General features: G+C 50.6%; 29 protein-coding genes and 6 pseudogenes. 16 read left to right on the top strand and 19 right to left on the bottom strand.

Translation table 11 applies throughout. The features are described from left to right. On the bottom strand, nt 1-517 hold a 517-nt coding region (locus O71_RS25525), incomplete at its 3' end, for a CinA family protein (RefSeq protein WP_237717788.1). Continuing rightward, entirely contained in the window at nt 502-1,176 is a 675-nt protein-coding gene (locus O71_RS25520) for a molybdopterin-binding protein (RefSeq protein ID WP_237717787.1), read from the bottom strand. The genes O71_RS25525 and O71_RS25520, both read right to left, overlap by 16 nt. A 146-nt stretch (nt 1,177-1,322) precedes the next feature. Here O71_RS25520 and O71_RS09380 point away from each other — a divergent pair, with 146 nt between their 5' ends. Together O71_RS09380 and O71_RS09375 are read left to right on the top strand one after the other, a co-directional pair. Beyond that, entirely contained in the window at nt 1,323-2,051 is a 729-nt protein-coding gene (locus tag O71_RS09380) for a DUF4197 domain-containing protein (RefSeq protein WP_007655901.1), read from the top strand. A 150-nt stretch (nt 2,052-2,201) separates the two neighbouring features. Further along, nucleotides 2,202-3,482, top strand: a complete 1,281-nt coding sequence (locus O71_RS09375) for an erythromycin esterase family protein (protein WP_007655900.1) — start codon at nt 2,202-2,204, stop codon at nt 3,480-3,482. Nucleotides 3,483-3,532: 50 nt separating this feature from the next. Here the strand turns inward: O71_RS09375 and O71_RS09370 are convergent, their stop codons facing one another. From O71_RS09370 to O71_RS09340, 7 genes and pseudogenes are all read right to left on the bottom strand, one after another. Beyond that, nucleotides 3,533-4,495, bottom strand: coding sequence for a calcium/sodium antiporter (locus O71_RS09370; protein ID WP_040574074.1), 963 nt, complete (start codon nt 4,493-4,495; stop codon nt 3,533-3,535). 84 nt (nt 4,496-4,579) lie between these two features. Further along, on the bottom strand, nt 4,580-5,287 hold the full coding sequence (locus O71_RS09365) for a YebC/PmpR family DNA-binding transcriptional regulator (RefSeq protein ID WP_007655898.1): 708 nt from the start codon (nt 5,285-5,287) through the stop codon (nt 4,580-4,582). A 118-nt stretch (nt 5,288-5,405) separates the two neighbouring features. Further along, a complete protein-coding gene (locus tag O71_RS09360) occupies nt 5,406-6,056 on the bottom strand; it encodes an ATP-binding cassette domain-containing protein (RefSeq protein ID WP_007655897.1) in 651 nt (216 codons plus the stop codon). Next, nucleotides 6,046-6,836: pseudogene (lpxA, locus tag O71_RS09355) on the bottom strand (acyl-ACP--UDP-N-acetylglucosamine O-acyltransferase). Before lpxA ends, O71_RS09360 begins: the two are co-directional and overlap by 11 nt. Beyond that, nucleotides 6,833-8,226: pseudogene (locus O71_RS09350) on the bottom strand (bifunctional UDP-3-O-[3-hydroxymyristoyl] N-acetylglucosamine deacetylase/3-hydroxyacyl-ACP dehydratase). Before O71_RS09350 ends, lpxA begins: the two co-directional pseudogenes overlap by 4 nt. Before the next feature lie 160 nt (nt 8,227-8,386). Beyond that, nucleotides 8,387-9,408: pseudogene (gene lpxD, locus O71_RS09345) on the bottom strand (UDP-3-O-(3-hydroxymyristoyl)glucosamine N-acyltransferase). A gap of 139 nt (nt 9,409-9,547) precedes the next feature. Next, nucleotides 9,548-10,779: pseudogene (locus O71_RS09340) on the bottom strand (HD domain-containing protein). Nucleotides 10,780-10,947: 168 nt separating this feature from the next. Here O71_RS09340 and O71_RS09335 point away from each other — a divergent pair. Genes O71_RS09335 through O71_RS09325 form a run of 3 tightly spaced genes read left to right on the top strand, consistent with a single transcriptional unit; the run spans nt 10,948 to nt 14,178 of the window. Beyond that, entirely contained in the window at nt 10,948-12,510 is a 1,563-nt protein-coding gene (locus tag O71_RS09335; RefSeq protein ID WP_007655889.1) for a PglZ domain-containing protein, read from the top strand. After that, nucleotides 12,503-12,949, top strand: a complete 447-nt coding sequence (gene tsaE / locus O71_RS09330) for a tRNA (adenosine(37)-N6)-threonylcarbamoyltransferase complex ATPase subunit type 1 TsaE (RefSeq protein ID WP_237717786.1) — start codon at nt 12,503-12,505, stop codon at nt 12,947-12,949. Before O71_RS09335 ends, tsaE begins: the two co-directional genes overlap by 8 nt. 2 nt (nt 12,950-12,951) lie before the next feature. Further along, nucleotides 12,952-14,178, top strand: coding sequence for an alanine dehydrogenase (locus O71_RS09325; protein WP_040574078.1), 1,227 nt, complete (start codon nt 12,952-12,954; stop codon nt 14,176-14,178). Between the two features lie 87 nt (nt 14,179-14,265). On the opposite strand, the gene O71_RS09320 is transcribed toward O71_RS09325, so the two are convergent. Then, a complete protein-coding gene (locus tag O71_RS09320; RefSeq protein ID WP_007655882.1) occupies nt 14,266-15,582 on the bottom strand; it encodes a M20/M25/M40 family metallo-hydrolase in 1,317 nt (438 codons plus the stop codon). A gap of 111 nt (nt 15,583-15,693) precedes the next feature. On the opposite strand from O71_RS09320, the gene O71_RS23825 reads away from it, so the two are divergent. Together O71_RS23825 and O71_RS09315 are read left to right on the top strand one after the other, a co-directional pair. Continuing rightward, the gene (locus O71_RS23825; RefSeq protein WP_155800745.1) at nt 15,694-15,834 is read left to right on the top strand and encodes a hypothetical protein; all 141 of its coding nucleotides are present in this window, start codon (nt 15,694-15,696) and stop codon (nt 15,832-15,834) included. 5 nt (nt 15,835-15,839) lie between these two features. Beyond that, nucleotides 15,840-16,796: an AI-2E family transporter gene (locus O71_RS09315; RefSeq protein ID WP_155800743.1), complete on the top strand. Its 957-nt coding sequence runs from the start codon at nt 15,840-15,842 to the stop codon at nt 16,794-16,796. Here O71_RS09315 and O71_RS09310 read toward each other — a convergent pair. Next, a complete protein-coding gene (locus O71_RS09310) occupies nt 16,762-17,358 on the bottom strand; it encodes a GNAT family N-acetyltransferase (protein ID WP_007655878.1) in 597 nt (198 codons plus the stop codon). The two genes, O71_RS09315 and O71_RS09310, sit on opposite strands and share 35 nt — an antisense overlap. A gap of 134 nt (nt 17,359-17,492) precedes the next feature. Here O71_RS09310 and O71_RS09305 point away from each other — a divergent pair, with 134 nt between their 5' ends. After that, on the top strand, nt 17,493-18,092 hold the full coding sequence (locus tag O71_RS09305) for a porin family protein (protein ID WP_159439830.1): 600 nt from the start codon (nt 17,493-17,495) through the stop codon (nt 18,090-18,092). Nucleotides 18,093-18,172: 80 nt separating this feature from the next. Here the strand turns inward: O71_RS09305 and O71_RS09300 are convergent, their stop codons facing one another. Continuing rightward, nucleotides 18,173-19,003, bottom strand: coding sequence for an NYN domain-containing protein (locus O71_RS09300; protein WP_007655875.1), 831 nt, complete (start codon nt 19,001-19,003; stop codon nt 18,173-18,175). Between the two features lie 272 nt (nt 19,004-19,275). On the opposite strand from O71_RS09300, the gene O71_RS09295 reads away from it, so the two are divergent. The 3 genes and pseudogenes from O71_RS09295 (at nt 19,276) to O71_RS09285 (ending at nt 22,610) form a co-directional block, all read left to right on the top strand. Beyond that, a complete protein-coding gene (locus tag O71_RS09295; RefSeq protein WP_007655871.1) occupies nt 19,276-20,010 on the top strand; it encodes a hypothetical protein in 735 nt (244 codons plus the stop codon). An 82-nt stretch (nt 20,011-20,092) separates the two neighbouring features. After that, nucleotides 20,093-21,088 carry a DUF1028 domain-containing protein gene (locus O71_RS09290; RefSeq protein ID WP_007655868.1) on the top strand — a complete coding sequence of 332 codons (996 nt, stop codon included), beginning with the start codon at nt 20,093-20,095 and terminating at the stop codon, nt 21,086-21,088. A 140-nt stretch (nt 21,089-21,228) separates the two neighbouring features. Then, a pseudogene (locus O71_RS09285) lies at nt 21,229-22,610 on the top strand (M20/M25/M40 family metallo-hydrolase). A 130-nt stretch (nt 22,611-22,740) separates the two neighbouring features. On the opposite strand, the gene O71_RS09280 reads toward O71_RS09285, so the two are convergent. From O71_RS09280 to O71_RS09270, 3 genes are all read right to left on the bottom strand, one after another. Beyond that, on the bottom strand, nt 22,741-23,955 hold the full coding sequence (locus O71_RS09280) for an S-adenosylmethionine:tRNA ribosyltransferase-isomerase (protein ID WP_007655863.1): 1,215 nt from the start codon (nt 23,953-23,955) through the stop codon (nt 22,741-22,743). Nucleotides 23,956-24,172: 217 nt separating this feature from the next. Further along, nucleotides 24,173-24,574 (bottom strand): DUF2721 domain-containing protein, encoded by a 402-nt coding sequence (locus O71_RS09275; RefSeq protein WP_007655861.1) that lies wholly within the window; start codon nt 24,572-24,574, stop codon nt 24,173-24,175. Nucleotides 24,575-24,595: 21 nt separating this feature from the next. After that, nucleotides 24,596-25,135 (bottom strand): hypothetical protein, encoded by a 540-nt coding sequence (locus O71_RS09270; RefSeq protein ID WP_007655859.1) that lies wholly within the window; start codon nt 25,133-25,135, stop codon nt 24,596-24,598. 567 nt (nt 25,136-25,702) lie between these two features. Between O71_RS09270 and O71_RS09265 the strand changes: the two genes are divergently transcribed. Both O71_RS09265 and O71_RS09260 read left to right on the top strand, forming a co-directional pair. Next, complete coding sequence (locus O71_RS09265) at nt 25,703-32,062, top strand: SBBP repeat-containing protein (protein ID WP_192811663.1); 6,360 nt, start codon at nt 25,703-25,705, stop codon at nt 32,060-32,062. Then, a complete protein-coding gene (locus O71_RS09260; protein ID WP_007655854.1) occupies nt 32,059-32,349 on the top strand; it encodes a hypothetical protein in 291 nt (96 codons plus the stop codon). Before O71_RS09265 ends, O71_RS09260 begins: the two co-directional genes overlap by 4 nt. Here the strand turns inward: O71_RS09260 and O71_RS26460 are convergent. After that, nucleotides 32,339-32,467 carry a hypothetical protein gene (locus O71_RS26460; protein ID WP_255345374.1) on the bottom strand — a complete coding sequence of 43 codons (129 nt, stop codon included), beginning with the start codon at nt 32,465-32,467 and terminating at the stop codon, nt 32,339-32,341. The two genes, O71_RS09260 and O71_RS26460, sit on opposite strands and share 11 nt — an antisense overlap. A 4-nt stretch (nt 32,468-32,471) precedes the next feature. Between O71_RS26460 and O71_RS09255 the strand changes: the two genes are divergently transcribed. The 3 genes and pseudogenes from O71_RS09255 (at nt 32,472) to O71_RS09245 (ending at nt 38,784) form a co-directional block, all read left to right on the top strand. Next, complete coding sequence (locus O71_RS09255) at nt 32,472-35,084, top strand: SprB repeat-containing protein (protein ID WP_007655852.1); 2,613 nt, start codon at nt 32,472-32,474, stop codon at nt 35,082-35,084. Then, nucleotides 34,979-37,804, top strand: a complete 2,826-nt coding sequence (locus O71_RS09250; RefSeq protein ID WP_369750902.1) for a gliding motility-associated C-terminal domain-containing protein — start codon at nt 34,979-34,981, stop codon at nt 37,802-37,804. Before O71_RS09255 ends, O71_RS09250 begins: the two co-directional genes overlap by 106 nt. Before the next feature lie 27 nt (nt 37,805-37,831). After that, nucleotides 37,832-38,784 (top strand): annotated as a pseudogene (locus O71_RS09245) (type IX secretion system membrane protein PorP/SprF). A gap of 84 nt (nt 38,785-38,868) precedes the next feature. Here the strand turns inward: O71_RS09245 and O71_RS27210 are convergent. From O71_RS27210 to O71_RS09235, 3 genes are all read right to left on the bottom strand, one after another. Beyond that, the gene (locus tag O71_RS27210; protein WP_007655848.1) at nt 38,869-38,991 is read right to left on the bottom strand and encodes a hypothetical protein; all 123 of its coding nucleotides are present in this window, start codon (nt 38,989-38,991) and stop codon (nt 38,869-38,871) included. A gap of 89 nt (nt 38,992-39,080) precedes the next feature. Further along, complete coding sequence (locus O71_RS09240) at nt 39,081-41,453, bottom strand: M14 metallopeptidase family protein (protein WP_007655846.1); 2,373 nt, start codon at nt 41,451-41,453, stop codon at nt 39,081-39,083. 137 nt (nt 41,454-41,590) lie between these two features. Further along, on the bottom strand, nt 41,591-42,397 hold the full coding sequence (locus O71_RS09235; protein ID WP_040574075.1) for a PepSY domain-containing protein: 807 nt from the start codon (nt 42,395-42,397) through the stop codon (nt 41,591-41,593). Nucleotides 42,398-42,708: the final 311 nt, after the last annotated feature.

The following is a 42,708-nucleotide window of genomic DNA, read 5'->3' as shown; positions in this document are numbered from 1 at the left end:
TTTTGTTGTATTGCAAAAGTTTTGCTTTGGCGCCGTGCTGGTCAGCGTATGCAATCCAGATCGTGCCGACGGGCTTTTCGGCTGTGCCGCCGTCGGGCCCGGCTATACCACTGGTGGCTACTCCAATGTCGGTATTGAGCTTCTGGCGCACGTTTTGGGCCATCTCCAGTACAGTGGCTTCGCTCACAGCACCATGCTGTTGCAGGGTTTCGGACTTCACACCGAGCAGCTGCATTTTCACGCTGTTGTCGTAAGCCACCACACCGCCCATAAAATAAGCAGAACTGCCAGGCACACTCGTGATGCGGTGCGCCAGATAACCGCCGGTGCAGCTTTCGGCGGCTGCGATAGTCAGACCCCGTTCTTTCAGCAAAGAGCCTAAAGCTTCTTCAAGAGGCACTTCACCATAGGCAAAAATGTGTTTGGGTACAAGAGCCGATAGTTTGCTTACTTCCGTTTCCAGCTCAGTTTCCAGTAGTTCAGCATTGTCGCCAGTGCCAGTCAGGCGCAGACGCACGCCGCCGAGGTGTGGCAGATAGCCAGCCGGATATGCGGGGGTAAGCTTGTTTCCCAGTCTTCCAACTTCTCAGCCAGCATCGACTCCGGTATACCTACCGTCTGGATGACCTTATGGATAATGTGTGGGGTTTTGAAATAAGCCTTGAGTTGTGGCAGCACCGTGTCCTCCATCATGCGCTTCATCTCAAACGGCACCCCAGGCATCGACACAAACACTTTGCCTTCGTCCTCGAACCACATACCTGGTGCGGTGCCCAGCACATTACGCACCGGAGTGCATGAAGCCGGCAAAAAAGCCTGCTGCCTGTTCAGCTCTGTGAGAGCATAACCCCGGCTTTTGAACAGCTCTGTCACATCAGCCAGCGATTGCTCGTCGAGTTTGAGTTCGGTGTGGAAGTAGTCGGCCAGCACGTTTTTGGTGAGGTCGTCCTTGGTGGGACCGAGGCCACCGGTGATCAGAATGATGTCGGCGCGGCTGCGGGCATCGTCCAGTGCCTGCACGATGTGGCTTGCTTCGTCTGAAACAGAGGTAATCTGCTTCACCCGTATCCCTATTTTGGTGAGCTCCGTTCCCATCCAAGCAGAGTTGGTGTCCACTATCTGCCCGTACAGGATCTCGTCACCTACCGTAATAATTTCTGCATATACCGCTTTCATAAAATTAATTTTGGTCTGATTTGTGCGTTGCCAAGTAAAACTCATTCAAGTTAAAGATGTTCGGGCGATTTGGCGCAGGACAAGCATTATTTTCCGTAATTTTAGCCAATGCGCAGGTATAGCCTGACAAACAAAAAGCACAATCCATGAAAAAATTACTCTACACCTCACTCGTAGCCCTCACCCTGGGTGCCTCAGCCTGTACAGTGGCCGACATTCAACGAACCGTAGATGGCGTAATGGCCGGAACCGGTGGTGCCGTTACCCGCGAAGAAGTGGCTTCCGGCTTGAAGCAGGCGCTGGAAGTAGGCATTACCAAAGGCTCGAACCAAGCCTCACAAATAGACGGTTATTACAAGAACTCCCTGATTCGTATACCTTTTCCACCGGATGTGCAAAAGGTTGAGAACACGCTTCGTCAGGTGGGACTGGGCAAAGAGGTGGATCGCTTCGTGATGACCCTGAACCGGGGAGCTGAAGACGCGGCAAAGAGTGCTGTGCCGATCTTCGTGAACGCCATCAAACAGATGTCCATTGCCGATGCATGGGGCATCCTGAAAGGCGACAAAGACGCAGCCACACAGTATCTCAAGCGCACGACTTCTAGCCAGTTGCAGGCTGCCTTCATGCCTGTGATTCAGCAATCACTGGAAAAGACCAATGCTACCCGCTACTATACCGACCTTGTTACCCAGTATAACCAGATTCCATTGGTGCAGAAGGTAAACCCGAACCTGGACGAGTACGCCACACAGAAAGCTATGGACGGACTGTTCCTGCTGATTGCACAGGAAGAAGCGAACATACGCGAGAACCCGATCGCCCGCACGACTGAGTTGCTGCGCAGGGTGTTTGCCAAAGAAAATCAGTCCTAAGCTATACCTGTTATACCGCTTCAGAAAGCCCGCTGTATCGTTTGGTACGGCGGGCTTTCTTTTTTGCAAAACATTAAAACCAGATTGAAAGTACAATACACAAAATTTTAAGTATGAGTTAGCTACGCTTATAATAGCCCCCTGATACCTATGGAAAACAAACGCTTCAAATACAGCCCTATCACCAAAGAGAAGGACCTTGACGAGCTTATAGAAGAAATTGGTGACGCCAGGGTAGTGATGCTGGGAGAGGCATCGCACGGTACTTCTGAATACTATACCTGGCGTACGGCTATTTCAAAGCGGCTTATCGAAGACAAGGGCTTTACTTTCATAGCCGTGGAGGGTGATTGGCCGGAGTGCTATACCGTGAACCGCTTTGTGAAGGGCTACCAGAACTCGGGCCGCAAGATAGCGGATGTGCTGGGCGTATACCGACGCTGGCCTACCTGGATGTGGGCGAACTGGGAAGTGGCCGCATTGGTCGAGTGGATCCGGGACTTCAACCACATCCGCAATGCACAGCATAAAATAGGGTTCTATGGGCTGGATGTGTACAGTTTATGGGAATCTCTGGATCAGGTGCTTAAATATATGGAGCAACATGATGGCAAAGCCGCAGAGGCTGCGCGAGTCGCCGTACAATGCTTCGAACCCTTTCACCGCGATCCGCAGATCTATGCACAGGCAACAGCCTTTGTGCCGACCGACTGTGAAAATGAAGTGATTCAGATGTTGGAGCAAGTAGCAAAGCGCGTCGTATACCCGGACGATTCGGAACACGAGTTCAATACTACTCAAAATGCGTTGGTGGCGGTGAATGCCGAAAAATATTACCGAGCGATGATCCGGGGAGGAGTTGGCTCCTGGAACGTGCGCGACTCACACATGATGGAGACGCTGGACCGTTTGCTGGAATTTCACGGGCCAAATGCCAAAGCCATCGTTTGGGAGCATAACACGCACATCGGCGATGCCCAATACACCGATATGGCGGATGACGGCATGTTTAACATCGGGCAGCTGGCCCGCGAAAGGTATGGCCGTGATCGGGTGAAACTAGTAGGCTTCGGAACATACCAGGGTAACGTGATTGCCAGCCGATCCTGGGGAGCGCCGATGCAAAAAATGGACGTGCCGCCTGCGAAAGAGGGAAGCTGGGAACACATGCTGCACGAAATGAGCACCGATGATAAAATCATTCTTTCGAAGGATCTAAAAGAAGTGCCGGAGCTGCAGCGCCGCATCCCGCACCGTGCCATCGGCGTGGTCTATGACCCTAAAGTGGAACACCTCGGCAACTATGTGCCTACTCTTATACCTGATCGCTACGATGCTTTCCTTTACTTCGATGAGACGGAAGGTGTGCACCCGCTCCATATGAAAACCCGTGGCGCCAAGGAACCGGAACTATACCCTTGGAACTACTAGGAGTTTGAGAAGTAAGAGTTGGATAGTTTGGAAGTTACTCTTTAACTCCCTTACCCCCTCTGTATCAGAAACACAATGTAGGCAACGTAGATAGCTAAAAAGAAAATACCGTTCCACCGGTCGATCGTGTTCTTTTTGCCAATAGGTATAACCACCACCAGCAGCGTACTAGCAAAGATCATCACCATGATATCGGAGTTACTTACTACATTGAAAGGAAGCGGGTTGATAACGGCGCTTATACCTAGGATCCAGAGTAGGTTGAAGATGTTGGAGCCAATCACGTTACCGATCGCGATGTCGATGTTTCTGCGGAAGGCGGCCATGGCGGAAGTAACGAGCTCAGGAAGGGACGTGCCTATCGCTACGATAGTCAAGCCAATAAAGGATTCGCTCAGGCCAAATGACTGTGCAATGGAAACGGCACCGTCCACTACCCACTTCCCTCCTAAGAATAAACCCACGCCACCAAGCACCATGTACAGCACCGACTTCGGTATACTCATCATCGGCTCATCGTCTTCCTCAATCACTTCATCCTTGTTGGTTTTGGCAATGTTGTAGATATAAGCCATAAAGAGCACAAAGAAGAAGAGCAGGATGCCGCCATCGACTCTGCTTATGAAGAGGGAGGTTTTGTCTCCAAACAGCACCGCATTGGCCAGAAAACCTACCAGTAAAGTGGCAATGAGGGAAAAAGGAATTTCAGTGAGGATGGTATTGCGCTGAATGGGCAGTGGGCAAATGATGGCCGTGACCCCGATGATCAACAGCAGATTAGCCACATTACTACCAAACACATTGCCTATCGCCAGCTCTGACTGCCCCTGCATACTAGACATGATGTTAATGATCAGTTCCGGGAGAGAGGTGCCAAACGAAACAATCGTCAAGCCGACAACCATGTCCGAAATATTAAAGCGCTTGGCTACAGACGAGGCACCTGACACCAGCATGTCAGCCCCTTTAATCAAAAACACGAAACCAAGTGCGAATAGTATGTATAATAGCATAGGCAGGTAGCAGTATCACAAAAAGAAAGGCTGTCTATACAACGACAGACAGCCTTCCACTATACTTTAAAGCGCAGCGAGGGGTTATGCCATGTTGTGGTAAACCGCCTGCACGTCGTCATCCTCTTCAATCTTCTCCACCAGGTTTTCAATCTCCTCGGCTTGCTCGTCGGTCAGTTCCATGCGGGTATTCGGTACGCGTTGCAGTTCAGCACTGATCACATTCAAGCCTTTCTCTTCCAATGCTTTCTGCATGGCGCCAAAATCCGTGAAGGCTGTCTCCACAATGATCTCGCCTTCGTGCTCGTAAATATCTTCTGCACCGGCGTCGATCAGTTCCAGCTCCAGTTCCTCGATATCAAGGCCCTCAGCGGCAATCTTAAAAATACCTTTGCGGGTGAAGATAAAGTCCAGGGAACCCGTTTTGCCCACAGCACCACCTGCACGTGAGAAGTATACACGCATGTTGGCAATGGTACGATTGAGGTTATCAGTTGCCGTTTCTACCAGAATGGCGATACCGTGCGGACCGTAGCCCTCGTATACTACTTCTTCGTAATCTTTTTCTTCTTTGGATGAGGCACGCTTAATGGCCGCTTCTACACGGTCTTTCGGCATGTTCACACCTTTGGCGTTATTGATGGCCGTGCGCAGGCGGGAGTTGGTTTCCGGGTTAGGACCAGCTTCCTTCACTGCCATTACGATCTCTTTGCCGAGGCGTGTAAAGGCCTTCGACATCTTGTCCCAACGCTTGAACTTACGGGCTTTTCTAAATTCAAATGCTCTTCCCATGGTATCTGGCTAAGTATTATGTCTTACAAATTTAGGGAGCTTAACTGTAAATTGGTAGAGCTACCTGAAAAACCTTGCACTATTTACCAGCTTGGCTATACCTATACCTTCAGCGGTGCTACTGCCTCGCTGGTTTCGGCTGCCTGGCTGGAGCATGATAGTCTGTTATATAAAGGTGCTGGTCGCAGAAACTGTACTCGTGCACAATGTTGGAGCCCACGATGATCAGCCTTCCTTCCTTGTTCGCTGCCACGTGCTCCTGGTACCAGCTCACGCCTTCCTGATCAAGATTGGTGGTAGGCTCGTCGAGTACTAAAAGCTTGGTGTCAGAGTAAATGGCCAGTCCCAGTTTCAGGCGCTGCTTCATACCTGATGAGAAGTCCTTCACATACTTGTTGCGTGATTTCTGCAGACCCATACGCTCTACCAGTTCTTCGTGCGAAAGGTTGTTGCGCAGCGGCTTAAAGCGGGTATGGAAGGCAATCATTTCAAGAAGCGTCAACTCTTCTACCAACTCCAGGTAAGGAGCTGTAAGTGAGAGCTCACGATAAGCTTTGTCCGGGGCTACCGCCTTCCCATCCAGCAGGTAGGTGATCTCGCCTTCGGAGTGCAGGTTGTGACCGGCTATAACAGTAAGAAGAGTGGATTTACCGGACCCGTTATGCCCTAGTATGGCATAAGAGGTGCCTGACTCCAGGGTATAGGTCAGGTTCCGGAAAATCCACTCGTAATTGTAGCGTTTACCTAAGTTGCTTAGGTTAATTTGCATCTTTAGAGAAATAACTCTTAATAATACCGCGACCGGAGTTACGAACAAAATTGATGATTTCGTCGCGTTCACGGCTAGGGGCCATCTCCAGTTCAATCTTGTCCAGTGCCTCTGTGGTATTGTTGCCGCTCATGAACAGGATGCGGTAGATTTGCTGCACCTCGTTAATCTGTTCGCTGTTAAAGCCTCTGCGACGCAGGCCGATAGAGTTGATACCGGCATAGGTTAGCGGCTCACGTGCTGCCTTTACAAAAGGAGGCACGTCTTTGCGAACCAGTGAACCGCCCGAAACCATGGCATGCGCTCCGATCTTTACGAACTGGTGCACAGCGCTCGAGCCACCGATGATAGCGTAATCGCCATCTCCACGTGACCAGCCATCTGCACGGCGTTCACCACAATGCAATTGTTGCCCACGATGCAGTCGTGTGCAATATGCGCGTAGGACATGATCAGGCAGTTGCTGCCAATCACGGTCTTCATCTTATCGATGGTGCCACGGCTCACCGTCACGCACTCTCTGATAACCGTGTTGTCACCGATGATGGCAATGGTATCTTCGCCGGCGAACTTCAGGTCCTGGGGCACCGAAGAAATAACGGCACCAGGGTATATTTTGCAATTCTTGCCAATGCGGGCGCCTTCCATGATGGTCACATTGGGACCAATCCAGGTGCCTTCTCCGATCTCTACGTTTTTGTAAATAGTGGAAAAAGGCTCTACGACCACATTCTGGGCAATTTTAGCCTCTGGGTGGATGTATGCTAACGGCTGATTCATGCGTCTTTCTTTACTATACTTGCCGACATCTCTGCCTCCATTACCAGTTGGCCGCCCACGAAGGCCTGACCAGACATCTTGGCAATACCCCGCTTTACAGGGGCAAGCAATTCACATTTAAATATTATGGTATCGCCCGGAATCACCTTGCGCTTAAAGCGGCAACGGTCTATACCCAGGAAATAAGTCCAGTAGTCTTCCGGATTCTCCACGGTGTTCAGCACCAGGATGCCGCCTGTCTGAGCCATTGCCTCTATCTGGATTACACCTGGCAGCACGGGTTGCCGGGGAAGTGGCCCTGGAAGAATGGCTCGTTCATGGTCACGTTCTTAACGCCCGTTACCGTAGTTTCGTCTAGGTGGATGATCTTATCGATAAGCAGGAAGGGGTAACGGTGCGGCAAGGTGGCCGAGATCTGGTTGATATCCATTACCGGTGGCTTCTTCGGGTCGTAGGTTGGTACGGTTTTGATAGAAGCTTCCTGTATCAGTTTCTTTACACGGCGTGCAAAAGCAATGTTGGCGGCGTGTCCCGGTCTTGCGGCCAGGATCTGTCCCTTTATTGGACGACCGATCAGGGCAAGGTCACCCATCAGGTCCAACAGCTTGTGGCGGGCCATCTCGTTCTTGAAGCGGAGTTCTGTGTTGTTCAGAATGCCCTCCTCTTCCACGGTTACTTTTTTCTTGCCCAGCAAGTCTGCCAGGTAGGACAGCTCACCGTCTTCTACCACGCGATCCACGATCACAATGGCATTATCCAGGTCGCCGCCTTTGATCAGGTTTTGCTTGTAAAGCGCCTCCAGTTCGTGCAGGAAACAGAAGGTGCGGCAAGGCGCAATCTCTTCTTCAAATTGGCTCATGTCCGTAATAGAGGCGTGCTGGCTGCCCAGTACAGGCGAATTATAGTCCACCATTACGGTCAGGCGGTAATCGTCAAGCGGCAGGGCGGCGATCTCTACACCACGGCTGTCGTCTTTGTAGCTTACCCCTTCAGTTATTTCGAAGTAGTTGCGCAGGGCATTCTGCTCCTGAACACCCACTGAAAGAAGCGCCTTTACGAATTCAATGGAAGAGCCGTCCATGATCGGAGGTTCCGGGCCATCAAGTTCTATCAGCACATTGTCAATCTGCAGGCCTACCAGCGCTGCCAGCGTATGCTCCACTGTGTTCACACGAGCGCCATTTTGCTCGATGGTAGTGCCACGTGAAAGGTCCACCACATTGTCCACGTCTACGTTCACAGTCGGCTGACCTTCGAGGTCAATGCGCTGAAACTTGTAGCCATGGTTTGCAGGGGCGGGCTTAAAGGTCATATTCGATACAACGCCCGTATGCAATCCAATGCCCGATACAGTTACCGGAGCCTTGATAGTGTGCTGTTTATAATTCATTTAATGTTTCGTTGTTAACTTATTGCGATACTTTCGCTGCTGTAGCGCACAGAGTATGAGCGGGCTTACAGCGGAGGGAGCATTGCGACTGCAAACTTAAGATTTTATATACTGCCTGCCAATTTTAATTGATAGCACAGGGCAGGAGAGGTCTAAAATCTTAATTCTTCTCTTTCAGGTCGTCTAAAACGCGCTGCAACTCCGGCAGTTTGCGGAAAACGGTAATGGCCTTAAGGTTTTGCTTGTAGTCGAAGGCAGGGGAGCCCTGGATGATGGTGCCTGACTCTTTTACGGACTTGGATACGCCTGACTGCGCACCGATCGTGGTTTTGTCGGCGATGCTGATATGCCCTACGATGCCCACCTGTCCGGCAATCACACAGTTGTTGCCGACTTTGGTGGAGCCTGATATGCCCGTCTGTGAGGCAATAACAGTATGTTGCCCGATCTCCACATTATGGGCCACCTGCACGAGGTTGTCGATCTTGGTGCCCTTACGGATGATGGTAGAGCCCATCGTGGCGCAATCTATGGTCGTGTTGGCTCCGATGTTCACGTCATCTTCCAACACCACATTGCCAATTTGAGGCACATTTTTGTAAGTGCCGTCAGGCTGAGGTGCAAAACCGAAGCCGTCGCTACCCAGCACCACGCCGGCATGCAGCGTGCAATTGGCACCCACTACTGTGTTGGCGTATAGTTTAACGCCAGCAAAAATGGTGGTGTTGTCACCGATCGTCACATTATCGCCGATGTATACCTGCGGGTAGATACGCACATTCTGGCCGATTTTGCAGTTGTTGCCGATATAAGAGAAGGCACCGCGGTAGTGGCCTTCGCCTATTTCGCTGCCAGCGCCGATGAAGCAGGGCTCTTCCACGCCTACCTTTGAGGCAAGCACTGCCTGATGGTAATAAGCCAGGAGGGTAGAAAAACTGGAGTAAGGATCGGCTACGCGAATAAGAGAGGCGGAAACGGTTTTTTCAGCTCCAACTTGTCCGAAACGATCACCGCACTTGCTCCGGTTGTATAAAGAAATGGTTCATATTTAAGATTAGACAAAAAAGCGAGAGCTCCGGTCTGGGCTTCTTCGATTTTGGCTAAAGTGCTGACCTTTACTGTACTGTCTCCTTCAACTTCTCCCTTCAAAAGGTCCGCAATCTGTTGAATAGTGAATTCCATCTTGTAAAATTAGAGCAAAAAATAAAATGTGCTACCCATTGGGGGGGCAAACTTAATAAAAACTTTACGCTGCACCGCCACATTCTGCAGCAGATTATGGACAGGTCAAGCAAATCCCGTGCAAATCCTATAGCCGGTTTTATAAGGTTGCGACTTCCTTCGGGTAGCAGACGAAGTATTTCTCTACCTTATTGCTCAGTGCCTGTATGTTGGGCAGGTCCGAAGCATTAGCCACGTTCACCACATAGCCAGTTTTGGTGAGCACGTCTATTGACTGCCCCTCGGCCATGTAAGCACTGTTGCTGATGCGGCCCGAGATCATGAGATATTTTACCTCGTCAGGATGCACCTGGAAGCGTTCCTGCACCAGTTCGCTTATACCCAGCATCATCTCTTCGTCTATCGGTTTGCTTGAGATGTATACCTTAAACAGCTTGCGGTTAAGGATGCTTTTGGAAAGATAGGAGATAACAGGGTCAGGGTGCATTGCCCATTCTTTAATGCCGCTCCATACGTCATGGTCGTCCAGCGAAACAAAGCGCTCTAAAATAGAATTATCTCTCTGGAAGTCCTCCATGGTGAGGTTGGAGGAAAGGAAGAACTTGAGGCAAGGGCTGGCCGGTACGTCTATACCCTGCTGAATCAGCTCGCGGGCACGCTGAACGGTACGCAACACCATGTGCTCGGCGCTGATCACAGTTTTGTGCAGGTATACCTGCCAGTACATCAGGCGGCGGCTCACCAGAAAGTTCTCGATGCTGTAAATCGCCTTTTCCTCCACTACCAATTTGTCGTTGGCCACGTCTAACATCTTAATCAGACGGTCGGCACCGATCTTTCCCTCGTATACACCAGTATAGAAACTGTCGCGGTTGAGGTAGTCGAGGCGGTCTACGTCCAGCTGGCTTGACACCAGTTGTGAAAAAAGCGACGCTCGTAGGTATCAGTGAAGATTTGGATGGCGAGGCTCAATCTGCCTCCGAACTCTTCGTTGAGCAAGTGCATGATGTGCAACGAGAGGTGCTCGTGGTGCACTTCCTGGAAAATGGCCGTTTCCAGCGCGTGTGAGAAAGGTCCATGACCGACATCGTGCAGGAGAATGGCAATGAGGGAAGCCTCAAACTCAGCATCCGAGATCTCGTTATTCTTACCTCGCAGCGTGTTCAGGGCCAGGTTCATGAGGTGCATGGCTCCCAAAGCGTGGTGAAAGCGGGTATGCAGGGCACCCGGGTATACCATCTCGGTCAGTCCCAATTGCTTGATCCGGCGCAGTCGCTGAAAGTAAGGATGGTCGATGATATCGAACAGCAACTCAGACGGCACCGTGATAAAACCGTATACAGGGTCGTTTAATATTTTTTTCTTATTCACAAAAACCGAGGTTTTTAATTGTTAAATTGCTAATCGTTAATCATTTGCTCTGCAAGGAAGCAAATTAGCCCGCAGAGGTAACCGCAATCTGCAAGCCAATGTTTGCGTTGAGGTATAGTAATTGATTAACAATGAAGCCATTTAGAACAGCGCGCAACAAATAAAACTATGCAAAGATATACGATTTTATGGGCCGATGACGAAATCGACCTGCTCAAGCCACACATTCTTTTCCTCGAAGAGAGAGGCTACGACATTACCCCGGTAAACAGTGGGGCCGACGCCATTGAGAAGGTGCAGGAACAGGCATTTGATGTCGTGTTCCTCGATGAGAACATGCCCGGCATCAGCGGATTGGAGGCTCTGAACGAGATCAAAACCATCCGTCCGGCCATGCCTGTCATCATGATCACCAAGAGTGAAGAGGAGCACATCATGGAGGAGGCTATCGGTTCCAAGATATCCGATTACCTGATCAAGCCGCTAAACCCAAGCCAGATACTGCTTTCTGTGAAAAAGACACTGGAGAACAAGCGACTGGTATCAGAAAAAACCAACATGAGCTACCAGCGCGACTTCCGCCAGCTGGGTATGGCCTTTGGAGAACGCCTGAGCCCGGGAGAGTGGGCTGATATCTATAAGAAGCTTGTTTATTGGGAGCTCGAAATTGACGAAACGGAGAACAAGAGTATGGCTGACGTGATCAACATGCAGAAAGACGAGGCTAACTCCAATTTCGCCAAGTTCATCATGGACAACTACGAAGACTGGATCAACAAGGAGTCGGATGATGCACCGCTGATGTCGCACCAACTTTTCAGGGAGCGGGTAATTCCGATGATGAAGGAGTCTGACAAGCCCGTGTACTTTGTGCTGATCGACAACCTGCGCTACGACCAGTGGAAGGTGCTTGAGCCGCTTATTTCTGAATACTTCACAGTAGATACAGAGGAGATGTTCTATTCCATCCTGCCTACTACCACTGCCTATGCCCGTAATGCGATCTTCTCAGGTATGATGCCAACCGAGATTATCAAAAAATATCCGAATTTGTGGGTAAGCGATGACGAAGAAGAAGGCAAAAACCTGCACGAGCAGGACTTTCTGGAAATTCAGCTGCAGCAAAACCGTATTACGGATAAGCACAGCTATCATAAGATCACCAACCCGGCTGCCGGCAAAGACCTGAACGGTAAGTTCAACAACCTCGACAACAACAAGCTTAACGTGATCGTGTACAACTTCGTGGATATGCTCTCGCATGCCCGCACGGACAGCAACATGGTACGCGAACTGGCTCCGGACGAGTCGGCTTACCGCTCCATTACGCGTTCGTGGTTTATCCACTCGCCACTGTTTGAGATGCTGAAGCTGATCGCCGACCGCAAAGCCCGCCTGATCATCACAACCGACCACGGCACGATCCGGGTGAAGCGCCCGTTCAAGATCATCGGCGACCGCCAGACGAACACCAACCTCAGGTATAAGCACGGTAAGAACCTCGGTTACACTGACAAAGATGTATTCACGGTGCGCAAGCCCGAGCGATTTTTCTTGCCAAAGGCCAACGTTTCCACTACGTTTGTATTCGCGATCGAAGACTACTTCTTCGCATACCCAAACAACTATAACTACTACGTGAACTACTACAAAGACACCTTCCAGCACGGAGGGGTGTCGCTGGAGGAGTGCATTATACCGTTTGTGACACTGACGCCTAAGAATGTATAACACAGGAGTTGAGAAGAGAAGCTTGAAGATGTCGTCGTTGGCTGACCTGCCGGCGGCGGCTTCTGTGCTTTTGGAGGAGGCCCGTGAGGAGCCTATTATCTTGTTTGAAGGCCCGATGGGGGCCGGAAAGACAACGCTTATAAAGGAGCTCTGCCACCAAATGGGGGTGAAGGAGAATGTCAGCAGCCCTACTTTTGCCCTCGTAAATGAGTATGAAGCGGCCGACGGGAACCTAATTTATCATTTTGACTTTTATAGGATTAATGAGGAGCGTGAGGCGCTCGGCATTGGAGCACTGGAGTATTTCGACTCCGGCCGTACCTGCCTGATCGAGTGGCCGTCCATGATCCCGAACCTGTTGCCGGAGCATTACCTGTTGGTAAAGCTGCAGCCCGCCGCTGAAGGCGAGGAGCGCACCATGACTATAAACCGTGTATGAGCATGACGGAGAGATTCGCCGTTGAATTAGGAAAGCTGGCGGCCAGTCAGGCCCTTTACCCAAAGGAGTCCATGCTGGCTGTGGAGGAGCGTTACAAAAGCCTGTTTATCGGGCTTCCTAAAGAGTCATCGTTTCAGGAAAACCGCATTGGCCTCACCCCGGATGCCGTGAAGCAACTCACCGATCAAGGCCATGAAATATGGGTCGAGACCGGAGCTGGCGGCCCGTCCAAGTATTCTGATAACGACTACTCTGAGGCAGGAGCCCGTATTGTATACTCTACCAAAGAGGTATACGAAGCGGGGATCATCCTTAAAATCGCACCACCCACCTATGACGAAATTGAGTATCTGCGCCCCGGCCAGACGCTGATCTCCGCTCTGCACTTTGGCAACCTGACTTCCGACTACGTCAATGCCCTTCAGCGCAAAAAAATCAACGCTATTTCCTTCGAGCTGATTCGCGACAAGTCGGAGTCCAAGCCAGTAGTGCGTGCCATGAGCGAGATTGCCGGCAGTTCCGTAATGCTGATCGCGGCGGAGTACCTGAGCAGCAGCAACGATGGCAAAGGCGTCATATTAGGAGGTATAACTGGAGTAGCACCATCTAAAGTAGTGATCATGGGAGCTGGTACTGTGGCAGAGTTTGCAGCCCGTGCCGCCTTAGGGCTTGGGGCTGAGGTGAAGGTATTCGATAACCACATATACAAACTGCGTCGCCTGAAGCATAACATCGGGCAACAGATTTTTACTTCTACGCTGGACAAAACCATTCTGTACAACGAGCTCAAAAATGCCGATGTCGTGATTGGTGCTTTAGTGGCTGAGGAAGGGCGCATGGCCTGCATGGTAGAGGAGGGCGTTGTCGGGCAGATGAATCCTGGCTCCATTATCATCGACGTGTGCATCGACCAGGGAGGTTGTTTTGAAACATCAGAACTCACTTCGCACAGTCGTCCGATCTACCGCAAATACGACATCATCCATTACTGTGTGCCAAACATCGCCTCACGTGTACCCCGCACGGCTTCTACGGCGCTCAGCAATATCTTTACACCCATCTTCACTGAGATCTCCAAGTTCGGAGGCATCAATGAGGTGCTGTTTATGAACGAGCACTACCGCAGCGGCGTGTACATCTACAAAGGCAGCCTGACGAATTCGCAGATAGCGAAGAAGTTCGGGATGCGGTATAAAGAGTTGGGGCTGATGATTGCAGTGAGGAATTAAGAAATGTAGCTTAATAAGGTATAAAGCAAAGGCCCGCTAAATTTAAGCGGGGCCTTTGCTTTATCTGCGTTTTAAGGACTGACTTGTTTACCTCACCAACGCTTTATCAACCCGCATTGGGGTGTCCTCACCCGTTACAACCCCCTGCGCGGCAAGTGCAATCGCTCGGATCATGCTGGTAAAGTGTGGCATGTCGAGTAGCTCAAACTCGTCTTTCACGGTGTGGTAGGTCTTATCCTGATCGATTTGCACTGACGAAATGGTATGTGCCGGTACACCCAGACGGGCCAGCGTAGCATTATCAGAGCGGTAAAAGAGGTTTTGCTCCGGGTATGGGTCGGGGTGGATGCTGTAGGTGGTGCCCTCGAGGCGCTTCTGCATCATTTTGCCCAGATCAGACTTCTCGTAACCAGTGAGGTAGGCGCTGTTCGGGCCGAACTTAGAGGGCTTGCCCACCATCTCGATGTTGAACATGGCCACGATCTGGTCGGGGTTAAGTTGCTCGGAGAAGTAGCGGGAGCCGTGGCCGCCAATCTCTTCGGCTGTGAAAGCAGCGAAGATCAGGGTGCGCTCCGGTTGAGGCTGCTCCTTGTAGTAGCGGGCCAGCATCATCATGGCGGTAGTGCCGGAGGCATCGTCGTCGGCGCCATTGGCGATGCTGTCGCCGTCAATGGTTTTATGGAAGCCAATGTGGTCGTAGTGGCCGGAGAATACCACAAACTCGTTTTTGCGCTTGCCCTCGATCATGCCAACTACATTGGAGAGCGACAACTTTTCAACCTGATTGGTGAACTTCACTTCATACTTCTTTGGCGCAGCCTGTTCGGTGAGCACGTATACCTTGCTTGGACCGGTGCCTACCTCTTTCTTTACGCCGCCTCTTGAGAAATAGCCTCTGTAAGAGTTGAAGGCTTCGGCATGGTTTGGATGAATCAGCACGATCGCGTCCTGTTCAAGCGAGTTGGCTTTCATAAAGGCATTCCGAAAGTTCTCGCCTTCAGGTATAGTGATAATATTGATCTTGTTTTTGTGTTTCCACTCAAGTTTCTCCTGTGCTGTGTTGACGAACAGGTGCTCAGGAGCTATTTTCTTTTTGCCCAGCGTTACCTCCGTTTGGCTGGGAGTGAGACGGTGCACATAGAAGGTCTGTCGGTAAGAAGGAGCCTGGCTCGAGCTGTTGCCGTTGAGTGGCACAAGGCCTGCAGCATGAAATTCTGCTTCAATAAAGTCAGCGGCTTTCTCTATACCTGCCGAGAAGGCGGCGCGTCCCTGCATGTCGTCGTGGCTCAGCGTCTGCAGGAGGCGGGTGGCTTCCTGCTGGTTGATCACTGAAAGGTCCTGTGCTGAGAGCGAAGCGCCGAAAAGGAGAGAAAAGGCAGTAGCAAATAGCTTATGGCGTGTCATAGGTATAGCGGTGTATACGATTAGGAAATTGATGTAATATTTGGGAATATTGTTGAGGTAATTGCTGCCCTGAAGTGCATCAGCACGAACGGCAACCCAATATAGTGAAATATGGAAAAGAGCTCCAAAGTTAACTGGTTAAAGTTACTGCAATACATCTTGCTGGTGGCGGCTTTGCTATACTTTGGGCGTACGCTTTTCATTCCGCTCAGCTTCTCGCTTCTGATCAGTTTTGTGCTATACCTGTGGTAAAGTGGATGGAAGATCGGGATTGGAGCCGCTGGAGTGCCATTTTACTTTGCCTCTTAATACTTGTTCTGCTGGTAGGGGCGCTGAGCTGGCTGCTGGTACGGCAAATGATCAGTTTTGGGCAGGAATGGCCCGTGCTGCAGGAAAAGCTGCTGCAGGTATGGTACCAGTTCGGGCTATACCTGGAGCAGCAGTTTGGCGTGAACGATGTGCAACGCAGCAGTTGGATGGAAGGGCTTGTAAAGGACGCTGCCTCCACTGTGCTGAACGTGGTGCAAGGCGTGCTATATGCCTCGGTAACGACGGTGGTACTCGTTCTGTTGATTCCCCTTTATGCTGCCCTTATTCTTTACAACCGGGAGCAACTGGCGGCAGCGCTTTTCTCCATGTTCCCGAAAGCGGAGCATAACAAGATCCGCAGCATTTTGCACGAAACCATTACGACCTACTACAACTTCATCAAGGGAATGATCATCGTGTATGCGGTAGTGGGCTTGCTCAACAGTGTCGGGCTTTTGCTACTAGGTATACCGCATGCTATTTTCTTTGGCATTGTGGCCTCTATTCTCACATTTATACCTTATGTAGGCATCACGATTGGGGCGATTTTGCCGATGGCCGTGGCCTGGATCACTTACGACTCTGTGTGGTACCCTGTCGGAGTGATCATTGTATTTTCGGTGGTGCAGTATATGGAGGCCAACCTGATCTTCCCACTGGCCGTGAGCTTCCGTTTGCAAGTTAATATGCTCTTTACACTGCTGGCCATTGTGGCGGGAGGCATACTTTGGGGAGCATCCGGCATGATACTGTTCGTGCCTTTTGTGGCTATTCTGAAACTGATCGCCGATAAGCACGAAGAGCTGCGGCCTGTATCGCTCCTGCTGGGTACAGGTATGGCGTCAACTAAGTCTACACCTAAGCCTGGCTTCAGGATCGGTCGCTTCCGCCGGAAGCAAAGCTAACAGGGTTCTCCTGCCATTCCCGCTTCAGTAAACTGTATACCTCCAGGTCGATAAACCGGCCGCGTAGCCACTCCCCGTCACGCTCTATACCTTCCAGCTTAAAGCCTAGCTTTTGCGGAATGCGACTACTCTTACTGTTACCTACGCCCACTTTTATCTGGATGCGGTTCATGCGCATCTGCTCAAAGGCGTTTGCAACCAAAGCAGCGCAGCTACGGATCATGATGCCTTTGCCCTGGAATTCCTCTCCCAGCCAATAGCCGATCTCCAGCTTGCTGTTTACCCTGTCAATGGCTTTGTAACCAATAATACCCGCTTCTTTTTCCTGAAACCGGATCGTGTATACCTGCTCCTGCAGATTGCCAGGCGCCGTGACAGTTTGCAGGAACAACCTTGTGTCGCTTGCAGAGAAGCTGCTGTCTATAAAAGGGAGCCACTCACGCAGATATAGCCGACCATGGTCTATTAGCTGATAGAGGGCTGGAGCGTCATTCACCTGAGCTTCATGCAGGTTAATGTCAGGCGTTACGATCAGGGGTTGTAATGTTGATACAGATCTCATTGAATTGGGTTGGGAGACGTTAATGCGGAGTCCTAAAAAGCTGCATACTAAACATACGGGTCAAAAACACAGTTAAATAGATAAGAGTATGGTAATGTTACTCTAGTATGAACGCATATATTGTACACAAGACTATGAAAATTAAACTACTACTCCTGATTTTTTTAAGCGCTGTTTTTACAGCCACTGCACAAGACTCTAATATTGATCTTGGTGCCAGGTTCGGTTTCAATGTGTCCAACATCAGCAGTGATCCTACTTTAGTAGAAGAGTCGGCCGGGGTGGGAACTGAGTTCGGTGCCTTTGCCCGTATCGGTAACCGCTTTTATGTACAGCCTGGGGTTGATTTTGTGAATAACAAAGTGACCATACAGCGCACCGTACAGCCACGGTCCGGTGAGCGTGATGAAGTGCGCTTCCGCTACTTCCGGGCACCGGTGCTGCTGGGCTTTGAAAGTTCCTATGTCAAACGCAGAGGCGGCTCCATCCCTTTTCGGATCATGGCAGGCCCTTCCTTTGCCTACAACATCGGCGTAAGCGACAACAACCTGGACGTGCGCCGTCGTAATGTGCGTAATGCCCAGTTTGCGCTGCACGGCGGTGTGGGAATCAAACTGCTCCGCTTTGTAGAACTGGACCTCATGTATAACCACGGACTAACCAGCGTGTTTAATGACAATAGCGCAGACGGTAAGTTCAGGAATTTTTCGTTGACAGTGGGCTTTAGTATATAAGGTATGGACCTGCACAAAAAAGTACAGCCTTCTACTGCACGTGCAGTAGAAGGCTGTACTTTTTTGTGTCCTGAAGGTGTTTAGTTGCTGCTCTGTTCTTCTTTGGCAGCAGGTCTTGATGCTTTCTCTTTTTCTTTCGCAGGTTTGCGCCGTTTCGGGCTGCTACGACGCTTCACGTATACCGCGGAAGAGCCCTTGTCGTCTTCTTTGCGAATGGTGAACAGGTCTTTGTGCGCCTTGATCAGCTGAATCAATTGGCCGTATCCAAAAGTTCGCGGGTCAAAAGCAGGGTCGAGCAGACGCAGGCTTGTACCGATGGCTCCAAGGTGTGCCCAACCATCTTCGCCTACCGCCATTTCAAAGGCTTCTTTCAGCATAGGTACCGGGTTAGGCCGCGGATTGTCTTTGCCATTTGGTGTGGTTCTGTCAGCCTCGGCTATTTGCTTCTCGTCAATGTCGTCGGTCAGGTTTTCGGTATAAATGAAGATGTTACAGGCATTTACAAAAGGCTTGGGCGTTTTGCGTTGCCCGATGCCCATCACAAAAATGCCTGCCTCCCGGATGCGGGTCGCCAGTCGGGTATAGTCGCTGTCCGACGACACAATGCAGAAGCCATCCACCAGGTGGCTGTGCAGAAGGTCCATCGCGTCGATAATCATGGCGCTATCGGTAGCGTTTTTGCCCACGGTATAGCGAAACTGCTGGATGGGTTGTATGGCGTGGTTGTTCAAGCACTCTTTCCAGCCGTTCATCTGTGGCGTGGTCCAGTCGCCGTAAATGCGACGGATAGTGGTTTGCCCGTATTTGCCAGCTTCGGCCAGTATTTTGACGATAAGGGTTGGTTGCGCATTGTCGCCATCTATCAGCATGGCCATGCGCTGTTGTTTTTTCTCGTTGAAGGGTTTGCTCATAAAAGGATTTGCGCCGGGTTTTGTTGCCCTTAAACGCTGAATTTGTTCTGTTATACTTCTGAAATGAAGATGGGTTGTTAGAAGGTAGGAATTCCCTATATAAGAGGAGATTGAGTATATTGTGATGTAATTTAAGGATTTTAAATTCAAAAGGATAGTGGAAGGGCAATTACTATGGGTTTCATGTCTTTAATAAGAAAAACGCTATCCGAATATGCATTTTTCACAACAATGGTTTAAATCGTTTCCTGTAAGCTATATGCTATTAATCGATGTCAAATAAATTTGAATTGGAGAAAAGTGTAACTGATGCTTTTCTAAGAAGTAAGGGGGTAACACGATATAAGCTGATCAGACCTGAGAGCGACCCTCCAGATATTATTGTTCAAATTGGTGATAAGTTAATTGGTATAGAAGTAACACTAATTCATAATAGTCAGTCACAAATTAGATTAGAAAACAGCTACATTAAAGTCTTCTCAAGAGTTAGAGAACTATTAATTAAATCGGGTATAGATAACTTAGTTATAAGAGTTGAATCGGAGAAGATTAAAGGATTACAAATGGAAAAATGTGCTGAAGTTATTGTCAATACATGTTTGGAAAATCTAAATCGGATTGGTTATCGCAGAACGGAATTAATAAAGAACCCAATTCCTGGTATAAAGAAGATAGTGGCTTTTAGAATGGATGAAGCAGGAATTATTATAACCTTTGATTCAAGGAGCAACACATTCGGCCCATTAAGAAGCGATAGAATCGAATCTGTTATCGAGGATAAAATCAGGAAACTTAATAAAGCGAAACAAGAAGCTCCTAAGCAACATAGCTGTTTAGAGGAAAACTGGCTTTTAATGACTATTGCAGGTACATTTTATTCGAACTACGCTGGTGTAGCCGACGATAGGCTCTCAATAAGTTTAGAAAACTGTTATGATAGAATCTTTGTCTACCATGAAAAGAAGAATTGGATAAAGGAAATCAGCGCAGGGTTAAAAATTGTATAAAATTACCAATGCCTAGCTAGAGTAGTAATTAAACAAAACAAAGACCAGTAGAAACCCAATCCACTTAATCGCTGTACTCACCATGAAAAAACTATTCTCCATCATAATTCTCCTTCTCACCGTGATACATTTTTCCGCACAGGCGCAGGTGTTTAAAAGTGAAGAGCCCCTGGCCCATACCTATTCGATTGTAGCCCGCGACGCGAAAACCGGCGAAATGGCCGTTGGCGTACAAAGCCACTGGTTTTCGGTGGGCACGGCCGTGCCTTGGGTTGAGGCGGGCGTGGGCGTGGTTGCCACCCAGTCTTTCACCAACAAATCGTTTGGCTTGCGCGGGCTTGCTCTGCTGAAAGAGGGCAAGTCGCCACAGGAGGCGCTGGATATCTTGCTGGCCGATGATGAAGGCCGCGAAGTGCGGCAGGTATCCATACTGGATGCACAGGGCCGGGTGGCGACGCATACTGGCAAGCAGTGCATTCGCTATGCGGGGCACACCATCGGCACGAACTTTTCGGTGCAGGCCAACATGATGCTGAGTGATAAGGTATGGCCAGCCATGGCAAAAGCTTTTGAAACGAGCGCCGGCAAGCCACTGGCTGAGCGGGTACTGTTGGCTATGCAGGCAGCCGAGCGGGAGGGAGGCGACATCCGTGGCAAACAGTCAGCAGCGCTGGTAGTGGTGCGAGGCGAGGCTACAGGGCAGCCTTGGGATGACAAAACCATCGACCTGCGGGTGGATGATCACGAAAAGCCCCTCGAAGAATTGGAGCGACTCCTCAAGGTATACCGTGCCTACGAGCACATGAACAACGGCGATCTGGCCGTCGAGAAAGGTCAGATGGCTGAAGCCATGGAGGAGTATGGCAAGGCCGAAGCCATGTTTCCCGACAACCTCGAAATGAAATACTGGCATGCCATCACGCTAGCCAACAACGGCGACATCAACGGGGCGACCAAACTCCTAAAAGAGGTATACAAGAAAGACAAAAACTGGAAAGAATTGACCGAGCGTCTGCCTGAGGTGGGCTTGCTTACCTTGAGTCCGCAGAATCTGCAGAAAGTGTTGCAGGTGAAATAGGTATAGCGGGAAATGTGGGAACTGTTGTCTATACTTCAAATAGATTGCTTATCTTAAAGCCACAAACTAATCTATCACGCATTATTCACCTAATGATGTTAATAAAGCACAAATTCCGCGCTTTTGTGGCCGGAGCTGCCATGCTGGCTGCTATACCTGCCATTGCGCAGCAAAACACCTACAAGTCTGACTCGACCGTTATCCGCAAGTTTTACGACGATGCCCTCACCAGCTACGAGAGCTACGAAAACCTGCGCTACCTCACTAAGAACATTGGCGCCCGTCTGAGCGGTTCTCCGCAGGCCGCGGCCGCTGTGGAGTGGAGCCGACAGGTGATGGAAGACATGGGACTCGACCGCGTATACCTGCAGGAGGTGATGGTGCCTTACTGGGTGCGTGGCGATAAAGAAATCGGTCGTATTCTGAGTGGCCGCAACGGCAGTCAGGAGGTAAATATTCTGGCGCTGGGCAGCACTGTGGGCACCGGCACACAAGGCCTGAGTGCGCAGGTGGTAGAAGTGCAGAACTTCGAAGAACTCGAGAAACTGGGTAAGAAGAAAGTAAAAGGCAAGATTGTCTTCTTCAACCGCCCGTTTGACAACAAGCATATACAGACAGGCAGTGCCTATGGTGGTGCCGTGGATCAGCGAGGAGGTGGTGCAGTGGCAGCCGCTAAGCTTGGTGCAGTAGGCGTATTGGTTCGCTCCATGACCAACGATGTCCAGGATGTGGCCCATACCGGTAACATGCGCTACGAAGAAGGTGTGGACAAAATACCGGCAGCAGCCATTAGCACGAAAGGAGCCGATGAACTAAGCGCTATGTTGAAAAACGATTCGGAGCTGAAGTTCTATATGCGCATGACCAGCGAAACCCGCCCGGATGTGCTTTCCTATAATGTGATTGGTGAGATCAAAGGTTCTGAGAAGCCTGAAGAAATCATTGTGGTAGGCGGTCACCTGGACTCCTGGGATGTAGGCGAAGGCGCCCATGACGACGGTACCGGCTGTGTGCAGTCTATTGAGGTGCTGCGACTGTTCAAAGAGCAAGGTATACGCCCGAAGCGCACCATCCGTGTTGTGATGTTTATGAATGAAGAGAATGGTCTGCGTGGCGGACGCAAATACGCCGAAGAGGCCAAAGCAAAAGGGGAGAAGCACGTAGCAGCACTCGAGTCTGACTCAGGTGGCTTTACACCACGTGGCTTCGGTATAGACGGCAACGACCAGCAATACGCCAAGATACTTTCCTGGAAGCAACTGCTGGCTCCTTATGGTCTGCACGAGCTGAATCGTGGTGGCGGTGGTGCTGACATTGGGCCGCTGAAGGGGCAAAACAACGTAGTACTGATCGGCCTGCGCCTGATTCGCAGCGCTACTTCGACTATCACCACACCCACATCGACACTTTCGAAACGGTGAACCGTCGCGAAATGCAGCTGGGTGCCGCAGGTATGGCGGCGCTGGTATACCTGATTTCGGAGCATGGGCTGAATGGCGGTGATGCCAAGGCTGGGAAGTAGCCGACTTTAAATCATCAAAAAAAGCCAGTTCTATACCTGAGATAGAACTGGCTTTTTTGTTGGAGTTGCTAGGAGGGGTATTCAAAAGACCCCACAGGCCTGTTGGGCACTGTGAGGTCATTGCGCGAATTTATGGTAGCAGCAGCGAACTGTCGCCGTAGCTCAGGAAGCGGTAGTCGTTGTCCAGGGCGTGCTGGTATACCTGTTTCCAGTCGCCACCGATAAGGGCAGATACGAGTAGCAGGAGTGTGCTCTCCGGTTGGTGGAAATTAGTAACTAGTCCGCTGCAGATGCGGAAGGTATAGCCCGGCGCGATGATGATCTGGGTGCTGGCATGCAAATGTTCGACCTGGTACCGCTCCATGTATCCGAGCAAAGTCTGCAGTGCTTCGGTTGTGGCAGGAGGTGTGCTAATATCGTAAGGTAGCCATTGGGTTACATGCAGCTCTTCTGGTTTTAAGCCAGGCTGCTGCTGAAGCAAAGTGCCCAGCCAGTATAGACTCTCGAGGCTGCGCATCGAAGTTGTCCCGACAGGTATAATGGGCTGACCTAGGTGTTGCAACAGTTGCTTCACCACCTGCTTCGAGACCATCAGCTGCTCAGCGTGCATTTCGTGGTCTTCCATGGTGTCGGCCTTCACAGGCTTAAAAGTACCGGCGCCCACGTGCAGGGTCAGGTAGGTGCTCTCTATACCTTTGGCTTGCAAAGATGCCATTACCTGGTCTGTAAAATGAAGTCCGGCAGTAGGGGCAGCTACGGCACCTTCGTTGCGGGCATAGATGGTCTGGTAGCGGGTGCGATCTTCAGGTGTAAGTTCGCGGTTGAGGTAGGGAGGCAGCGGCAAGCGTCCGCAGCGCTCCAGCACTTCGGCAAAAGTAAGCTCTGCGGGAGTCCACGTGAAACGGATCAGGAAATGACCTTCTTGCAGTGCATCGCGCTCGGCTGTGACCACGCCACCTTCAAAGAATATTTTCAGTACACCTTCTTTCCAGCGCTTGTTGTTGCCCACCAGGCATTTCCACGTGCAACTGCGTGTCTGCTGCATAGCCAGCTGTACTTCACGGTGGGGCTTAACCGGCTCCAGGCAGAAAATCTCCACTGCGCCACCAGTTGGTTTATGAAAGATCAGGCGAGCCTGCACCACCTTCGTATTGTTGAACACCAGCAAACTGCCGGCAGGCAATAGGTCCGGCAAATCAGTAAAAGTATGATCGGCTATGTTGTGGCTCTTATAATAGAGTAGCTTCGACTGATCGCGCTCTGGCAGCGGGTACTTGGCTATACGTTCATCTGGCAGCTCGTACACAAAATCCTTAATGGCCAGATTTTTCGGGTTAGCGGTCATTTGTTTGAAGTAAGTGTCTATAGTTATTCGTCAGAAGTTGTCTATGAGGGCTGTCTCACCTTAAGTTCTAACTCTAAGCTAAATAGACACAAAGGTAAGCAATGATGGGTAAAGTTATACCTGCCTGTTGTATTAGGAGGTATGAGAGTTGCAGTTGAAACGACTTTGAGGGGCAACTATAGGTTAGAGATACCTTTGTCAAAATATAAACTTCGGGCTATTGAACTGAAGTCTCCTCCAGGTCATTTAACTCTAGTTCCAACGCCTTCACCGATATTTTAATCTCGCGGAGGGCAAGTGCCAGCGAGATCATAAGCAACAGCAAACTCAAACCGAAGGTGTACTTACCGACAGTGTTATACCCCGCAAAAAGAATGAACATGCAAAACACACAACCAAACATACTGGCAATGCCAAAGGCCTGCATGTTCCGGATCAGGACCAGGCGGATGCGCAGGTTCTCAATTTGCCCGTATACCAGATGGCTGTGTGTGGAAGCGTAGCGGCTTTTCAGGCTCCTGATCAGGTTAGCGAGCGCCATAAACCGATTGGTGTAGGCGAGCAGCAACAATGAAATGGCCGGAAACAGCAGGGCAGGGGTGGTCAGCGTGATCTCCATAGACCCAATGAATGGGTAATATTACTGTATACTTTTCAGGAAGTCTTCGTCAAGCGGCTCATCGTCTTCGTCTTCATGCTGGGCTGCATCAAAATCGATATCCTGCAGTACTTCCAGTCCTTCGAGTATCAGTTCATCAATTTCCTCTTTAGAAGTCGCATCCAGCGTCTGTTCGAACATGGCCAGCAAATGCTCACGTTGTTCATTCACAAATATTTCGTGATAGAGGTTGTCAAACAGGCTGATTTTCTTCTGGATGATCTTATCGATCTCGCGGGTGCTTTTGGCATTAACAGCTTCCTGTAGCAATTTCAGTACATCTTTTGCGCCTTCATTGTCAGCCAGTCGGGCATAAGCCTTTATAATAGCAATCGCTACTCCTAACCGCACTCGCTCAAACCGGAAGCCTACTTCATCTGCCACTTTCCCATCCTTCGTGCGGGAGTTTTTGAGGGCTAGCTCCAACTGTCGGTACACAACAGCTGCCTGTTCCTCGAACACTTGCGGGGCTTCAGGGGCAAAGGCGGTTTCAAGTAATAGCTCAAAGCTCTTAGCACTCATATCTGAATCTTTCTTAAGTGAGAGATCAGCAAAGGTAATGTTTTACAACGGCATTTGCGAAAGTTGAATAGTGAAATTTAAGCAAACTATTGAATTATTTAAATAGGAAAATTACAATTGTTGACTTGAAGATTTTAAATATTTAAAAAAGTATAATTTCGTATTGTTTTGGATGATTATTTTTTATTTTATTTACAGGTGGAAACTGCTATCCACAAATAAAATGCTGATAATTAATCAAAAAGCGCTTTTTAACTTTAGTTAAGCAACTGCAAATAGTACTTAGGTCAAATTAGTTTAAAGTATTTGAAAAGTTTAGTTTATTTTTAAAATAGTAACATTTTAAATTTGATCCAATATTTGACACGCGCAACCAGTTAGTTGAAATGCAAATATCTACGTCCACTCTAACCACTATTATATGATAACAAACTCTACATGCTTATCTCTTTTACTGACAACTAACTGAGAAAGCTGCAAGCTGCAGCTTTCTTGTAAATGTTTACCAACATACAGCCCAACTCTAAGGCTGGTCAGAAAATCTATTTGAAATTTATTGATCATTATATGAACAAACTTCTACAGTTTATTCTTGCGGCTGCTCTATTGATTAGTGGCAGCATGCCAGCGTTTGGGCAGGACATAAATTGGGTGAAAACGGTCGGTGGGGTTTCCCACGACCACGGGCGGTCTATCCAGGTAGACGGTGCCGGCAACCTATACGTGCTCGGGCATTTTTCTAATCCGTCTGCCACATTCGAAACCACAACGCTTTATACCTCAGGTATAGGGACCTATCTTACCAAGTATAGCGACACAGGTAATTTTTTGTGGGCTCGTAAGATCTCCGATACCAACCTGACAGACGAAGGCGCACTGAAAACGGACGCATCCGGAAACAGCTACGTTATCACTTCCTTTACCGGTTCTACCACTTTAGGCAGTACAAGCCTGACAAGTAGTGGCTTGAGCGACATTGTTGTTGTTAAGTATAACACAAGCGGTAACGTGGTTTGGGCAACCAAAGCAGGAGGTAACGCTGCAGATAAAGGTACAGGTATAACAGTAGATGCATCCGGCAATAGTTACATAACCGGAAGCCTGACCGGTACGGCTAGTTTCGGTAACACCACTTTGACAAGTGCGGGCAACACAGATGGCTTTGTGGCGATGCTGAATGCAAGCGGAGTTTTTGTGTGGGCACAGACTATTGGTGGCACTGCAGCTGACGAAGGTAGAGGTATTGCGATCGACGCTAACAACAACATATATGTAGCCGGTAACTTCAACGGCGATTTTACACTTGGCTTTACGCCGCTTGCACACTCAGGCAACCAGGACATATTCCTTGCTTCTTACACGAACAGCGGTGCTATAAGGTGGGCGCAAAAAGCCGGTGGGAATGGTGCTGATAAAGTAACTGGCTTAGGTATAGATGGGGCTGCTAACTTGTATCTTGGCGGTAACTTCTCTGCAAGAACTACTTTTGGCTCAATCTCCTTTAACAACAGCGGCTCCAGTCAGGATATTTTTCTGGCAAAGTACTCGAGCGCAGGCACAGTTGTGTGGGCGAAAGGAGCAGGCGGAAACGCTAACGAAGAACTTGGAGGCCTGTCAGTAGATAAAGACGGCAATATTTTCCTGACTGGAAGCTATAGCGGGAATAATGTTAGTATTGGTGGATCCTTACCAAACCCGGTTGGCGCACTTGATATATTCGCGGCGCACTACGACCGAAATGGCAATCCAAAATGGGGTATTGGAGCTGGTAGCGCTGCGGATGACCGCGGTTTAGGCATAGTGTCGGACCATACTCAAAATGTATATGTTACAGGCTACTTCCAGGGAAATACGACCAACTTTGGCGGAATTGTTATCCCTAACAGAGGAGGTGAAGAGACATTTATCTCGCAGCTGCTACCTCTGTTAAAAACATCAAGTGTAACAGCAGGAGCTTACTGCCCAGGGCAGGTCATCAACGTAGGCTACAGCACATCCAGGAACCTGGGTAATGGATACAGAGCACAACTTTCTGATATGAACGGTGATTTTGGTAGCGCTGTTACCATCGGTTCGATTAGCAATAACACCGGTACAATAAGCGCTACTATCCCTGTTGATATTCCTGCAGGTAGTCGATACAGAATAAGAGTTACCAATAGTAATGGTACAATAATTGGCACAGACAATGGTACCGATCTCACCATTAGTGCTAAGCCTCCAGTGCCTGAACTGACAGCCAGCAGTCCAAGTGTTGGTGGAACGCTTTATTTATCTGCGACAAAAATCCCGGGTGCCACCTACTCATGGACGGGACCAAATAACTTCACTTCCACTCTGCGGGAACCAACCCGGGCTAGTATGAGAGCCAGTGATGCAGGCACTTATACCCTCACTGTCAATGTGAACGGATGTACTAACTCCGCCTCTATAGCAGTGGTGCTCGCGACTGTTCCTACCTTTGATGTGGATCTGCGCGGAAATCCGAATGGAGTATATACATCACCACCAACAAGCAGAAATGGTAGTGTCTGTGAGGATGATAACTGTATTCAGTTCAATGTGATACTGGATGAAAGGGCTGGCCAAATAGTGGTGACAGTTGATGGTGGAGCCGGGGCCATGTATTATACTATAAACTGCGGCGCAGAAGTAAGGGTAGGTGATGAAGTTTGTGCTCCGAACACAGGTATCTTTACCATCACTTTCTGTAAGCCTGGTGGCAACGCAAATAGATACACGATCAGGTCCATTGCTGCCTTTGAGCCGCAGGCCGATGTGTCTCTCACAGCAGGTTGCTCCGATATCTTAAAAGCGCCTGATACTTTTAATGAAGAAAGTATCGTGTGGGAAGACCTGACTGGTAACGGAGTCTATCTGAAATACCTGAGTTTCCCGAATGGTAAAAAAGAGGCGGTTGTAACAGGCGACGATGATGCCCCTGCTAAAGTGATGTACCGTGTTCGGGGTACAGCTTTCCAGAGTTCATGTTCCGACAACCTTTATTATGATGATATCGAAGTCACATTCCATCGCAGACCTGTTGTCACAATAGCGCCAACACCTGCCATTATATGCCCTGGCGGCGGTGGCGTAGTGCTGAGAGGAAACGTAACAGGTGGTGACCAGACCACTGGTTTTGACTATGTCTGGAAAAATGCTGCCGGTGATCAGGTAGGAAGTAGCCTGAATTATACGGCTACAGCTATAGGCACTTATAAGTTAATAGCTATACCCAAAGATTCAAGAGATTGCGAAGAGTTCTCGGCCACAGTGGAGGTGGTTTCAAATCTCACTGCCAACGCTGGCCCTGACCAATTGTTGTGCGCAGGCAGTACCGTGCAACTGGCAGGTGTTGTTACAGCCGCCACAGGAGGCCGCTGGATAGGTGGCAACGGTACCTTCTCAAGCAGGACAGACCTCAACGCTACCTATACTCCAACAGAGACAGAGTTAAATGCAGGTTCTGTTACGCTGACATTAGAGTCAACCGGAAACGGCGATTGTGGTCCAGTGCAGGACGAGGTAGTAATCTCATTCTACAGAATGGAAGTAACCCTGACAGGTACGCCAGTAATCTGTAATGGAACATTAGGCACGATCAGCGCTACTGTGGCAGGTGGCCAGGGAGCCTTGAGCTATCGCTGGAGCTCCGGCGAAACCACTGCTTCTATTAATAATAAAGCGGCCGGCACCTATACACTCACGGTTACCGATGCCTCGGGCTGTTCTGTTGTAGAAACCTTTACCATCACACAAGTGCCAGGGCCTGCTGATTTTACAGTTGAGCTCAAAGCCACTACTTGCGGCGACAGAAACGGTGAGATCAAGGTAACTGGCGTAACTTCATCGGGTAACCGTACTTTCGAATACGCTATCAATGGAGAGGGTTTCCAGACAGGCGATACGTTCATAGGACTGACTGCCGGAGTTTCTTATACCATCACGGTGAAAGACGCCAATGGCTGTACCTTTAGCAAGTCATTTACACTGACCGATACGCCTGGCCCGACAGCCGTAACGGCTACATCGGCCCCTGCCAGCTGCCACAACAACGATGGTACTATAACAGCAGGCGAGGTGACAGGTGGAACCGGTACGATGGAATACTCCATCAACGGCCGTGACTTCCAGAGCGAACTTACCTTCACAGGCCTCGCCTCTGGCGACTACACCTTAACGGCAAGAGATATTAATGGCTGTATAGTTACTACTTCGGTTAACGTGGCGCAGCAGACCCTGACCAATTTTACTGCTACACCGGCAGCCTCTACCTGCGGCAACCCGAATGGCACCGTGACGATTTCAGGCGTTGAGGGAGGCGTTGGTGAACTGGAGTATAGCAAGGATGGCCAGAACTACCAGTCTTCTCCTACGCTCGCAGGTTTCATGGCCGGTACGCACATGGTGTGGGTGAGAGACGAAAGAGGCTGTACTTTCAGCAAGCAGGTGACCATCACCAATACACCAGGTCCGACGGACTTAGCAGTCGAGCTCAAGGCTACTACCTGCGGTGACAGCAACGGTGAAATCCAGGTAACTGGTGTGACTACTGAAGGCAACCGCACGTTCATGTACTCGATTAATGGCGGAACTTTCCAGACAGGCAATACTTTTACTGGTCTGGTTGCCGGAACCGTTTATACGATCGCTGTGCAGGATGCCAATGGCTGTACCTTCAGCAAATCCTTTACCCTGACCAATGTGGAAGGACCAGCAGGTTTAACTGCCAGTTCGGCCCCTGCCAGCTGTCATAACAACGACGGTACTATCACTGTGGGTGGCGTTTCAGGAGGTACCGGTACAATTGAGTATGCGCTCAATAATGGCACTTACCAGACGGGTACCACCTTCACTGGTTTGGCGGAAGGCGTTTATACCTTAAGAGCACGCGACACCAACGGCTGTACCGTGAGCACATCGGTAACAGTAGGGCAGAGCGTACCGACTGATTTCACAATCACTCCAACCGCAGCAACCTGCGGCAACGCCAACGGATCAGTAATTGTAAGTGGCATTGTGGGAGGAATCGGCACTTATACCTATAGCAAGGATGGGCAGAAATTCCAGACTTCGGCTACACTAACTGGTTTGGCAGAAGGTCCACACACAATTACTATAAAAGATGGCCGTGGCTGTACCTTCTCTAAAGAAGTGAGAATCGAGAACATCCCTGGTCCGTCTGATTTTGCCTTCACTGCCAATGCCTCGAGCTGTGGTCGCAACGACGGTAGCATCGAAGTAGGTCTTGTGACAGGCGGCAGCGGTTCTTATACCTATAGCATCAACGGTGGCGATTTCCAGACATCCAACACTTTCGCCAATCTGACGGCTGATACCTACAGCATCACAGTAAAAGATGGCAACAAATGTGTGTTTACGAAGGAAGTGACCGTGACGGATGTGGCTGGTCCTACCAACTTTGCCGCGACTGTAAGCAATACAACTTGCGGTGCAGCCAATGGCGAGATCCGGGTAACAGGTGTGACAGGCACCGCCGGTGGCTACAGGTATAGCCGCGATGGCGTGAACTTCCAGGAGTCACCTGCCTTCACTGGCTTGGCTATTGGACAGCACGTGATCACGGTGAGAGATGCCAATGGCTGTACCTTCTCCAGAACCTTTACACTTACTAACATCCCTGGCCCAACGGCGGTGGCAGTTTCTACACAGGCTGCCAGCTGTAACAACAATGACGGCCGTATTACAGTGGGTAATGTAACAGGTGGAACAGGTATCTATACCTACTCCATCAACGGAATAGATTTCCAGGAGTCAAATGTATTCAATGGCCTTGCCGCTGGTCCTTATACCGTGACGGTAATGGACGAGAATGACTGTATCATCACCCGATCTGTAACAATAGGTACCAACGTGCCGACTACTTTCGCTTTCACTACCAACCCGTCTACCTGCGGTAACAGCAACGGTACGATTACGGTGACTGGTGTAACAGGCGGTACAGGTCCATATAAGTATAGCAAGGATGGCCAGAACTTTGGAGACGGTAATATCCTTGCCGGTTTCTCTGCTACTACCCACACTGTTTGGGTGCGCGACAGCAAAGGCTGCGTGGTTTCCCGCCAGATAGCGGTGAGCGACATTGCTGGCCCGACGGATATCGTGGCGACTGCTACAGCCTCTAGCTGCAGTAATCCGAACGGTCGCCTGACGGTGACAGGGGTAACAGGCAATACCGAAACGTACACCTACTCCATCGACGGTGAGAACTTCCAGGAGTCAGCTACTTTCGAAGGATTGTTGGCTGATGATTATACCATCACGGTGAAAGATGAAAACGGCTGTACGTTTGCAAAAGACTTTACCGTAACGGATGTGGCAGGTCCAAGCTTTGTGGCAGCGGCTGAATCCAGCACTTGCGGCGACAGCAACGGACAGATCGTGGTGAGCAATGTGACAGGCGGAACGGGTACTTACCAGTACAGCCTGAACAATGGCAGCTTCCAGAACAGTAATTCTTTCGCGAACCTGGCCGCCGGAGAGTACATTGTTTCAGTGCGAGATGGAAAAGGCTGCGTAGCTACTCAGACAATTGAAGTAACCAACATCCCTGGCCCAACTGATATCACGCTGGCTGCAGTATCATCTACCTGCGGTAACAGCAACGGTTCGATCACAGTGAGTGCAGTAACCGGCGGTACATCTGACTATACCTATAGCCTGAATGGCGGCGCCTTCCAGGAGTCGGCTACCTTCGCAGGCTTAACGGCACGCACCTACGCCATCACAGTGAAAGACGCCAGAGGTTGTACCTTCACCAAAGAAGTAGCGGTGGATAACATTGCCGGTCCGGATGGATTGACTGCAGAAATGACAGCCTCTACTTGCGGTGCCGCTAACGGTGAGTTGCGTATAACCCGTGTTTCTGGTGGAACTGAGGCTATACCTACAGCCGTAATGGCGTGAATTTCCAGGAAAGCGATCTCTTCACAGGATTGGCTGCCGGTGAGTATACCATTACGGTAAAAGATGCCAGAGGCTGTACATTCGCGCAGAAGTTCAATGTAACCAACACCGGCGGACCTACAGCAGTAACGGCCACCACCCAGGCAGCCAGCTGCCAAAACAACGACGGTTCGATTACGGTGGGTACGGCAACAGGTGTACTGGAACTTATACCTACTCAATTGACGGTACCAACTTCCAGGAGTCGAAAAACTTTACAGGACTGGCCTCCGGGGACTATATCGTAACAGCTAAAGACGGAAATGACTGTACCGTCACCACCACAGTAAAAGTAAACACCAACGTACCAACCAACTTTGCCAGCACATCGGTATCCTCTACCTGCGGCGACAGCAATGGCAGCATTACGGTGGGCACTGTAACAGGGGGTACTGGTACTTACGAGTATAGCAAAGACGGAGAGAACTTCAGCACCAACGCTACACTGACGGGTTTTGCAGCAGGCTCGCATACCATCTGGGTGCGCGACAGCAAAGGCTGCGTGTTCTCCAAGTCAGTGTCTGTGAGCAATATTGCAGGTCCGGAGTTCAGGGCTACACCAGTTGCGACAACTTGCGGCGCTGCAAATGGACGCATCACGATAAGTGGTGTAACAGGCGGTGTTGGTCCGTATACCTACAGCATCGATGGCGCTAACTTCCAGAATGGCCTTGTATTCGAAAATGTGCTGGCTGGTACTTACGAAGTGCTGGTGAAAGACCAGAACGGCTGTGTGGGTTCAGTAACAGTAGAAGTTGAAGACATCGCAGGACCAAGCGACTTTGAGCTGACTGCTGCCTCCTCTACTTGCGGTGACAGCAACGCCAGCATTACAGTAGGTGAGGTGACAGGCGGTACGGCTCCATTTGCTTACAGCATCGACGGACGTAATTTCCAAACAGGAACTTCATTTGCAGCACTGGCTGCCGGTGAGTATACCATCACGGTACGCGACGATAACGATTGCGAGTTTGCTAAGACGATCACGATAGAGAACATCCCCGGTCCAACGGATATCACGCTTGCAACCGAATCCTCTACCTGCGGCAGCGCTAACGGTACGATCAGTGTGACAGGTGTGACAGGCGGAACCTCTTCCTATACCTATGCACTGAATGGCGGCGGCTTCCAGGAGGGAACTACTTTCGGGAACGTACTGGCCGGCAGGTATACTGTAACCGTGAAAGATGTCAACGGCTGTACCTTTAGTAAGGAGATTGTGGTCGATAACATTGCCGGACCTACAAACCTGACTGCCGAGGCTACTGCTTCTACCTGCGGCGCTGCCAACGGCGAGATCAGAGTAACAGGCGTGACAGGCGGCACTTCAGATTATACCTACAGCCGCGATGGCGTGAACTTCCAGGAGTCGAACCTGTTTGCCGGTCTGACTGCGGGCAACTACAATATCCGCGTGAAAGATGCCAATGGCTGTATCGTATCGAAGCAGATAACTGTAACGAACATCGGAGGCCCGACTGCAGTGGCAGCTACTTTTGCCCCTGCCAGCTGCAACGACAACGACGGCAGCATTACGGCAGGTACTGTAACAGGCGGCGTAGCTCCTTACCAGTACAGCATCAACGGCAGCGACTTCCAATCAGAGACTACTTTTGGAGCACTTGCCTCAGGAGCGTATACCCTGACCGTGAAGGACGCCAACGGCTGTACCGTGACGACAAGGGTGACGGTGACGAATGACGTTCCGACTACTTTTGCCAGCACGACCACTTCAACTACCTGCGGAAGCAACAACGGCACCATTACAGTGGGTGAAGTAACAGGTGGATTCGCGCCTTATACCTACAGCAAGGACGGTGTGAACTTCCAGGAATCGGCTACCCTGACTGGCTTTGTGGCCGGCACGCATGCCATCACGGTGAAAGATGCCAAGGGTTGTACGGTTACACGCCAGGTGCAGGTGAGTGATATTGCTGGTCCTTCCGAACTGGCTATAGTTGTAACAGCTTCTACCTGCGGCGACAGCAACGGACAGTTTACTATCGGTGAGGTAACAGGTGGAACTTCCCCTTATACCTACAGCATCGACGGCACCAACTTCCAGAGCGGAACCACTTTCGCAGGCCTGGCGGCCCGCACCTACGAGGTAACCGTGAAAGACAAAAACGGCTGTACCTATACCCAGTCTGTTACTATCGAGAACATCCCGGGTCCGTCTGACTTCGTGGTAACGTTACAAAGCTCCAGCTGCGGTCGTGCAAACGGTTCGGTAACAGTGGGTGAAGTAACAGAGGGCACAGCGCCTTATACCTACAGCAAAGACGGCGTGAACTTCCAGGAATCAGCTACCCTGACAGGTCTACTGGCAGGTGAGCACACGATCACTGTGAAAGATGACAACGGCTGTGTAGTTGCTAAAGTCGTGACGATAGAAGATGTACCTGGTCCGAGCGACATGATCCTGGCCAGTACTTCCTCTACCTGCGGCAGCGCCAACGGCACGATCAGCGTGACAGGTGTAACCGGTGAAGCTGGTGGCTATACCTACAGCATCGACGGCAGCAACTTCCAGGAGGGTACTACTTTCGAGAATGTGCTGGCTGGAAACTACACGGTAACTGTGAAAGATGCTAATGGTTGTATTTACAGCGAGGAGATCGTAGTCGATAACATTGCCGGACCTACTAACCTGACCGTATCTATGACAGCTTCTACCTGTGGCGCTGCCAACGGTGAACTGACGGTAACGAATGTTTCAGGTGGAACGGAGTCTTATTCTTACGCCATCGACGGTAAAAACTTCCAGGCTTCTCCAACCTTCAGAGGTCTGTTAGCCGGAGAATACACCATCACCGTGAAAGACGACAATGGCTGTACCTTCGCGAAAGCCTTCTCAGTGTCTGACATTGCCGGTCCATCGGCAGTGGTAGCAAGCGCACAAGCAGCCACCTGCGCCGACAACGACGGCCACATCACGGCAGGCACGGTAACAGGCGGTACGCTCCTTACGAGTATAGCCTGAACGGCGGTAGCTTCCAGTCCGGAAACAGCTTTACAGGTCTGGCCTCCGGAGAGTATACCCTGACAGTAAGAGATGCCAAAGGTTGCGAGACAACTACCACTGTTAAAGTTGACAAAGACGGTCCGGGCAGTTTTGTTGCCTCAACCAACAGCTCAACCTGCGGTAGCGACAATGGCAGTATCCGAATCACTTCTGTGGACGGTGGCGCCGCTCCTTATACCTATAGCCTGAACGGCGGCGCTTTCCAGAGCGGAAGCAGCTTCTCAGGTTTGGTAGCAGGTGAATACACTGTAACCGTGAAAGACGCCAATGACTGCACGCACACTGAGACCATCACAATCAACGATGTGACAGGGCCAACCGACCTCACTGCTTCAGCCCAGAACACAACCTGCGGCAACAGCAACGGACAGATCAGCGTGAGCAACGTAGACGGCGGAACAGCGCCTTATACCTACAGCATCAACGGTACCAACTTCCAGACATCAGATCGCTTTACAGCGCTTGCTGCCGGAGAGTACCTGGTGACAGTGAAAGACGCCAACGGCTGTATCTTCGCGAAAGCGGTGACGGTAACCAACACCGATGGTCCGGAAGGATTCGCTACAACGGTGAAAGCATCTACCTGCGGTGCCAGCAACGGCAGCGTAACAATCGGTGCAGTGACCGGAGGCCGTGCTCCTTATACCTACAGCAAGGATGGAACAAACTTCCAGCCTTCTGCTGAGCTGACAGGTATGGCGGCAGGCAACCACACAGTATACATCAAAGACGCTAACGGCTGTACCTTCAGCAAAGCGGTGGTGATCGAGAACATTGCCGGTCCGTCTGGCTTTGAGCTTGCATCTACCACAGCTACCTGTGGCGAAGCCAATGGCAGCATCACGGCAAGTAGTGTAACAGGAGGCAAAGCCCCTTATACCTACAGCCTGAACGACGGTGATTTCCAAAGCGAATCAGTCTTTGCCTCAGTGGCAGCTGGCGAGCACACCATCACCGTGAAAGACGCCAACGGCTGTACCATCGAGAAGAAAGTGGAGGTGGGCAACGTAGCTGGTCCTTCGGCTCTGACTGCAAGCACCATAGCGGCATCTTGCGATGCCAACGACGGTGCCATCACAGTTAGCAAGGTAACTGGCGGTGTAGCTCCTTATACCTACTCCATCAACGGCTCAGCTTTCCAGGGGGCTGCTGCCTTCGCAGGACTGGCGCCAGGTGAGTACGAAGTGACGGTGCAGGATGCCAACGGTTGCAGTGCGGTAACAACTGTAACAGTAGCGCAGAAAGGTCCGAAAGAAGCGACGCTTACAGCAAACAAAGCTGCTTGCGGCGAGACCAACGGCTCTATCACAGTAACGGCAGTAGATGGTGGCACAGCTCCTTATACCTACAGCCTGAACGGGGGTAGCTTCCAAGCCTCTGCTACTTTCGGCAACCTGACGGCAGGTACTTATACCATCACGATCAAAGACGCAGAAGGCTGTGCTATCACAGTAGAGCAGGCAGTGCAGAGTAGCGGTGGAATAGAAAGCTTCACGGCGACCGGCACTGATGCCAGTTGCGGTGAGCGCAACGGCCGCATCGCGATCAGTGAGATCGTAGGCGGTACGGCTCCTTATACCTACAGCATCGACGGAAACAACTTCGTAGCAGAGCCAAACTTTACTGGCTTGGCTGAAGGGGAGTACCAGATAATGGTGAAAGATGCCAGCGGCTGTACACAAGTTCAAACCGTGACCTTGCAAAACAGTCCAATGCTGACAGATGTGAAGTTCAGCGTATCGGCTGCTGCTTGTGGCAATGCCGCCGGCGAAGTGAAAGTAACGGAAGTGCTAGGCGGCACAGCGCCCTATACCTACTCACTTGACGGCACTAAATTCTCTGCCTCTACTACCCTGGCGAACATAGCGGCGGGTAGCTATACCCTCACCGTGAAAGATGCCAAAGGTTGTACCTTCTCTGTTCCGGTAACAGTGGCGGGTCTGTCCAGCAAAGTAGCGAATGTGAGTCACATCAGTTGCTTCGGCGATAAGAACGGTACTATCCTGATCGAGGCCACTGGAAGCGAAGCCAACACCGAGTACAGCGTCGACAATGGCAAGACCTTCCAGAAAAACCCGGAGTTTACAGGACTGGCGAAGGGTACTTACCAAGTGATCACCCGCTTCTCTTCTACATGTACCATCACATTGGGTGCAGTGGAGATCAAGGAGCCAGCCGCACTGCAAGTGGAAATGGCTGTAACGGATGGAATGCCAGGTAAACCTAACTCAGGCAGTGCTAAAGTGAGCGCAATCAGCGGAGGTACGGCACCATATGTCTACTCACTTAACGGTGGAGAATTTGTAAACGAGTCAGAGTTCCTAAACCTGCGCGGTGGCAAACACTACCTGAAAGTGCGTGATGCCAGCGGTTGTTTTACAGAGGTTGAGTTTGACGTGACTATCCTTGGTGAACTCGACATTCCGAACGGTTTCACACCAAACGGCGACGGTATCAACGACACCTGGGTGATTCGCAACCTGCCGGAGACTTTCCCTAACTGCAGAGTGACGATCTACAACCGCTGGGGTAGCCCGGTATTCGAGTCGAGAGGATATGGCAAAGAATGGGACGGTACGAACAACGGCAAGCGACTGCCAGATGGTACCTACTACGCCATCATCGAGTTCGGTGACGATACGCCGGCAGTTAAGACATCAGTGACCATCATGCGTTAAGTTTCGCCATTTTAGAAAGAGACCGTTATGAAAAATAATATATTAATTCTCTGCTTTTTGTTGATTGCCTTCACCGCGTCGGCCCAGCAGAAAGCCCTTTACTCACAGTACATGACCAATTACTTCATTCTCAACCCGGCGGTAGCTGGGTTTGAGAAGGATGTAAACGTTAAGATGGGCTACCGCAACCAATGGGTCGGCTTTGAGGGCGCACCTAAAACCTTCTACCTGAGTGGAGAGGGCGCCCTGTTTAACCGACACCTGAAGCGCAGCCGCAAGACGCAGGGCTTCCATGGGGCAGGCGGTATGGTGTACACCGACCAGACAGGCCCAACGACCCGCACCGGCGCCCTGGCTTCCTATGCGTACCACGTGCCGCTGAACCGAAGCATTTACCTGTCGTCGGGCTTTTCTGCAGGTTTCCAGCAGTTTCGATTCGATCCAGCCAAAGTGCGCCTGGCAGACGGCTCCAACGAGCGTGACCCAGTGACGAACCATGGCCGCGTAGACGCCTTTATGCCGGACCTGACGCTCGGTACATTCATGCACTCAGAAGACTTTTACTTCGGTGTTTCCCTGTTTCAGGTGCTTGGCAACAAGATACACGAAGTGGATGGGGGAGAAGAGGTTAGCCGCCTTTCGCGCCACTTGTTTGTGTCAGGCGGGTATAACTTCGATGTGCACGACAAAATTCGGCTGATGCCTTCTGCTTTGCTGAAGTACGTGCAGGCGCCCCGGTTCAGGCTGACTTCAATATGAAAGCGGCCTACCACATGAGCAAGCGTCGCCAGAAGACTGTGTATGATGACCAGGTATGGGCAGGCGTCTCTTACCGTACACAGGATGCGATCGTGGGTTTGGTAGGCGTGCAGTTTCAGGAGCAGTTTCAACTGAGCTATACCTACGACATCACCGTGTCGCGCATGCGCCACCAGAGTGCCGGTTCACACGAGATCGTGCTAGGCTACCGCTTCAAATAAGGTACAAGTCCATCGTTCACAAAAACAGAAAGGCCAGCGCATTTGCGCTGGCCTTTCTGTTAAAAGATGGTTTATAATCGCTTGTTAATGCGCTGCTTCCTCTGCTCGGGCGGAACCTCCGCTGATGATCTGGCCGAAGAAAATGCTGTTGAGGAACAACTTGTTAGTGCCGAACCAGAAGGCACGGAAATTCGGATTGTCTGTCATGCCAATGACTTTACCTCCACCCAAAGCCGACACCGAGATTGCAGCCGTATTGCCAAGCTGCTTCAGGTTCGGTTTGGAAATGTAGCCGCTCAGCAGTGGGTTGGCTGTGTATACCGCCGGGTTGGCATAAGGCTCTTGGAAGGCTCCATGAACAAGCGGTTGTCGCGGAACACAGGCAGTTTGCTATTGTAGTAGCCATATCCCAGCGGATGCGTCAGGTCGAGGTTGGTTTCAAAAATGGCACCACCAATCACCTGTGCACCAGTCGTGTTGCTCATAGTAGCGTATGGCAGTCGCTCGGTGTTGTTACTTTCGCCCTGCTTGAAGGTGAAATTACCAATCTTGTTATCGGCAAGCCAACGCGTGGCATTGCCCATACCTATCAGCGTACCGCCCTGCTGCACCCAGGTGCGGAGTCTCGCCTTACCGATCTCCGAAATACTACCGTAAGAGCCATCGGCCATGACCATCACATTGTAACGGCTCAGGTCAGCGCGGTTCACAGACTCGGCATTGATCAGGCTAGTGACGATATCGAAGCGGTGGTCGAGCAGGTGCCAGGCTTCACCGGCGTCGTTGCTGTTCACGCCGTCGCCGATCAGCATGGCTACTTTAGGTTGCTGCAAGGTATAGATGCCCGGGCTCCCCAGGTTGATGCCTTCTGTGAATCCGGTGCTGATAGCATGTACCATGATGCCATTGTCCTTAGCGATTTGAGTCATCAGCTCGTGTATGCGCTCCGCACTGACTGGCTGACCTGTCACAGGTATCAGGATGGTGCCGTAGTCAAACTGCTTACCATTCGCACCTGTAAATCGATCCGTGGCCACTCTGGCCTGCAAACCATGGTTGAAGAGGGTATTGAGGGCTCTTGGAGCATAGTAGCCATGCCACTCAAACGCATAGACATAAGCGCTGTTTCCCCCTACTACCTGGCCCGCAGGGAAGTCAACGGAGGCAAGTTTCTGGCCAAGCATGTTACGTTTGAACTGGCGTGATGTCAGGTTAGCGTGCTCCAGGTTGAAAGCTAGCGGCAGCGTCCAGGCCGATACGTCGTAGAACAGGCTGTCCTGGAACGAAGTACGGCGCTCAAACATACCTTCGATCAGCTTGTACTGCGGCTGGTTGGTAGGCACGATGTAGCTGTTCTCAGGGGTATAGGTCACATTGTTGATCGTGAATTTCTCCTGCGGACGGTAGATGTCGATCTGGTGCTGGTGGATGATCTCAGCCAGGTGATAAGCACGGGCCGGATCTTTCTCGGCGTGGAACACATAAGCTCCAACCGGAGCTTTAGCAGACTCTTTCAGGGCATCGCGGTAAAAGTCACGCTGATGGTTTAGCAACTCTTCGCGCATGTTCTGCACCGCCTCCAAAGTAGAAAGAGTAGTGGTGAACTGGTTGCGGATGGTGAAAGGGAAAGTCAGTACACCGTTTACGCTCTCCTGCGCATGACCTCTGGAGCTCGCCTGCTCAAACAGGATGCCGATGGCACCATTCACATCCGGGTAAGTAGAGCCTTTGCCATAGTAAAAGTCATCAAAGCTCTCTTCTGTATAGTAGAACGAACCGATCTTGTCGAGTGCTTTGGCATGGAAGCCGGCAATCTTTTTGGTCAGGTCATAATTGCGAGCCGGGGTGAGCGGGTGGTTGCGGCTCGGTATACCAGGTTGAAAGAAGAAAGTAGAGTTAGTGCCCATCTCGTGGTGGTCAGTGAGCACATTTGGCTTCCACTCGTGGAACTTGGCCAGTCTGCCTTTCGACTCCGGGTGCTGGAGCGGCAACCAGTCGCGGTTCAGGTCAAACCAGTAGTGGTTGGTACGGCCACGTGGCCAGGCCTCAGAAAACTCTTCGCTGTTTGGGTCTGTCACCAGGTTTTTGCTGCGGTGCGTGTTTACCCAACTGGCAAAGCGGTTCAGTCCGTCCGGGTTGATCGAAGGGTCGATCAGGATAACAGTCTCATTCAGCAGCTTCTCAATCTCAGGCCCCTGAGCCGCAGCCAGGTGGTATACGGCTAGCAAAGAGGCATTGCTGCCGCTCGGTTCGTTGCCGTGCACGCTGTAGCCCATCCACACCACGCCCGGCATGTTCCTGATATCGAGCTTGCCGGATGCATTCGGATCAGTCAGCTGACGGTGCTGCTCCTTTATGCGCTGGATGTTCTTGTGGTTTTCGGGGGAAGTGATGGTGAGCAGGTATAGCGGGCGGTTTTCGTGCGTGCGGGCATACTCCTCAATCGTGATGCGGTCGGAGAGCTGCGCCATTTGCCGCATGTACATGGCCAGCTGGTCATGGCTCACATGCCATTCGCCCACGTTGTAGCCCAGAATGTCTTTGGGTGTCAGAAACTCTTTGTTGTAGGTTACATCCTGCGGGAGGTAGTAGGAGAGGTCTGCCTGCGCCATCGTCCACTGACTTAGAAAGACCAGTGCCGCCGTGGCGAGTGCATAAATTTTTCTCATGGGTACGGTTGTTTTAAGGGTGATCGTGAAATAAGGTTAGTTATGCAATTTCCCCTTTTGCTTCGCCTTTTCCAAAAATAAAAGCCCCGCCGGTAGTGGCAGGGCTTGTATAGCAGTGTGTCGTAAGCTCGTGTAAGTTAGCTGATAACGGGCCGTCTCCGATCTTGTGGTCTGGCGGTGTTTTTCCGACGTGAACCACTGCTCACAAAGTAAAGGGCAAAGCCTGAAAGTATAGTCACAATACCTGCAATCGAAAACACGCGCAGCAGGATGTTGCCAAAGTTATCGCGTCCCTGGTAATCCATGGTATGCATCATCCAGAGGAAGTCAAACACCCGCCACTTGTCGTTCCGGAACTTGGTGACCACGCCCTGCTCAGCGGCTACATATACCGTAGTCTTGGTGGGGTGCTCCATGGTGATAGCCCAGGCTGGTAGGGCGCTGCCGCGGTACTCATGGTGCCCGTTTATATTTTCCTTGGTAAGATACTCCACACTGGCCACAGCGTTTGAATCTATAAAACTATGGCGGGCGAGTTCAATTGCCTCCTGCTCGTTCAGTGCCGGGCGCAACTCACCGGTTTCAGCAAGAGCCAGTATGGTTTGGGCTGGCATTTGGCCATGGTCATGCCCGGCTCCACCCAAATGATGACCGTCAGCTATTTGGATCTGGTAATGCGGTGTGCCCAGGATGTCAATTAATCTCAACGACGTGACCGTTGCAGGGCCAGGCAACTGCGTCATCACCTCAGCAGGAGAGACCAATTCCATGTTGCTTTCGAAAGCCATGCCACCAGGCTTGCGCTGGTGGTCACCATGTATCTCGTTCATATCGCTGAAGCTGAAATATATGCCTCCAATGGTCCACATAACAAACTGTATACCTGTGATCAGGCCTAGGTAGCGATGCGTTTTGCGAACACGGAGGTGCGTCTTTCTTTTCATGGCTCTCATATAAACAAGCAATCAATATACACTATAACAGAGCTTGTTGCAAATCTTGAGAAAGACAACTTTGTGTCATACCCACGCATAAACTCCGTCAATTTCAGTGGAAATATTAAAGATTTTTAAGGTGAAGATGGAAAAATCTTTAAAAATATAGCAAGAAAAATAGTGCAATTATAATAAGGCTGAAATATATATAAGTATTCACATTTGTTTGTATTCAGAACGTTTAGGCAGGATATGTTTTTCAAGCCTAAGTTTTAAGTTATAACATTAGATAAATAACGGTGCAATAAATTTAAATTTTA

The sequence above is a fragment of the Pontibacter sp. BAB1700 genome (assembly GCF_000277005.1).
GTDB classification, from domain to species: Bacteria; Bacteroidota; Bacteroidia; order Cytophagales; family Hymenobacteraceae; genus Pontibacter; species Pontibacter lucknowensis.
The sequence above is the reverse complement of the archived record's forward strand: the minus strand, read 5'-3'. Positions and strand labels throughout refer to the sequence as shown.

What these genes read in the sequence shown, in the direction of transcription:
- O71_RS25520 (WP_237717787.1), bottom strand. Translation starts at nt 1,176, where the DNA reads ATGAAAGCGGTATATGCAGAAATTATTACGGTAGGTGACGAGATCCTG.
- O71_RS09380 (WP_007655901.1), top strand. Translation starts at nt 1,323, where the DNA reads ATGAAAAAATTACTCTACACCTCACTCGTAGCCCTCACCCTGGGTGCC.
- O71_RS09375 (WP_007655900.1), top strand. Translation starts at nt 2,202, where the DNA reads ATGGAAAACAAACGCTTCAAATACAGCCCTATCACCAAAGAGAAGGAC.
- O71_RS09370 (WP_040574074.1), bottom strand. Translation starts at nt 4,495, where the DNA reads ATGCTATTATACATACTATTCGCACTTGGTTTCGTGTTTTTGATTAAA.
- O71_RS09365 (WP_007655898.1), bottom strand. Translation starts at nt 5,287, where the DNA reads ATGGGAAGAGCATTTGAATTTAGAAAAGCCCGTAAGTTCAAGCGTTGG.
- O71_RS09360 (WP_007655897.1), bottom strand. Translation starts at nt 6,056, where the DNA reads ATGCAAATTAACCTAAGCAACTTAGGTAAACGCTACAATTACGAGTGG.
- O71_RS09335 (WP_007655889.1), top strand. Translation starts at nt 10,948, where the DNA reads ATGCAAAGATATACGATTTTATGGGCCGATGACGAAATCGACCTGCTC.
- tsaE (WP_237717786.1), top strand. Translation starts at nt 12,503, where the DNA reads ATGTATAACACAGGAGTTGAGAAGAGAAGCTTGAAGATGTCGTCGTTG.
- O71_RS09325 (WP_040574078.1), top strand. Translation starts at nt 12,952, where the DNA reads ATGACGGAGAGATTCGCCGTTGAATTAGGAAAGCTGGCGGCCAGTCAG.
- O71_RS09320 (WP_007655882.1), bottom strand. Translation starts at nt 15,582, where the DNA reads ATGACACGCCATAAGCTATTTGCTACTGCCTTTTCTCTCCTTTTCGGC.
- O71_RS23825 (WP_155800745.1), top strand. Translation starts at nt 15,694, where the DNA reads ATGGAAAAGAGCTCCAAAGTTAACTGGTTAAAGTTACTGCAATACATC.
- O71_RS09315 (WP_155800743.1), top strand. Translation starts at nt 15,840, where the DNA reads ATGGAAGATCGGGATTGGAGCCGCTGGAGTGCCATTTTACTTTGCCTC.
- O71_RS09310 (WP_007655878.1), bottom strand. Translation starts at nt 17,358, where the DNA reads ATGAGATCTGTATCAACATTACAACCCCTGATCGTAACGCCTGACATT.
- O71_RS09305 (WP_159439830.1), top strand. Translation starts at nt 17,493, where the DNA reads ATGAAAATTAAACTACTACTCCTGATTTTTTTAAGCGCTGTTTTTACA.
- O71_RS09300 (WP_007655875.1), bottom strand. Translation starts at nt 19,003, where the DNA reads ATGAGCAAACCCTTCAACGAGAAAAAACAACAGCGCATGGCCATGCTG.
- O71_RS09295 (WP_007655871.1), top strand. Translation starts at nt 19,276, where the DNA reads ATGTCAAATAAATTTGAATTGGAGAAAAGTGTAACTGATGCTTTTCTA.
- O71_RS09290 (WP_007655868.1), top strand. Translation starts at nt 20,093, where the DNA reads ATGAAAAAACTATTCTCCATCATAATTCTCCTTCTCACCGTGATACAT.
- O71_RS09280 (WP_007655863.1), bottom strand. Translation starts at nt 23,955, where the DNA reads ATGACCGCTAACCCGAAAAATCTGGCCATTAAGGATTTTGTGTACGAG.
- O71_RS09275 (WP_007655861.1), bottom strand. Translation starts at nt 24,574, where the DNA reads ATGGAGATCACGCTGACCACCCCTGCCCTGCTGTTTCCGGCCATTTCA.
- O71_RS09270 (WP_007655859.1), bottom strand. Translation starts at nt 25,135, where the DNA reads ATGAGTGCTAAGAGCTTTGAGCTATTACTTGAAACCGCCTTTGCCCCT.
- O71_RS09265 (WP_192811663.1), top strand. Translation starts at nt 25,703, where the DNA reads ATGAACAAACTTCTACAGTTTATTCTTGCGGCTGCTCTATTGATTAGT.
- O71_RS26460 (WP_255345374.1), bottom strand. Translation starts at nt 32,467, where the DNA reads ATGCTGCCATTGCTGTCGCCGCAGGTAGAGGATACCGATGTGCTGGCA.
- O71_RS27210 (WP_007655848.1), bottom strand. Translation starts at nt 38,991, where the DNA reads ATGACAGACAATCCGAATTTCCGTGCCTTCTGGTTCGGCACTAACAAG.
- O71_RS09240 (WP_007655846.1), bottom strand. Translation starts at nt 41,453, where the DNA reads ATGAGAAAAATTTATGCACTCGCCACGGCGGCACTGGTCTTTCTAAGT.
- O71_RS09235 (WP_040574075.1), bottom strand. Translation starts at nt 42,397, where the DNA reads ATGAAAAGAAAGACGCACCTCCGTGTTCGCAAAACGCATCGCTACCTA.